The sequence below is a fragment of the Streptomyces griseus subsp. griseus genome (assembly GCF_000720255.1).
Lineage (GTDB): Bacteria > Actinomycetota > Actinomycetes > Streptomycetales > Streptomycetaceae > Streptomyces > Streptomyces griseus_I.
Map to the genome: position 1 here is coordinate 114,279 of NZ_JOJE01000017.1, position 56,923 is coordinate 171,201.

Sequence of the window (56,923 nt, forward strand, 5' to 3'; positions counted from 1 at the left end):
GAGACCTGCGTACTGACGGCCGCTCATGTGGTGAAGGACCCGGTGGAGTCGGTACGGGTCCGCTTCGACGCCGACCTGCCGGGGGAGTGGAGCGCGGACGCCCGCGTGGTCCTGTTCTCCTGGGCGGCCGATCTGGCCCTGCTGGAGATGGCCCACGTACCCGCCGCACGGCGCGACACGGCACCGCCGCCCCGGTACGCGGCGGTCCCCGACACCGATGTGGTGCTGCCGTTCACGGCGATGGGCTTCCCCCGCTTCAAGCTGCGCAAGGACAGCGAGGGGCCCCTTCTCGACGACGCGTCCCCGGCCCAGTACCGCGACTCCTGCCACCTCTCGGGAACCGTCTCCGTGCTGTCCAACCGTCGCGAGGGCACGCTCGAACTCGCCGTCGTCGCCCCGCCCGGTCAGGTCGAAGCGGAACGCTCCCCCTGGGAGGGGATGTCGGGAGCGGTGGTGTGGAGCGAGGGTGCCGTGATCGGTGTGGTGAGCGCCCACTACCGGGCCGATGGTCTGGGTCGCCTCGCGGCCCGCCGGGTGGAGCGCTGGTACGACGCCCTGTCGCCCATCGAACTCGACCTGCTGACCCGCCACGCCGGCCTGCCCCCGCGCGACTCGCTCGGCGACCCGGGCGGCACCCACCGGGTCACCTCCCTCGCGTACCTCCCCTTCGACCTGCCCCTGCGCGAGTTGACCCCCCTCGTGGACGCCCTGACGGACCTCCCCATCCTGCGCGGCCCCGGCGGCATGTCCCTCGTCCTGGACAGCATCAGCTCCCTGATCGCCGCCAACAGCCCACGCGACAACCGGCTGCGGGTGGACGTCTTCGGGATCGTGCGCACCTGTCTGCGCTATCCCGGAACCCTGGACCAGCTCCTGGAAGCCGTACGACTCCTGGAGGGCCCGTCGGCCGAAGTGGAACGGGTGGACGCCGCCGCCGACCAACTGGCGCGCCGCCACAGCTGACTTGATCTCGCGGGCGCGGCCTCAATATGGGGTTTCGCGGGGTGGCCCGCTGGGTCATGATGAATGAGGCACCGACAGCGCCGACACACTCGTGCAACGGGAGGGGACTTGGCAGCCGTGGAGGAAACGATGTCTGCCGTCGAGTCCGCTGTCGTGGATCTCTCGGGAGTCTCACTTGCAGCGCTGCGCTCCATGGACGACCCGGCCGTCGCCGATTCGCTGGAGCAGCTGCTGCACCACATCGACGGCCCCCAGGCCATCACGGTGTCGTACCAACCGTCCCGCTTCGACTGATTCGGCTTGCCCGACTCATTCGATCGCGACGGATTCGGCTTGGACTGGCTACACCGAGGGGATCGGCACGGTGCTGTGGAGGACGCGTGGCCGGTGACGCCACGACTGCGGGGGACCGGCTGCCGTTCCACCGTCTCTCGCCGGACGCCGCCCTGGCGCTCGCGCGGGGTACGGGCGACGCCGCGGTACTCGGGGAGCTGCTGAGCGCCGAGCGCAGCCGACGGCTGTTGCTGCTACGCGCGTTGGACAGGGAACTCGCGGCGGAACCCGCCGAGGAGGACGCCCCCCGGCTGCCGTACGCCGAGGCCTGGACGCTGCTGGAACGCGTGCAGCAGAAGGTGCCCGAGGTGTTCGAGGACGTGCTGATGTCCCCGGGCACCGGCATGTGGGTGTCGCTCGCGCTGCGCCGGCTCAGGGGCCGCTCCTACGAGGAGGCGCCGACGTGGGTGGTCATGGGCCATCTGGCGGCGCTGGCCGCGGCCGCCGGGGCGCGGGCCGGGCTGGACTTCGAGATCACCGTGCCGGTGCGGCGCGGCCTCGTACCGCTGCCGACGCTCGGCTGCGCCCGTCTTCCGGCGCCGGAGCCGTGGAGCACGGCCCGGGTCGCGGCGGGCGAGGGGCGGTTGCGGATCACGGGCTCCGGCGCCGAGGTGGAGGTTCCGCCCGAGCCGGGCGGGCACGCCCCGGGGTGGCTTCCGGTGCGCCGGGTGACTCTCGGGGCGGGCGATCGGGCGAAGACGCTGGTGCTGGAGGAGCTGGACCCGTACCGCACGTTTCCCCGGCCGAGTGAGCCCCGCCTGCTGGCCGGGGAGGAAGCGGAATCGTGGGAGTCGCTGCTGACGGGTGCCTGGGAGGTGCTGCTGCGCGACGAGCCGGAGAGCGCCGAGGCGATGCGGCACGGGCTCGTGTCGCTGGCGCCGACCCCCCCGAGAGAAAGGTTTCGGCCGTATAGCGGCACCGCTGGAGACGCCTTCGGCGGGGTCACGGCGTCGCGGCCGGACGACGTACCGCAACTGGCCGCGACCCTCGTGCACGAGTTCCAGCACATCAAGCTGAGCGGCCTGATGCATCTGGGCCCGCTGAACGTGTCGGCCGAACCGCAGTCTCGCGAGCCGCTGTTCTACGCCCCCTGGCGCGACGACCCCCGCCCCCTGGGCGGACTGCTCCAGGGCATCTACGCCTTCCATGGAGTGACGCGTTTCTGGCGCACCCACCGGCAGGTCGCCGCCCCGGCGTACGCCCCGCTGGCGCACTTCCAGTTCGCGCTGTGGCGCGCCCAGGTGTGGCTGACACTGAGCGAGGTGCGCGGGCACGAACGGCTGACACCCTTGGGCCGCGAGGTTCTGGAACGCCTCGGTGAGAGCGCCGCGGAGTGGATGTCCGACGAGGTGCCGGAGGCGGAGCTGCGTCTGGCCCGGGAGGCCGCCGCCGACCACCGTGCCCGCTGGCGCGGCCATCACCTGCGGCCGCCCGCTGACGCCGTCCACGCGACGGTTCGGGCGTGGCAACGCGGCGACGCCCGCCCGCCGGCCGACCTCGCCACCGAGCCCGCCATCGTCCCGGCCACGGTACGGTTCCTGGACTGCGCGGCCGTCCTGACCCACCACTGGCTCAGCGATCCGGACGGCGACTGGCGTCACGACGCCGCCCGCTACGACGGCGACTCCGGGGGAGTCGACGGCGCCGACGAGACCGATGTCCTGCTGGCCTGCGGCGACCACACCGCCGCCCGCCTCGCCTTCACCACCCGCCTGGCCTCCAAGGGCGCCGACGTGGCGGCATGGGTGGGGCTGGGCCGCAGTCTCCCTGCCGACACCCCCGCCGCCCACCTCCTGCGCGACTTCCCGGAACGCGCCCGCGCCGTCCAGGAGGTTCTCCAGGGGACGGCGGACGGCCCCGCGGACCCGGTCGCGCTGGCGACCTGGCTGGCGGGCGGCGAGCCGACGGCGCGTTAGGGCCTGTATGGAGTCGTGATCTGGGCTCGCAACTCCATACAGGCCCTAGACGGAACGAGGGTGAGGGGGCCGGAAAGACCCCCTCGCCCTACAGCGGCAGCGGGTCGATGTCGCAGTTGGCGCGCTCGCCCGCCCGGAACTGCACGGTCGCCGGGTGCGGAGTGCCCGACTCGATCTGCAGCCGGGGCGCGTCGAGGACCCGCTCCATGCGCTGCAGGGTGTCCTCGCGCAGGGCGCTCGCCTGGGCCTCGGCGCCGGTCGCGGCGAGGTCCAGTGCGAGGTTTCCGGCGCACGCGAGTGTCGTCGGGTGGTCGTCCCCGAACGTCGTCCGGCACAGTGCCAGCGTGTCCTCGCCCCGGCGCCGCGCCTCCTCGTGCTGCCCGAGGGCGGCCAGGTCGCTGGCGAGGTTGATGGCGCACACCAGGGCGAGGGGGTGTCCGGCGCCGAGCCGGTCGGTGAGCGAGCCGAGCGCCGTCTCGTCCAGCCGTCGCGCCTCCTCGGGCTGGCCGAGCAGTCGCAGGGTCACGGCGAGGTCCACGTCGGCGGAGAGCACGTGCGGGTGGTGCGGGTCGTAGATCTGCCGGTAGCCCTCGGCCGCCTTCACGCCCCGCGTCCGGGCCGCCTGCAGGTCGCCGTTCTGACGCAGCGCCACCGACAGGGTCAGCGCCGCCGACAGGGAGCGGGGGTGGGTCTCGCCGTAGCGCCGGATGAACTGGGCGTGGGCCTCGGTGGCCAGCTCCAGCGAGCGGGCGTGGTCGCCCTCCTTGCGGCAGGACTCGCTCAGCTGGCGCATGGCGTCGACGGTGGCGGGGTTGCCGGGCCCGAACACGTCCCGGTACGCCCCCTGCACGGACTCGTGCTGGGTCCGTGCGGCGACGTAGTCGCCGGTCTCGCGCACATCGATGGCCATGACGTGCTCGGTGATCAGCGTCCGCCGGTCGTCCCGTCCGTAAAGCCGCAGCTTCAGGTCCAGCGTGCGCCGGTCCAGCTCCAGGGCCTGCCGGAAGTCACCGGCGAGCCGCAGGCTCACGCCGAGGTTGTGGGTGATGTTGAGCGTGGTCGGGTCGTCCTCGCCGAACGCCCTGCGGGCCCGCTCGTAGGCGGTCTTGTCCAGCTCGGCGCCGGTGGCGAACCTGCCCTCGACCCGTCGTACGGCCGCCTCCAGCTGGATCGCGTCGAGCGCGTCCTCGCGGGTGTCCGGGCCGTCGGCCGGTGCGGTGCGCTCGTAGACCTCCCGCAGGTGGGAGACGAGCCGGGCGGCGTCGTCGAAGCGGCCGACCACCCAGTACATGAAGCACAGCCACTGCCCCATCAGCAGTGTCTGCTGGTCCTCCTCGCCGAAGATGGTCAGCCAGGACTCCCAGGCCTGCTCGGAGAAGTCGAGCGACACGTCGTGGTCGCCCCAGAAGTACAGGTACTCGGCCACGTTGCGAACCAGCTGCCGCACCCACGGCTGGTCGGACTTGATCGCGTCGGAGGCGATGACGTGGCTGTAGAGCTCCGCGTACCGGGGCCAGCTCCCGGGGTTCATGGGCGACTTCGGGTCGGCTGCGGCCAGCAGGGTGTGAGCGCCATGGCGCATACGGGTCTGCTCCTGGGGCGACATGCGGTTGTTCAGCACGAGCTGCACCAGGCGGTGCATCTCGATCGAGTTCGTACGGTGGTCGATACGCGCCAGCGAATAGCGGTTCACCTCCCTTATCGCGCGCGCGAGCCGGATCGGGTCGTTCAGTGCCGCGTCGAGCTCGGGGAAGATGCTGCTGTTGCCGAGCCCGGAGAAGATCGAACGCGAGATCGGGTCGGGGGAGAAGTAGGAGCACAGCTGCAACAGCCGCAGTGCCGCCGGGCTGCGGGTCTCCAGGTGGTCCAGGGAGACGTTCCAGGCCGCGGCGACGGGCAGTTGGTAGTCCGGGGGAGGGGCGACCTCGAGGAGTTCCATGCGCTTGGACTCGAACAGGCGCAGGTATTCGGACGCGGGCATCCCCGTCTCCGCCCGCCACGCCGCCGCCTGTTCCAGCGCCAGCGGCAGATCGCCGAGCGCCTCGGCGAGCCGGTCGGCCTCCTCCTCCTGGAGCGGCGGCCCGGACCGGCGCAGCAGTTCCTTGCTCTCCTCGCGGGTGAACACGTCCACCTCGAGGGAGCCGCCGACCTGGCCCCAGCGCCGGTTGCGGGAGGTGACGAGGATCGTGCCGTTGCCGCCCTGCGGGAAGTAGTGACGGACCTGCTCGGGGTTGTCCGCGTTGTCGAAGATCAGCAGCCAGCGCGAGTACGGCCGCCCCTCGCGCAGCGCCTCCCGGACCGCGGGACCGGCGATGTTGGCCTCGGTGGAGGTCTCCAGACCCAGCCGCTGGGCCAACTCCACCAGGGCCTGGCCGATCTGGCCCGGCCGCTCGGCCGGGATCCACCACACGACGTCGTAGTCACTCTGGTGGCGGTAGGCGTACTCGATGGCGAGCTGCGTCTTGCCGACACCGCCCATGCCGTGGATCGCCTCCGGGAGCACCGTCGTCGTGCCCTCCCGCAACCGCTGGTCGAGCAGCTCCAGCAGGGCGGACCGCCCGGTGAAGTTCGGATTTCGGGGCGGCAGATTCCCCCAGACACGCGGTTGTGCCGTGCGGTCCCCCTCCACGGTCCGCTGGGGTGTTGTCGACATCTGCGAGGCTCCTTCGGAAGCGGTTCGGGACGCGCGCGCCGCTTCGTCGCCGACCGCCGCCGGGGCCGGGCGTGACGGTGCGGGTCCCGTCGTGGTGCGTGGTCTTTTCTCCAGGCTGATTGCGTGTTGCCGATCGTGCCAGCTCAGCACCCGGGCCAACATGGCGGCACGCTGGGCGTACCTGCCCGAAAGGGCTCGCAGAGCGGTCAGCTCCACGCGGATGAAGGCGATGTTGCGGCGGTTGACGCGGGGCATCGCCAGGGTGTCCAGCGGTTCCAGTGGAGAGGGCAGCAACGCGCCGCTCGCCCGGTGTTCGGCGAACAGCACGCGTACGTCGTGCAGCACCCTCGTGGTGGCGCCGCGGCGGCCCAGCGCCAGCAGCTCCTCCCGGGTGTTCGGGGCGAACGTGAACGTCACGTCGGACGGTCCCTCGCCCTCCGTACGGGTGGGCCGGACCAGTCCGCTCATCAGCAGTTCGGAGACATGGACGGGGCCGGCGCCCGGGGTGGTCTCGACGACCTTGCGGATCACGGGCAGGCTCAGCGGCGCGGCGGCCAGCCGGGTCGCGAGCGTGAACGCCGTGGGGCTCGCGGCGGCCCGGAAGTCGGAGACCCGCTCAACGGCGGGCAGGGTGCTGTGCGGGTCGGGCACGTCCTCGGCCCAGGGCAGGCCGCGTGCCGCGTCGGGCCTGCGTTTCCACTGGCTGGCCTGGATGGCGGACAGGTCCAGCCATGCGGGCTCCCGCCCGGACACCAGCCGGGTCAGCGCCTGTGCCCAGCGGTTGGTGAGGGCGAGGACGGGGACGACGACCGGGTCGGGGTCGTGATCGGCCCCCGGGCCGGGGCCGGAACCGGGCGCGTCAGGAGTGTCGGGAGTGTCGGGGGTGTCGTCGCGTAACCCCGCCGGAACCTCGCGCTCCGCCCAGTCCCAGGCGCTGTTGGCCGCCCAGGGGCGGGGGGCGCGGATGCGGACGCGGTGGACGTCGAGACCGGTGCGGAACCACAGGTGCTGGGGGAGCATGTGGACCACGGCGACGGGACACGTACGCCCCCACTCGCGCAGCAGCGGCTGTACGGCGCCGAGCCGCCACCCGAGCGCCAGCGCGTCGGTCAGCACCATCACCACCCGGTGCACGTCCGCCGGCGCGGCGCCCAGGGGTTCCTCCAGGCTCACCCGGGCCGGGTCGGTCTCGTCGGTGCCCAGCAGGCGCACCACCCGCACCAGGGTGAAGTCCCCGGCCTGCCGCAGCTCCTCCGCGAGGTCGTCGACGGCTCGGTCCCACATCCGCATCGTCGGATGGGCGTCGATGACGAGGACCGCCTCGGCGGGCTCGGGCCCGTCCGGCTGCGCGAGGCTGCTCAGGACGTGGGCCGCCTCCCGGCGCGCACGCGCTGCCCGGCCCGCCCGCCGGTCGTCGTCATCGTGCATGGGGGCTCTCAAAGCGTCGAGACGACGGCGAGAGTGACGCGGAGTCGCGCAGACCCCGGGCATGCGTGACATCCACGGGGAAAGGGTTGCAGTGCGTCCACCCCCGAGGCAAGTACGTACGGGGGCTCATGCGGAGGGTGCGCAAAAGCATGGAGGAGGCAGACAGACCGGCGCGGGACCGATAGCGGCTGGTCGATGCACATGGGTTCATCGCGTGGCACGTCCTCTCACCGTCGGGCCACCGTTCGCGATCCCGCGAGCCGGCCTGCCGGTTCACCGCTGCACCGGCGCATGGTCCGGGCCCGGCGGGCCGGGTCTGCGCTCCGGGTCGTCGAGCAGGATCGCGAGGTGGCGTCCCACGTGGTTGTCCCATCCCTCGGGGCCGACCGCCAGCGCTTCTCTGCGCCATCTTCCGGCCCGCTCCAGAAGGCTGCCCAGTCCACGGTCCTGCACGATGTCCGCGACCGCCTCCTTGAACGCGGGGTCGGAGCAGTCGCCGCGGTGCCAGATCATGGCCGGGATCCCGGCCCGCAGGGCCGCCCTGAACTCCTGGCGGCTGGTGAGGGAGTCACCGCCCGGCGGCTCGCTCAGCACCAGGCAGACGGCCTGCTCGTCCTCCTTCAGCTCCCGCTCCAGGTGGAAGTGGGACTGCCCCGGACGGTTCCAGTAGGAGTGGCTGTCGGCGGGCTGTTCCTTCAGCTGGCGCCACTTGTTGTGCCAGGGCCGGTGCCAGGAGGCCTTGCGCAGGCGTTCGAAGCTGCGGAGCAGGACGGGGTAGTCCAGCACCAGGGGCGTGGGGGAGGAGCCGGACTCCTTGTTCCACCACTCGACCGGCTCACTGAGAAGTTCCCACGGCAGGATGAATTCGAGGACGACCGGTTGCCGCAGGTCCGACCAGCGCTCCTCGGTCTGCTCGATGAGCTGCTCGACCTCCGAGGGCAGCTCGTCGCGGTGCAGGTGCAGCGTCTCGCCGGGGACGGGGTGCCAGCCCTCCGCGTCCGACTGCCGCCAGTGGGAGAGGTAGTAGCGCTCGGGGTCCACGCCGTCCGGCTCGAACTGGATCATCAGATACGCCGGGACCAGCGACGGCGGCGGCTGGGCGACCCCGCCGCGCTGCCACTCGGCCATCCGCTCCTCCAGGCCCCAGCTGAGGGCCTGCTGCCGGTTCCAGCGCCGCAGCTGTTCCGCCGCCTCCGCCTTGCCGTCCTCCATCAGCTGGTCGGCGGCGAGCGACAGGAACGCCATGCTCACGGGCAGTTCCCTCGCCGCCGCGTTGTCACCGGCCAGCCGTAAGAACACCGCCCAGCCCGTGTCGCACCACGTCGGCAGCTCCTGGGTGCGAGAACGGCTCGCCCGGCGCGCCATCGTGGCCAGGGCGGCCGTCGACCGCATCTCCAGCAGCACGGGCCGCAGCGGATGCAGGTCGGCGCCGTCGAAGAAGTCCACGGCCTCCCACTCGTCCACCAGGCGCCGCAGCACCCCGACGGCCGCCGACTGCTGCTCCACGTACCCCAGACACCGCGCCAGGGACGACAGCCCGTCCGGGAACCGGGCGCACTGCTCGACGAGTTGGAACAGCTGCGCGCGCAGCTTCTCGCTGCGGACGAGCTCCACCGGGGAGCCCAGCTCCTGGCCGAGATAGCCCACGACCAGGTCGGCGCTGTTGGGGTGCCGCATCGCGTCCGATTCCTGGAGCGCGCTGACGACCTCGGCCACCAACTCGTTGCGAACCCGTGCAGGGCTGCGCCCTTCCACCCCCGTGACCTCCCGATCGCCCGCGACCGTCATCGAGTTCGTCCTGATCGTGCCGACCAGCGTACGGCCCCACGTCCCCCCACGTCAGCGCTCATGGTCGACCTCGTCCGCGGAGATCAGCACGGTGTGGTGGGTGCCGTCGGGGGCGACCAGCTTCGGTTGCAGGGTGAGGCTGACGCGGTGGGTGCGCAGCGTCCCCGTCGAAGCGTCGGCCCCCGCCTCGACGACCCAGAACCGCACCTTGCCGCCCGCTCCGCCCTTCCGGTCCACCGCGACGGTCGCCTCCACTTCGACGGGCCCGAGCTCGAACCGCACCGGCCCGCCCGCCCCGTCCGTCATCGCGGCGTTCAGCTCATGCCGCAACTGCCGGATCATCTCCGCGAGTTCGATCACACTGTCCTCCCCGTGACATCCACCTCCCTCAGTTCTACAGGTGTCGGCTGAGGCTCGCCCGGGCTTGGGTGGAGATGGGGGATTGGGGGCCGAAAAGGGCGCAGGGGGCGGCAGGGGCGGGTATGGGTGCCGAGCGTGCGTCAGGCCCGTGCCGACCAGGGCGCACGTCCATACTGACCGGGGGGCACGACCGTACTGACCGGGAGTCACATCCGTACTGAGCGGGTGCCCTCCGTCCGGGCCTCCAGCGCGCGCAGCACCGCCACCATGTCCGCCCCGCCGTGCCCCTGCGCCACGGTCTCGTCGAAGAGGGCGTGGCATACGTCGAGGAGGGGAGAGGCGAGGTCGGCCTTGCGGGCCGCCTCGGCGATCAGGCGGTTGTTCTTCAACACGTCCGCGGCGGCCGCCTGGACGGCGAAGTCCCGGGCCAGCAGTTTGGGTGCCTTCATACGGAAGACGGGGCTGGCCATGGGGCCCGCGTCCAGTACGTCGACGAGGAGGCGCTGGTCGAGACCGTGCCGGTCGGCGAAGTGGAACGCCTCCGTCAGACCGGTGACCAGCGTGATCAGGAACAGGTTCACCGAGAACTTCATCAGCAGCGCACCGGGGACGGCACCGCAGTCGAACGTCTCCCGGCACATGGGCGCGAGCAGGGGGCGTACGACCTCCAGGGCGGGCCCGTCACCCGCCAGCATCGCCACCAACTCCCCGCGCTCCGCCGGTACGCGTGAACCGGAGACGGGTGCCTCGACGTAACTCCCGCCCGCCGCACGGACGGTGGCCCCCAGGCCGGCCGAGTACTCCGGCGAGGTCGTGCCCATGTGGACGACGGTGCATCCGGCGACGCGGGCCGCGAACTCCGGGGTGCCGCGCCCCAGCACCGCGTCGATCGCGGGCTCGTCGGCCAGCATCAGGATCACCACCCCGGCCCGCTCGAACACCTCGCCGGCGTCCGCCGCGACCCGCGCACCGGCGGCACGCAGGGGGTCGCACCGGGCCGGGGTGCGGTTCCAGACGACGAGGGGCGTCCCCGCGCGGGCGAGGTTGAGCGCCATGGGCTGCCCCATGACCCCGAGACCGACAAAACCCAGGTACACGCTGCACCACCGTCTTCTCGTCACCGGGACACCCGGCCGTGCGGGAGTATGACAGCGGTCATAGTAGCCACCGTTATGACAGCGGTCATAGAGTGAGCCCCGGATTGGTCGAACGCGGGGAGGACGAGGATGACCGCGGCCGAACACGGCCCGCGCGAGCGGATGGTCTTCAGCGCGGCCCAGCTCATTCGGCGCGACGGAGTCGCCGCCACGGGCATGCGCGAGGTCGCCGCCCATGCCGGCGCGCCCCGCGGCTCACTCCAGCACTACTTCCCCGGCGGCAAGGAGCAGCTGGTCAACGAGGCGCTGGGCTGGGCCGGCCGCTACGCCGGCAACCGCGTCGCCCGCTTCCTCGCCGCGCTGCCCGAGCCGACGCCCGCCGGGCTGTTCGCCGAGATGGTCCGGCAGTGGACCGACGAGTACGAGACCACCGGGTACGCGGGCGGCTGCCCCGTCGCCGCCGCCACGGTGGACTGCGCGGAGTCCACCGTGTCCACGCGCGAGGCCGCCTCCGCCGCGTTCGCCGCCTGGACCGGCCCGGTCGCCCACGCCCTGGCGGACATGGGCGTACCGCGGGAGCGCGCCACGCCTCTCGCCACGCTCATGATCAGCTCCCTGGAGGGCGCGATCCTCATCGCCCGAGCCGAACGGAACACCCGCGCCCTGACGACCGTGTCCCGCGAACTCGGCCCGCTGCTCGACGCGGCGGCAGTGAATCCTATTTGCTGCTCAAGAATTGGTGAGAAGAAAACCCACTCCATTCATAAAGCGAATGACAAAAATTAAAAAAGGCTCTCATCAACGTTTCCCGCGCGCCAGGGTCACTCATTTGCCGCGCATCCGGAGGAGAGGGTGCGGCGTTAGCGGGTCATGACGGAAGCGATGCCTCATGATCTGCCCCGCCGCAGTGCGGGGCAGGATAATCTGCTTACGGCCCGCGGTGTGGAAGTGGGGAAATACGCCTACGCGCCGCTCCTGGTCACCGAGCCGCTGCTCCGCGAGTTCCTCACGCTGCTGGAGGCGGCCCAGGAGGACCTGAACCGACGGTGGAACGGCCAGGGGACCCTCGGCTGTCGCGCGGACCACGCCTGACGGGGCGTATTTCCATGAATCACGACTATGCGGATCCCGCCTACGCGCGGCGTGAATGGTTTTCAGAGACATACCCCTGTGGTCCGGGTCCCGGCTGGCACGGCAGTCCCGTCGATGCCCTGCACTCGGGTGCCCCCTTGGTGCCTCCCGATTCGGACTGGGATCCGGTCGAGGAACTCGCCTTTCTCCTCCAGGAGGCCGTGCCGGCGGAGCAGGCGGCCGGCGTGCCACCACCGCGTAGCGAGCCGTCGCACGGCGCCGACTTCCCCGACCCGAGCGGGAACCTGGCGCAGATCACCGCTCAGGCGCCGCCCGCCCGGCGTTCTTCCGCCGGGCACCGGAAGGTTCGCGTCCGGAAAGCGCGTCTCAAGTGGTTGCAGACCGGCAGCTTCGTGATCCTCTCGTTCGTCGCCGTCATCGTGGCGATGGTCAGTGTGTTCGGCGGGATGGTGGCCTACGCGCCCTTGCGGAGCATCACGCCCGACACGAAGGCCGGAATGTTCACCTGGTGGCCGCTCCTCGTGTACGGCCCCTGGATGGTGGCCTCTCTCTCCATCCTGCGCACCACGCTGCACCGACGCCGGGCCGCCCACTCGTGGTTCATCGTTTTGTTGTTCTCCTCCGTCGCGATGATGCTGTGCGTGTCCCAGGCCGAGAGAACCTTCACCGGTATCGCCGGAGCCGTCCTGCCGGCCCTCGCGTCCCTGGCCAGCTTCCAACAACTGGTGCGACAGATCACCCTGACCCTGCCCCCGCGACAGGGCGCGCGCCGCCACCGGCAGTAGCGCCATGTCGTGAGCCCCCGCCCGTATCCCTCAGACCCGTCCGCGTGACTCCGCGGCGCGCCGTGCCAACGAGTCGAAGACCACCGCTGCGAACAGCACCCCACCGGTGATCATGGACTGGACCGGCGGCTCGACCCCCAGCAACGCCATTCCCGAGGCGATCGACTGGATGATGAGCACCCCCAGCAGCGCGGACCAGGTCGAGCCGCGCCCGCCGAACAGGCTGGTGCCACCGATGACGGCGGCGGCGATGGCGTTGATCAGCAGCGTGCCGGAGCCCGGGACCTGACTGGCCGAGGTGAGCCGGGACGCCACGAACAGGCCGCCGACCGCGGCCAGGGTCCCCGACACCATGAACACCGAGACCTGCGTCCGCGCCACGTCGACCCCGGCCCGCCGGGCCGCCTCCACACCGCCGCCCAGCGCGAGGACCTGCCGGCCGTAGGGCGTACGGCGCAGGAGGACGTCCGTGACGACGATGACCGCGAGGAAGATCAGCAGAGCCAGTGGCAGGCCCTCGAACCGGCCCAGCACGGCGACCGCGGTGAACGCGACGACCGCGAGGAGGACCGTGCGGGCCCAGATCTCACCCACCGCCCGGTACGGCATCCCGGCGGCGGCGCGCCGCCCGCGGTCGTGGAGGGAGACAAGGAGGTACCCGGCCGTACCGAGCGCCGCCAGACCGTAGGTGACCACGGGGGAGCCGAAGTAACGGCTGGTCAGTGAGGCGACCAGCCCGTCCTCGCTGAAGTTGATCGAGCTGTCCGGCCCCAGCAGGTAGAGCATCAGACCGTTCCAGGCCAGCAGGCCCGCGAGGGTGACGACGAACGCGGGTACGCCGATCCTGGCGAAGGAGAACCCCTGCACGGCCCCGGCGGCCGCGCCGCAGCTCACCGCGATGATCACGGCGAGCCATTCCGGCATGCCGAGGTTCACGTTCAGCGCCGCGAACAGGGCGCCCGCCAGTCCGGCGAGCGAACCCACCGAGAGGTCGATCTCGCCGATCAGCAGGACGAAGACGATGCCGACGGCGACCATGCCGGTGCCGACGATGTCCACGCTGAGGACGGACAGGTTGCGCGGCGAGAGGAAGTTGTCGTTGAGGCTCTGGAAGACCATCCAGGTGATGCCGAGTGCGAGCAGGGCCGGGGCGGAACCGAGCTCCCGCCCACGCAGCCCATGCAGCCCACGCAGCCCACGCAGCCCACGCCGGACCGCGCCGGGGTAGGCCCTGAGGGTTCCGGCACGGTCGGTGAGCCGCCCGGAGTGCCACCGGAGTCCGCCGGGGCGTTGGCCGGGGCTCTCGTCGTGGCTCTCGTCGTGGCTTCCGTCGTGGATTTCGCCGCGGCCCCCGTCGTGACGGCCGTCGCGACGGCCGTCACGGGATGTGTCGTCCCCGCGGCCGTCCTTGGACGTGGTCTCGTCGGCGCGTGTCCGGGCGCGCGCCCGGGGCCCGCGCCCCCTCACGGCCATGCCTCCTCCGGGCGGGTCGGACGATGGGCGGCGGAGTTGTCCGCCGCGCCCGTGATGGAGGAGATGATCTGTTCCTGGGAGGTGGTGTTCACGTCGAAGAGGCCGTTGTTGCGGCCGAGGCGCAGAACGGCCACCCGGTCGGCGACGGCCTTGATGTCGCCCATGTTGTGGCTGATGAGGAGGATCCCGAGACCCCGGTCGCGCAACTGCTCGATGAGGTCGAGGAGCTGGCCGGCCTGCTCGACACCGAGGGCGGCGGTGGGTTCGTCGAGGAGCAGCAGCCGCGGTGTGCCGAGGAACGAGCGGGAGATGGCGACGACCTGCCGCTGGCCGCCGGAGAGGGTGGCGACCGGCACCCGTACGTCGGGGATGCGGATCGCCAGGGTGTCCAGCAGCTCGCGGGTGCGGCGCTCCATCTCGACCTCGTCGAGGATGCCGAAGCGGTGTATCTCCCGGCCGAGGAAGAGGTTGCCGACGACGTCGAGGTTGTCGCACATCGCGAGGTCCTGGTAGACGGTCGCGATGCCCAGGGCCTGGGCGTCCTGGGGGCGCTTGATCTGGACTGCGCCGCCCTGCCACTCGATGACGCCCCGGTCGGCGGGACCGGCCCCCGAGACCACCTTGACCAGGGTGGACTTCCCGGCGGCGTTGTCGCCGACCAGGGCGACGACCTCCCCGGCCCTGATCTCCAGCTCGACGTCCACGAGCGCCTGGACGGCCGCGAAGCGCTTGGAGATGCCACGCAGTGCCAGCAGGGGCTGAACCGCCACGGGGCCCCCTCCTTCCGCCGGGGAACGCTCATCGGGTGAGGCCGGCCTTGTCGCAGGCGGACCGGAGATTCGGGGTGCAGATCTGGTCGATCGTGTACACACCGTCCTTGACCAGAGTGTCCTTGATGTTGCCGACGGTCACGGAGACCGAGGGGAGCAGGACCGCCGGGACGTCCTTGGTGGTGGGGCTGTCGACGGTGTCGGTGGCGATGGAGTCGACCGGGTCGCCGCGTCCCAGGGCGACGGCCATCTTCACGGCGGCGTCGGCCTGGCGCTTGAAGGGCTTGTACACGGTCATGTACTGGTCGCCCTTGACGATCCGCTGCGCGGCCACGAGGTCGGCGTCCTGGCCGGTGACCGGGGGCAGCGGCCTGACCTTGCGGGCGTTGAGCGCGGAGATCACGGCACCGCCGAGGCTGTCGTTGGCGGCCAGTACGCCGTCGATGGTGTCCGGGCCCAGGGCGGCGATGGCGCCGGTCATGTTGGCGTAGGCGTTCTCCGGGCGCCAGCCCACGGTGTCGTAGGACTTGCCGATCCTCACCTTGCCGTTGAGTACGGAGAGAGCGCCCCGCTTGTACCAGCCGGCGTTGGGATCGATCGTGGCGCCGTTCATCATGACGATCTGACCGCCCTCGGCCTTGTCGCCCATGGCCTTCAGCAGCCCCTCGCCCTGAAGCCTGCCGACCTCGGCACCGTCGAAGGTGACGTAACCGGAGATGGGCCCTTCCGCGAGCCGGTCGTAGGCGACGACCGGGATCCCGGCCCGGTGCGCCTCCTCGACCGAGGGGCGCAGCAGCGCGGGGTCGACGGCGGCGATGATCAGGACGTCCACACCCCGCGTGATCATGGACTCCAGCTGTTGCCGCTGGACCGCCGGGTCAGGCGTGGCGGCGACGCTCGGCGCCGGGCAGTCCGCGCACAGCTCCTTCAGCTTCTTCTCGATCAACGGCTTGTCGAACTGCCCGAACCGCGAGGCCCCACCCCCGGGAAGCAACACCCCCACCGTGATACCGCCGTCCCCACCCCCGGCACCACCCCCGCCCCCACCACAGGCCCCGACGAGACTCAGTCCGACGGCGACCACGACTGCTACAGAGAGACGGGAGAGGGAGCTGGGCTTCATATCTGGCATACCCCCACAAATGGGCGCTTCCTGCCAAGCCTAACCAAGCCCCCGGCCCCTCGTTCGCCCCACCACCCCCGACCTCAGCAGGCCGCACGGAGAGGATCGACGGATCCCCAGGACGTACCGGATCGGCACTCCCGGCACCGCCCGGGCTCCGGTGCGCGGAAGGCACGGTCGCAGCCGTCGCAGGTCTGGAAGGGCAGAACGACCGGTCGCTCACTGGCCTGCGGGGCAGGGCGTGGGGGCGGCGCGGGCAGGGGCGTTTCCCGGAGGCGGAAGGCGAGGATGCCTGCCGGGCGGGCGAGGAGGTGGTCGGGGAGCCCCGCGGTGAGCAGCTCGGTGATCTGGTGTGCTCCCACCCCGGCCGCGAGCCACCGTGCGACGGCCGGGGCCAGCCGCGCGGCTTCCCGCTCGGACAGGAGCAGGCGCGGATCGATCCTGCGCAGGGTGGCGAGTACGGCGACGGCCTGCGGGTCGGCGTCGGCGAGCGGGGCGATCGTCTCCGGCCCGGCCTGCGCGGGCACCGTTGCCGCGGCGGCGGGCTGCTTCTCCGGCTGCTTCTCGGGCTGCTTTTCCGGCTGCTTCTCGGGCTGTTTCCGGGCCCGGGGCGGCTTGGGCGGCTCGGGAGGATTGCCGGGGCCGTCTCTGCCGGCGGGTACGTCGTAGAAGTACGTCCGGGTGCGGATCCGGCCCGAGGGCAGGCGCTCGCGGCGGCGTTCCAGGTAACCGGCGGTTTCGAGTTCCCTGAGCGCTCGCGAGATCAGGATCTCGCCCTCGCTGAAGTGCTCGCACAGGGCGGTGATGCTCACGGGAGAGCCGTCGGGCAGGGAGGAGATGTACGCCGCGACACCGACCGTGACCGCGCTGCCGCGCCGCTGGACGAGCGCGTTGGCGATCACGGTGAAGTCGGCCGTCAGCCGGGTACGTACGTGGATCACGCCGGAGGTCGGGGCTCCGGCGTCGGCGCGCAGGCGCGCGTTAGACTGCGAGTCAGCCATTGGGAAGGTTGGTTCTTCCTGATCGGTCAGGCCCTCGATCGGGATGCCAGTCCCGGCCGGGGGCCGTTGTCTGTGTGCGGTTGTCGCGGCGAACGTAATCCCCCAGATCCCGCGCCTGCAAGCCGGTCACCCGGACGGGTGACGCGGCCTCGCAGCCGGGGCGGGTGGGCGGGTGGGTAGTTCTTTCCCCCGGTTCTTTGGGGAGGTCAGCGGCCCTCCGGACCCTCGCGGACAAGGCCCCGGCGAGTCGCGCCTATGAAGGCCGCCCACGAGTCGGCGTCGAAGCACAGCACCGGCCCGTGCGGGACCTTGCTGTCACGGACGGGGACGACGGCTGCCGGGAAAATGTCGGCCACCTCCACGCAGTTGCCGCCCTCCTGATTGCTGTAGCTGCTCCTGCGCCAGGCGGCGCCGTTCAGTTCGGGACGGGACATTGGCTCCACGGTGGTTGTCCTCCATCACGGATCTGATCATGTCGAGCGACATGAGCGGGGGCAGAGCTGCCGCCCTCAGCCGATCGTAGGTCAGCGCGAAACTCCTGACCTCGTCCGGATCCTCGATGAGTTGGCCGTAGTGCGCGCCTTCCGTGTAGGCGACCTCCGCGCCGTCCGGCATGGTGAGGAGCGTGAGCGAACCGCCCATGACAGCGTGCTCACCCTGGTCGAACGGCAGTACTTGGACGGTGATGTGGCGTGCCGTCGCGGTGCCGAGCAGCCGCGCCAACTGCTCGCGCATGACCGGGCGGCCGCCGACCGGGCGTCGGAGCACCGCCTCGTCGAGAACCACCCACAGCTCGGGACGGTCGGGTGCGCCGATCCGCTCCTGACGTCCCATGCGAAGGGCGACCCGCTCCTCCAACTGCTCTTTGCTGCCGAGCGTTCGACCGACTTTCAGCACCGCCCGCGCGTAATCCTCCGTCTGCAACAAGCCAGGCACCACATGAGCCGCGTACTCGTGGACGGCCACCGCCCTCTCCGCGTACTCCATGAACCTGCGCGACCAGTCCGGAAACGCCTCCCGGTACACGTACGGCCACAACTCGACGAGCAAATCGTCCGCACCGAGGGCCGCGTCCAGCGCCCGCGCCAGCTCCAGCGTCGGCTTGGCGCCGGACGCCCGCTCGATCTGGGTGATGCGCGTGCTCACCACGTGCGTCCTGTGGCCGAGCTCGGCCTGGGTCAGTCCGGCCGCGGTACGCAGCCGGCGCACCCGCGCCCCGAACAGCGCGGCCATCGACGTGCTGGGGTCAATTCCGTTGGCCAAAGCGTCACTTCCGTTCCTTACGAGCTGAAATGTAAGGCTCTGTCACCTGTCGAGCGTAGGGCGATCGGACGACCCTTGAGTACGGAACGTGACGAATCGAGTACGTCACGCGCATGCACGCAGCAGCCCGACAGGCAAGGACGGACAAGCCGTTGCTGACACGAACGACCACCGCCCCGGCGGAACACCCCTCTCGCACGGCTCAGTTCGCGTCCACTCCGCGAGGCGCGCACCTCGCCCGGCGCCTCGCCGTCCAGTGCATGGAGGAGTGGGGCTACCCACCGGTGTCGGACACGTCCTGCTCCGTCGCCCTCGTCGTCGCCGAACTGGCGGCGAACGCCGTCCAGCACGGCCGGACCCCCGGTCGTGACTTCGCCCTCCGCCTCACCCTCGACCCGGCCGCGTCCCTGCTCCGCATCGAGGTGGCGGACACCGCCTCCGCGAAACGCCCACCCGCGACCCCACCCTCCCCGCACCCCGAGAGCGAATCCGGCCGGGGCCTGCTCCTGGTGGACGCCCTGGCCGTGCGCTGGGGCTCGGAGCCTCGGCGGCCCGTCGGCAAGACGGTATGGGCCGAGCTGCCGGTCGAGGCGTCAACCCGCCCTCACCCGAACGGCGGACCTGTGCGGTCCGAATGCCACACCCACACCCTCGGGGAGGTTCGTGACATTGCGGGCGAGTGGGACACGTGACAGCGTCGCAGGGGCGTTCCTGGTGCGCTCGCTTCACGAAAGGTGAACCGCGATGGGTGCGGTGGTCGACGTGGGGGCGGGGGCCGTGCGGGCCTGGGGGGATTTCGATCGCGGCCAGTACGTGGGGCTCGTACTGATCGCGGTGGGGACCCTGGTCGGGGCCTGGCTGGAGCGGCGCTGGTCGCATCGGTCGACGGCGCTGCTCGGGGCCGCGTCGGGTGTGCTGCTGGCCGTGGCCGGGGCCGACATCGTGCCGCACGCCCTGGAACACGCAGGCGAGGCGGGCGTGCCCGGCTGGGTGGTGCCCGTCGTCGCCGTGGCCACCTTCGTGCTCCTGTCGGCCGGGCGCTGGACGGGCCGTCGGGGTGACCGTCGGGGCGACCCCGGGCGCCTCGCGTGCGGCGGGACGGCCGTGGCTCTCGTACTGCACCGTTTCGTGGAGGGCATGACCGTGGTCCTGCTGCCCTCGGTCGCCGTGGTGGCCGCGCTCTTCGTGCACTCCGTCAGCGAGGGACTCGCGCTCACGGCGCTGCTGGAGGCGCGAGGCCGGCGGCGCCTGAGTCCGTGGCTGATCGCCGCCTGCGTGAGCCCGCTCGTCGGCGGCTGGGTCACCGAGGCGGTAGAGGTGCCGGAGTGGGTGCACGTGCTGTTGCTCGCGCTGGTCGCGGGCGTGCTGCTGCGGGGCGCGCTGACGGCCTTGACGGTGGCGCAACGCAGGCAGCGGACAGGTGAGTTGATGGGCTCGCCGGTTCTGCTGGCGCTGGGCTCGGCGGTGGTCGTCACCGCGACGGCCGTACTGGTCCTGCGCTGACCTCCTGACCTGCGTCCGCTGAGTTGCGTCAGTGCGGCTCGATGCGATGCTGGAAGTAGATCCCCTGTAGGGGTATGCCCCTGTAGGGGTACGCGCGACACGCCCTTCAGAGGCATGCGCCTCGTGGCATGAACTGCCGCGCTTTTCCTCCACACCCCACCCCGGAGGGCAGAGCCATGGCCGGAGCGGTTCGAGAACGCCGTGACACGACGAAAATGACGGAAGCCTGGGACGACCAGCTCCTCTGGTACGCCAGAGCGGTACGGGCGATGCGTGCCAAGCCGGAGACGAAACCGACGAGCTGGATCTTCCAGGCGAACATCCACGGCACGCCCCAGGGCGAGCCCAGCGACAATCCGGAGTGGAACAACTGCCCGCACGGCGGCTGGTTCTTCCTGCCCTGGCACCGCGCCTACATCCTCTGCTTCGAGGAGATCGTGCGCCACGTCGTCAAGGACGAGCTGGGCGGTCCCGACGACTGGGCCCTGCCGTACTGGAACTACACCCGCGTCACGAACGGCGACCCGAACAGCCCGGAGTCCCAGGCGTGCCGTCGCCTGCCGCCCGAGTTCCTGACCCCTGACTGGCCCGATGGGGACGGGGCCAACCCGCTGTTCCTGGCACCCCCCGACCGGGACAAGGATGCCGCGGCCAAGCTCTCCATCCAGTGGCCCGAGGTGAATCCGCACCTTGCGATGCAGGCACCGCACTTCACCGGCGTGACGCAGTTCGGCAGCGAGGACACGGGCGGGGAGCTGATGCACTTCCCGAACGGCGGAACCGGTCTGCTGGAGGAGCAGCCCCACAACCACATCCACGGCTTCGTGGGTGGTGTGATGGGCGATTTCGCCTCCCCACGCGACCCCGTCTTCTGGCTCCACCACGCCAACATCGACCGCCTCTGGTCCGCCTGGCGCACCAACCCCGACCACAAGAACCCGACGGACGCGGACTGGCTCGGATTCACCCACCACTTCCGCGACGCCCAGGGCAACAGGGTGGGGTTCAAGTCCCAGGACCTCGTCGACGAACAGCAGCTCGGGTACAGGTACGAGTCCCTGACCGAGGGCGTGGGCCTCAAGCCCCCCGAGCGCCTGGTCGCCATGCTGGCCGTCGGCGCCGACCCTCCGCCGCAAACGGTGGTCGCCACGACCGGCCCGACCGGCCCGACCGACCTGGGCGAGGAGAGCGTCACCGTCCCGCTGAGCCCGGAGCCCGCGGCCGAGACCTCGGCCCTGACGGAGGCCGCCTCACCGGAGACCCCGTCCCGCGCCATCCTCACCATCGCCGACGTACGGGCCGACACCCCGCCCGGAACGAACTACCGCGTCTACCTCGGCGCCCGCCCGGACCACGAAGAGGACCTCGACCCGGAAGGCCCGTACTTCATCGGCCACATCCACTTCTTCGGCGCGGTCGGCGGCGACAACGCCCACCATCACGGCCACGGCGGCCCGGGGCTCACCTTCAAGTTCGACATCACCGACCAACTGACCGAGCTGCGCCGGATGGGCCGCTGGGACGGCGAGGGCATCCCGCCCGTCGTGGTGACGCCGGCCCCGCTCGGCCCGCCGCCCGACGCCGCCGGACTGGAAGCAGGCACCGGCTCGGTCATGCCGACGGTCCCGCCCGGGTCCCGGCCCCGCATCGGCAGCGTCTCCCTGATGACAACGGAGCCCTAGCGATGGACACAGCGGACCTGGCCGGCACGTACACCTACCGCAGCTTCCTCGACCGCCCCGAACCGGTCGACGACTTCAACCGACTCCGCTTCGCCCAACTGGAGCTGAGACTCTCCGTCGAGCCGGGCGGAGTGATCAGCGGAGCCCTGATCTTCCCCACGGACCCCGGCGAGGACCCCCTCGCGATGGACATCACGGGCAAAACCGCGAACGGCTCAGCCATGCACTTCACCCTCACGGGCCGCGGACAACCGGGCACCCCCATCGCGGACTTCCACTACGAATACGACGGCATCGTCCTGCCCCACTGGCCCACAGGCATCAACCAACGCCAGACCCTGGCAGGCACGGTCCTACGAGCAGCCCCCCACGGAACCGGCCCCACCCTGTCCCCGGCCGGCCAGACGGCCAGCTTCCTCGCGGTCAGACGCGACGGCTGAGGCTGCCCCCCGGGTGCGAGGGTATCCCGGAGGGTGATCGAGAGCGTCATTTGTTGTCGTGCGCGGAAGACAACGGGTCGGTGCGTAGATCCTCGGCATGCGGCCAGATGTCCAAGGACAGTGAGGCGAGATAGGCACCCCGCGTACGGATTCGATGCTCGTCCCAGGCGGTCGCCCAGTCGCTTATGTCAGTGTTCGGTGGAGCACTGAGCAAGGTGCCGTGGGTGAGGCGTAGCAGGCTGTGCTTGCCGAGCCACTGTCGTTTGTCCTCCCAGGCCATGTTGCCCAGGGTGGGATTCAGACGGGCGGTGACGAGGGTCAGGTTGCCGAGTGTGTGGACCAGTTCGTCGCGGTCGGCTCCTTCGGACGGATCGTTCTCAAGAGGCGGCCAGTTGTCGCGCCAGCTCTGCGGCATGACGTGCTCGATGGTCAACTTCGTACCGGCCTGCTCGCCGACCGGGACGGTGAGCTGTTCGGTGTGGTCAGTGCGCAGCTCGTCCTCCAGCGCTTCCAAGAGGATGCGTACGCTGCGGCGGACCAGACGGGAGTAGATGGGGTCATGTTCCAACGAGGCACGGAACTCGTTGTCGCTTGGCCAATGACGGTGGTGGCCCTGCAGCGCCGAGAGGGCCCTGACGATGGCTTCGTCCGCGCGGTCGGGTTGCCGGGCTACGGCCGCGACCAGGTCCCGGAAGACGTTGTTGTAGTCGCGGGTACTGAGATTGAGCAGTGTCCGGCGCACGAGGTAGCTGTCGATGGCTCGGATCGCCCGTCGCCGACGCTCCAGTGGCAGCACGGACTCGTCCAGGCCGTAGAGGAAGAGGAGCAGGGGCATCGGAGTGGAGGTCTGAAGGACCTTCATCCGGTACAGGAACCGTCCCTCGACGCCGTGCAGCGGATGGTCGTCGATGAGGTCATAGATTTCGGCGTACCGTGTCAGCTCGGCAAACACGTCTTCCGTGGGGACGGCAGACGAGAGCAGCCAGCGCTCGAACTCCTTGAACAGGGCCGAGGCGGTGAACTCGCGCTGCGTACGCATCGTGAGCCAGTACGTCAGGAACACGTCGAGGCGGCTTCGCGTAATTCGGCCAGTCGTCTGTTCCACGCGCCATTCGTCCTGGTCGAAGGGCGCCCAGTACGTTTTGTAGAGCCGGTCGACGTCCGCACCGGCACGTTCGGCGTCGCGGAACAGCAGGTTCTTGATCAGATCCGCGTGCTCCAGCGGAGTACCGCGGCTGTTCAGCGTCTCGAAGACGACCTGCGCGTCGTCGTGCTCTTCCAAGTCGATGATGACCAGACGCAGCTGTTCCCGCAGCGCCTGCACCAGCATCCCCAGCCGCTCGTGAGGCTCAGCGGCTTCGGCCAGCCACGCGTCGATCTCCTGCTGAAAGTAGGTGACGGCTTCGGCGAGCCGTCCTGCCCCGCCCTGGTTGAGCATGACGGTGCGGAACTCTTCACGGTCCGCGTTGGTCGGCCAGACTTTGTAGAGGTGGTCGGGGTGCTGGGCGCGGTCGAACAGGTCCTCGTCGTTCTCCAGGAACTTGCTCAGCAGCCGTACCGACCGCTCGTGGTTGTGAGCCGCCGCCGACAGGCGTGCCGCGAATAGGAACAACTGCAGTGTCGTCAGGCGCTGCTGGCCGTCGATGACCTGCCGCGTCTCCAGGCTTGACGACAGGTACGGGGTCTCGTCGAAGACGACCGCGCCGAGAAAGTGCGGCGCCACCGTCTCCCCAGTCAGTGCCGCCTGCTCGGCCCGCTCGACGGTGCGGCGGATGTCCTCCCACAGGGCCGACCAGTTGTCGTCCCGGTTCCACACGTACGGCCTCTGGAACAGCGGCACCGTGTAACGCACGTCTTTGCCGAAGATCCGCCGCAGGTCGACCGTGTCTGCTCTCATGGATGGGACCCCCTCCCTCGCGTCCAGGTTATTACCGTAGCGATCAATGCGCCGCCGAACTGAACTTCCTCCGGCTGACGCCTTGCACGGAGCCCAGCGGTCTGGCGCGGGAACCCGTCTATGCCGGCGGTCGGCGTACCACGTCGTCGTCCGTCACCTCGTACACATCGATGCGCAAGGGCTTGACCAAGGAACCCGTGCGGTCGGTCGTGGGTGAACTGCTGGAATGCTTCGGGCTGTTGGCTGACTGGCGCATCGAGCCATGCGAGGTCGAACTGCACCCGGAGCTCGCGCAGGACAGTCTCGACGTGGACTCAGTTTCCGGCTGCATCTGGGTTGGCGAGGGGTTGCACACTGGGCGGATTGGTGCCGATCGCGTGTGTCCGCGCACGAGAGTTGGCGTACGACGATTCCTCGTTTCCGAGTTCAAGCCGGACGACCGACGCGAACGCTCCGACCCGCACGGCACGCCTCGCGGCGAGCAGCTCATCCCGGAGTACGTCCACACTGTGCTGATAACCGGCCTCGATGGTCGAGAACCACTCTGTGCCGGCGTTGTCCATCGCGTGCAGTTGAGCCAGCAACTGATCGGCTGCCTCTGCGACCGTCGTGGGCCCGGCGATCGCCGCTCGACTGTGTGCCGCCGTCACCTCAGTCCACAGAGCGGCAGCACCGTCGAACAGCTCCCGGTCGGCGATTCCCTTGCCCAACGCGGAATCGAGCTGCCACCAATGCGTCCGGTACTGGTGAGCCGCATGGGCAAAGGCGTTGCATGCTTCCCGCCGCAGGTCATCTCTGCGCCGCCGCTCCTCGACGTCGAGTTGAGCTCGTGCCTGTCGGCTTTGGAAGGAGGCGGTGAGGAACCCGCCGGCCAATCCGCCGAGCGTACCGATGGAGGTACCGATCAGAGTTGCCACAGTCGCGTCCATGCCGGGATTACACCAGCGATGCCGAGTACGGACGGCCGAGACTGCCAAGAGGCGCTTGCTCGTGCGCGCGACTCCTTCAGCAGCCGTGCCTCGTGGGCCCCCGGACGGTCCCCGTTCCTCTACCGGCGGACCGCCGAGATCAGTCCGCCCGGCCGCTCCTCCCGCTGCGGCGGGCTGCTGAGCGGGCGGCCGTAGACGGCAGCGCACTCGCGCAGGGTGTGGCTGTCGGCCTCCCAGCCGTGTCCGGCCAGCCAGCCCACCGGGTCGTCCGGCATCTCCGAAACCCACATGGACGCCGCCGATCCCGGCACGGCGTCCACGCCGAACCGCTCAAGCACGCCGCGCGAGCCCAACGTCAGCCCCATCCGACTGCCCGCCGCCGACTGCGCACTGATCCGGGCCAGCAACAGCTCCACCGCGTCCTCCGGCAGATAGATCAGCAGCCCTTCGGCGATCCACACAGTCGGCACGGCCGGGTCGTGCCCCGCCGCGGCCAACGCGCCTGGCCAGTCCTCACGCAGATCAACCGCGACGGTGATCCGCTCGCAGCGCGCGACGGCCCGCTCCCGGCGCAGCACCGAAGCCTTGAAGTCCAGTGGGGCGGCGGTATCGACCTCGAACAGCCGGGTGCCCTCGGGCCAGTCCATCCGGAAGGCCCGGCTGTCCATACCGGCGCCGAGCAGCACGACCTGCCGGACTCCGGACGCGGAGGCCTGTTGCAACAGGTCGTCGAGGAACTTCGTCCTGATGACGATGGAGAACGACACGGCCAGCCGGCGGCGTCGCGCGGCCTCGTCATCGGGCGGCGGCGAGGAGGGCCACAGGCCGCCGGCGGTGGCGAAGGCCTGTGCCAGTGGGTCGCGGAACAGCGCGTTCTCCCGCTCGTTCTCCAGCGCCCGCACTCTGGCCACCCCCACCGCCGTGGCCCACACCCCCGACGGCTGCACCCGCTCCTTCTCATCAGCCACCGCGCCAGCCTAGAAGACGGAGCGCCCCAGCAGGGATCCCTCCGGCCGTCTGAACGGGCCTCAATGGGGCTCGGTCTCCAGACTGGCGGCTGGTGCCATCCCAGCTGTGGGCCCTTGGGGGCGGGGGTCGGGTCACACCTTCTTGACGACGATCGTGTTCGGGACCAGCTTCTCCAGGTCGTCGACGTCCGAGGTGAAGACGGTGACCTGTCCCTTCTGCTGTCGCGCGATCACGGCGAGCACGGCGTCGATTGCGTACTTGTGGCCGTGCAACTTGGCGTCGGCCAGGAGTCGGCGTGCCTGGCGGGTCTCGTCCTTCCCGATGTCGACGACCTGGAGCCGGGACAGCACCCAGTCCCAGCGCTGTTCGGTCGTTCTGCCGTCGTACGCCTCGACCAGGGTCATCGGCGACGTCACCACTTCGGCCTCCCCGCGCGCCGCGAGGTCAAGCCGGGCGATCATCCTCCGATCACCGCGCACGGCCAGGGAGAGAGCTTCACAGTCCAGGACGAAAACACGGAGCGGCCTCTTCCCTTGCTCACCGGCGCGCTTCTTCACGCAGCCTCTCCGGCGTTGTGCTGTCCGGAGGCGCGGCGCCGCTCGTGTTCGGCGTCGAGATCCTCCAGCTCGTCGAGGGCTGCCACACGCTCGTCCTCAGTCACCGGGCCGTGTTCTTCCTGCAGCCAGTCGACCAGTTCCAGGAGCCGGTCCCGGTCGCGCTTGAAGCGCAGCGCCTCGGCGACGTATGCCGACAGGCCCCGCTCTGCCGCGTCCGCGCGGATCTCGTCCAGGAGATCCTCGGGGATTGTCACGGTCACCTTCTTCGTCGCCATACAAGCGACCATACTCTTGGTGTCACACCCCTTACTAGTAGGGCGCCGTCGGCGATCAGGCGATCAGGACACCGTGACCCAGACAGGGGCGAAGACCATGGACCAAAGACACCCGTCGCGGCCGACTTCTCAGCCTGACGCGTGCGAACTCCGGCTGGCCTCTCCGGCTGCCCGTGGCGTAGTCACAAACCAGAAAGGGCCTGATCCGCGTGAGCGGATCAGGCCCTTGAGCTGGTGTTTCACTGTCGGGGTGGCGGGATTTGAACCCACGACCTCTTCGTCCCGAACGAAGCGCGCTGCCAAGCTGCGCTACACCCCGATGTCGCTGCTGTCGCGGCGACGTCGTTTACTTTAGCCCACTGGTGGCTGGAGACGAAATCCGGTTTTGACGCGGTGGTGGCGGGTCGGGTTGGGGCGGGTGTGGTCGAGGGCGATGAGGAGGAGCGCGAGGCCGTAGAAGGAGAGGCCGAGGAGGAGGGCGTTGGCGAGGGTGCCCTTGTAGCCGTGGTGGGCGACGTCGAGGAAGGGGTAGAGGTAGCGGCCGGCGGAGTCGGGGAGGAGGAGCAGTTCGCCACGGGCGAGGGTGAAGAGCAGGTAGGCCAGGGGGTAGAGGAGCCAGCTCACGGCCTGGCGGAGGTGCAGGTGGCCGGGGGCGGTGAGCAGCAGCCAGTCCAGGACCGCGGCCACGGGGACCGCCGTGTGGAGGATGTGGACCGCGAGGGCCTGCCAGACCGTGTGGGAGGCGGGGGCGCCCGTGAGGGAGTACGGGGGCGTCGTGTCGGCCAGGAGCAGGTGGTAGACCAGGGCCGTGATCAGGGCGTAGAGCAGGGCCGCGCCGGTCAGGGCGGACGGCAGGGGGCGGCGGGCCGTCCAGGCGCGGCGGGCCGAGAGGGTGAGGACCAGGGCCAGCAGGATGTTGCTCTGGATCGCGAAGTGGCTCAGGACCAGGAGCGGGCTGCCGAGGATCAGGTCGATCGTCACGCCCGCCGCGGCCAGCGCCGCGATCAGCAGGCGGAACGTCGCCGTCGTGGGGCGGCGCACGGGGGTCACCACGGCGGAGGCGGGTACGGCCGAGGGCAGCAGCGCGGGTATGCCCGGAATCGCGGGGAGGTCCGGGATGTCCCTGGGTATCGGGGCGGTCATGCCCTCAAGCTAGACATAACCGGAAAAAGGGGCGATGTGGGTGGGCCGGGTGGGTTACCCCCGCCCCGCCCCCGGCCCACCCGAGCGGCCTCAGTCCCTGCTCACCAGCGTCAGCAACGTCGCCTCCGGCGGGCAGGCGAACCGCACCGGGGTGTAGCGGCTCGTGCCGCAGCCCGCCGAGACGTGGAGGTAGGAGGTGTGCCCCTCCGTCGTGTGGGTGGAGAGGCCCTTCACCCGGTCGGTGTCGAGGTCGCAGTTGGTGACCAGGGCGCCGTAGAAGGGGATGCAGAGCTGTCCGCCGTGGGTGTGGCCGGCGAGGATCAGGGGGTAGGCGTCCGCGGCGAAGGCGTCGAGGGTGCGCAGGTAGGGGGCGTGGACGATGCCCATGGAGAAGTCGGCCGAGTCGGACGGGCCGCCGGCCACCCGCTCGTAGCGGTCGCGCTTGATGTGCGGGTCGTCCAGGCCCGTGAGCTCCACGGCCATCCCGTCGATCTTCAGCGTCCCCCGCGTGTTCGTCAGGTTCAGCCAGCCCGCCGCGTCGAAGCCGTCGCGCAGGTCTTCCCAGGGGAGGTGCACCACACCCACGGCGGGCGGGTTGCCGTTCAGGCCGTGGCGGCCCTGCACCTTCTCCAGCAGGTAGCGGGCCGGGTTGCGGAACTTGGGGCCGTAGTAGTCGTTGGAGCCGAAGACGTACGCTCCGGGGAAGTCCATGAGTGGGCCCAGCGAGTCCAGGACCTCGGGGACGCCCTCGGGGTCGGACAGGTTGTCGCCCGTGTTGATCACGAAGTCGGGGCGCAGGCCCGCCAGCGAGCGCAGCCAGCGCTGCTTCTTGCGCTGGCCGCCGACCATGTGGATGTCGGAGACCTGGAGCACCCGCAGCGGGCGCATCCCGGCGGGCAGGACGGGCACCGTCACCCGTCGCAGGCGGAAGGAGCGGGCCTCGAAGCCCGCCGCGTACACCACACCGGCGGCGCCGACCGCCGCGATCCCCAGAGGTACTCCGTATTGCGCGCGCATACGACCATCGTGTCAGACCTCAAGCCGTACCCGAACCGACAGCCCCTCCGCGAGTCCTCGAACTGCCCTCCTCGCGGCTCCCCTTGGCGCGCCCCGAATATGGCGGGCGTCACGACTGCCGTACCTGCGACAATCAACCCCATGACCACGCTCAAGTCGAAGCTGCAGGAAGACCTCAACGCCGCGATCAAGGAGCGCGACGAGCTCCGCTCCTCGACGCTCCGGCTGACGCTCGCCGCGATCACCAAGGAGGAGGTCGCGGGCAAGGAGAAGCGCGAGCTCTCCGACGACGAGGTCCTGAAGGTGATCACCAAGGAGGCGAAGAAGCGCCGCGAGGCCGCGGACGCGTTCGCGCAGGGTGGTCGCGCCGAGTCGGCCGAGCGGGAGAAGGCGGAGGGCGAGGTGCTCGCCGAGTACCTGCCCAAGCAGCTCGGCGACGACGAGCTGAACGACATCGTCGCCCAGGCCGTCGAGGAGGCGAAGGCGGCGGGGGCCGAGGGGCCGCGGGCCATGGGTGCGGTCATGAAGATCGTGAACCCGAAGGTGGCCGGCCTGGCCGAGGGCGGCCGCGTCGCCGCCGCGGTCAAGAAGCTTCTGGCCGGCTGAGGCCTTCGGACGCCTTCGGATGCCTTCGGACGTCTTCGGATGCCTTCGGACGTCTTCGGATGCCTTCGGACGTCTTCGGATGCCTTCGAACGCCTGCTGATCCTTCTGATTCTTCCGGGCCTTTCTGAGGTCTCCGTACAAGCAGCGCGGCCCCTTCCTCCCCGTACCACGGGAAGGAAGGGGCCGCTCCAGTCTCACGGAGCCCGGCGGCTCGGCGCCTCAGCCGCGCCTCCCGCCGTTCCCGTTCCCTCCGTTGCCCTGCCCCTGGAACAGGTTGTCCGGGAACGAGAACGTGGGTGTCGGGAACGTTCCCCCGTCCGTGCCGCCGATGAGCTGGTCGTTGCCGCCGTTGTCACCGTTGTCACCCCCGTTGCCGTTCCCGTCGCCCTTGCCCTTGCCCTTGCCCTTGTCCTTCTCCTTGGGCTGGGGGTCGGGGATGTGGATCAGGTTGAAATCGGGGGCGTCCTTGCCCTCGAGCGCGCCGGTCATCGCGTCGCGCCAGATGGGGCCGGGAGTGTCACCGCCGTAGACCTGGTCGTGCCAGACGCCGCCGATCCGGATGTTGGTCATCTGGACCTTCTGGGTGGCGCTGCCGACCCAGACCGCGCCCGAGAGGTTCGGGGTGTAGCCGACGAACCAGGCGTTCTTGCGCTCGTCCGTCGTACCCGTCTTACCCGCGTTCTCGCGGCCCGACAGACCGGCCGTCTGGCCCGTACCTGAGTCGACCACGCCGACCAGCAGGGAGTTGATGGTGTCGGCCGTCTTCTCGGACATCGCGCGGGAGCAGGTCGACTTGGGAACCTGCAGCGACTTCCGCTGGTTGCCGACCTTCTGGGTGATCGACTCGATGGCGACCGGCGTGCAGTACATGCCGCGCGAGGCGAAGGCGGCGTACGCCGACGCCATCGTCAGCGGGGAGATGCCCTTGGAGCCGAGGGCGATGGCCGGCACCTCGGGGAGCTTGGTGTTGTTGCCCTGCACCACGTGCAGCGCGTCGGTCATCTTCACCACGGGGCACAGGCCGATGTCGGAGATGAGCTGGACGAAGTAGGTGTTGACGGACTTCTCCATCGCCTTCTTCATCTGGTACGGGCCGACCTCGGACTCGTCCTCGTTCTCCACGGTCGCGGGCTGGTCACGGCTGTTGACCCACGGCTTGCCTTCGCAGGTCTGGACCGGGCTCGGGTACTCCATCTTGAACGGCGACGAGTACTCCTGCGTCGCCGGCCGGCCTTCCTCCAGCGCGGCCGCCGCGACGAACGGCTTGAACGTCGAACCGGTCGGGAAGCCGAAGTTGGAGCCGCCCATGTCGTTGCCGACCGAGTAGTTGATCTCGGTCTCGTTCTTGCCGTAGCCGTACGGCTTGGACTGGCCCATCGCGAGGATCTTGCCGGTGCCGGGCTCGACGAGGGTGGAGGCGGCGGCGACCTTGTCGGACTTGTAGATGTGCTCCTTGAGCGAGGCCTGCACCGACCGCTGGGACTGCGGGTCCAGAGTGGTCCGGATGGTCAGGCCGCCCTGGTTCCAGATCTTCGCCCGGTCCTCCTTGGTCTTGCCGAAGACCGGGTCGCTCAGGAAGACGCGCTCGACGTACTTGCAGAAGAAGCTGGCGCCCTTGACCGCCGTGATGCAGCCGTTCCTGGGCTTGTGGACCTTCAGGCCCAGCGGCTTCTTCCCGGCCGCGTCGGCGTCGGCCTGCGAGATGTCGCCGACCTCGGCCATGCGCTGCAGCACGGTGTTGCGCCGCTTGGTGGCCTCGGCCTCGTCGTTGATCGGGTCGTACCGGCTGGGCGACTGGACGATGCCGGCGAGGAGCGCGGCCTGCGGGAGGGTCAGGTCCTTGGCGTGCCGGGAGAAGTAACGCTGGGAGGCGGCCTCGACGCCGTAGGCCTGCTGCCCGAAGAACGTGATGTTCAGGTAGTTCTCGAGGATCTTCTTCTTGCCGAGCTCCTCCTCCACCTGGATCGCGTACTTCAGCTCCTTGATCTTGCGGCCGATGGTCTGCTGGGTGGCCTGCGCGACCTTCGTAGGGTCGTCGCCGGCCTCCTCGACGAAGACGTTCTTCACGTACTGCTGCGTGAGCGTCGAGGCGCCCTGGGACACGCCACCGCTCTGCGCGTTGCGGTTCATGGCGCGCAGGACGCCCTTCAGGTCCACCGCGCCGTGCTCGTAGAAGCGGGAGTCCTCGATCGCGACGATCGCCTTCTGCATGTACGGCGAGATGTCCTTGAGGTCGACGACGGTGCGGTCGCGCGAGTAGACCGTGGCGATCTGGCCGCCCTCGGCGTCGAGGATCGTGGTGCGCTGGCTCAGCGGGGGCGTCTTGAGGTTGGCCGGGAGTTCGTCGAAGCTCTCCACCGACCCCTTCGCGGCAAGGCCCAGCGCGCCGACGGCGGGCAGCGCGATGCCGGCCAGGACGGCTCCCGAGAGCACACTGACACCGAGGAACTTGGCGGCCTGCTGCGTCGCCGTCAGACCGCCGCCCGAGCGCTTCTTTGGCATGGGGGCAGCCTACGTTCTCATTCGCCGGACACGCGTACAGGCCTTGGCCTAAGCTGCTCTCAACTGTCACAGCAGTAGGGCCACGTATCAATACGTCCGGCGACCCCGAATCGTTCCGGAGGTTCCCCAACTTTTTTGGTGGGCGCGTGTCCGAATCCGCCTTGTGTGTCATCCGGCGTCCGTTGTGACGCAATGGAACTGTCCTGGTTTGCCGGGAAAGTCACGCATGTCGCAGGCTCACTCCCCCGGGTGATCTGCCGCTTACGCATAGTCCGTTCGGGCCATTCAAGATTGGGCCCGAAGGGGGTGTTGCGCTGTGCCCACCTTCCGTAACGTCCTCAACTGGTGGCGGTGAATATGCCGCTGCCGCCGTGGGGGAGCCTCGATTCGGGAGAGGACGGCGCCGGTATGGGCTGGGTAGTCGACTGGAGTGCGCAGGCGGCCTGCCGCACTACCGATCCGGATGAACTGTTCGTTCAGGGAGCAGCGCAGAACAGGGCCAAGGCGGTGTGCAGCGGATGCCCGGTGCGCACGGAGTGCCTGGCGGACGCGCTCGACAACCGCGTCGAGTTCGGCGTGTGGGGAGGGATGACCGAGCGGGAGCGCCGCGCATTGCTGCGCAGGCGGCCCACGGTGACCTCCTGGCGCCGGCTGCTGGAGACCGCGCGGACGGAGTACGAGCGCGGAATGGGCATCGTGCCCCTCGACAGCGACGAGGTGTACGAGAACTACGCGGCGGTGAGCTGAGGGGAGCACCCCCCGGCTCAGTCGTCGGCAGTCTCGGGCAGCTCCGGCCGGTTGGCCGCGAGCCGGTCCCCGATGTCCCGCAGCCCCGCGAGGTCGTGTACGTCGCCGGGCAGCGCGGCCACTTCGGCCACCGCCACCTCGGGGTGCAGCGCGGTGAAGCGGTCACGCGTGCGCTGCTCCCGCGAGAGCAGTCGCATGCGTTCCGCGTGCAGCCTCAGCAGGCCCACCGTGAGTCCGTCGACACCCAGAACCGCCTGATCGGCGCCGGAGGAGCAGGTTCCGGAAGCGGGGGGTTCTGAACTTCCGGAAGCGGGAGGTTCTGAACTGCCGTACGTGTCGGGAGAGTTACGAAGTCCAGCTTTCCCGCCGTCCTGATCCACAATGCGGGAGTCCTCAAGATTTTCCGCTGCGGCGAGCGCCTGCTCGGCCGACAGCCGGTCGGCGCCGCTGCCGTGCACTCGGTTGAGCACCAGACCGGCGAGCGGCATGTCCTCCGCGGCCAGCCGCTCGACGAAGTACGCCGCCTCCCGCAGTGCGTCCCGCTCCGGCGCCGCCACCACCAGGAACGCCGTTCCAGGTGCCTGGAGCAGCTTGTACGTGGCGTCCGCGCGCGTGCGGAACCCGCCGAAGGTGGTGTCCATCGCCGCCACGAACGTCTGGACGTCCTTCAGCAGCTGACCGCCGAGCAGCTTGCCGAGGGTGCCGGTCATCATCGACATCCCGACGTTCAGGAACTTCATCCCGGCGCGCCCGCCCAGCTTCGCGGGAGCGGTGAGCAGCCGGATCAGCCGCCCGTCCAGGAACGACCCCAGGCGCTTGGGCGCGTCCAGGAAGTCGAGCGCCGAACGGGACGGCGGCGTGTCGACGACGATCAGGTCCCACTCGTCCCGCGCCCGCAGCTGCCCCAGCTTCTCCATCGCCATGTACTCCTGCGTGCCCGCGAAGCCCGCCGAGAGTGACTGGTAGAAGGGGTTGTTGAGGATCGTGGTCGCCCGCTCGGCGTCCGCGTGCGCCTCGACGATCTCGTCGAAGGTGCGCTTCATGTCGAGCATCATCGCGTGCAGCTCGCCGTCCCCCTCGACGCCCTTCACCCGGCGCGGGGTGTTGTCGAGCGAGTCGATGCCCATCGACTGCGCGAGCCGGCGCGCCGGGTCGATCGTCAGTACCACGACCTTCCGGCCCCGTTCGGCCGCCCGCAGGCCCAGGGCCGCCGCGGTGGTCGTCTTGCCGACCCCGCCCGAGCCGCAGCACACCACGATGCGGGTCTTCGGATCGTCGATCAGCGGATCGAGGTCGAGCACGCGCGCGGGGGACAGGCGGTGGTACGCGTGGCCCTGGGCCGGGTCCGGACTCATGACATCCCCTGCTCTCGCAGCTCGGTGGCCAGTTCGTACAGACCCGCCAGATCCATGCCCTCGGCGAGCAGGGGCAGTTCGTGCAGCGGCAGGTCCAGCTCGCCGAGGACGGCACGCTGCTCCTGTTCCAGCGCGTACCGCTCGGCGTACTCCTCCGCCTGCCCCAGAAGCGGGTCCACCAGCCGCTCGGCGTGCCCACCGCGCCGCGCCCCACCCAGTCCGGCGGCCGACAGCGACCGGGCCACGGCGGTACGCGGAACGTTCCGTACGAGGTCCAGGTCGCCCGCGTCCAGCAGCTCGGGGCGCACCATGTTCACGATGACCCGTCCCACCGGCAGCCGCGCGGAGCGCAGTTCGGCGATGCCGTCCGCGGTCTCCTGGACGGGCATCTCCTCCAGCAGCGTCACCAGGTGCACGGCCGTCTCCGCCGACTTCAGCACCCGCATCACGGCCTGCGCCTGATTGTGTATCGGCCCGATCTTCGCGAGCCCGGCGACCTCGTCGTTGACGTTGAGGAAGCGGGTGATGCGCCCGGTGGGCGGCGCGTCCATCACCACGTAGTCGTACGCGAACCGCCCGGACCGGTCCTTGCGCCGCACCGCCTCGCACGCCTTGCCGGTCAGCAGGACGTCTCTGAGACCGGGTGCGATGGTGGTGGCGAAGTCGATCGCGCCGAGCTTCTTCAGGGCTCTGCCTGCGCTGCCCAGTTTGTAGAACATCTGGAGGTAGTCCAGAAGGGCCAGTTCGGGGTCTATGGCCAGGGCGAACACCTCCCCGCCCCCTGGAGCGACGGCGATCTTCCGCTCCTCATAGGGCAGCGCTTCGGTTTCGAAGAGCTGCGCGATGCCCTGCCTGCCCTCGACCTCGACGAGGAGCGCCCGTTTTCCCTCTGTGGCGAGGGCGAGCGCGAGGGCTGCGGCGACCGTCGTCTTACCGGTCCCGCCCTTGCCGCTGACGACCTGGAGCCTGCTCACGTCTTCGAGCGTAACCAGTCCTCGCCCCGACCAACCGGGAGGCTGTGGACAACCCCGCTCCCGGTCGCCCGTCGGTGCGGCCCGGGACAGCGGATACAGTCGGCCCCATGACCAAGTGGGAATACGCAACCGTGCCGCTGCTCGTCCATGCCACGAAGCAGATTCTGGACACCTGGGGCGAGGACGGCTGGGAGCTCGTCCAGGTCGTGCCCGGCCCGAACAACCCCGAGCAGCTGGTGGCCTACCTGAAGCGCGAGAAGCAGGCGTGAGCGCGGTCGAGGCGCGCCTCGCCGAGCTGGGGCTGACCTTGCCGGCGGTCGTTCCGCCGCTGGCCGCGTACCAGCCTGCCGTGCAGTCCGGTCCGTACGTCTTCACGGCCGGCCAGCTGCCGATGGTGGACGGCAAGCTGCCGGTCACCGGCAAGGTCGGCGCCGAGGTCACCGCCGAGGAGGCCAAGGAGCTGGCGCGCACGTGCGCGCTGAACGCCCTCGCGGCAGTCAAGTCGGTCGCGGGCGATCTGGACCGCGTCGCGCGCGTGGTGAAGGTCGTGGGCTTCGTCGCCTCGGCCGCCGACTTCACGGGCCAGCCCGGCGTGCTGAACGGCGCGAGCGAGCTGCTCGGCGAGGTTCTCGGCGACAAGGGCGTGCACGCGCGCAGCGCGGTCGGCGTGGCGGTGCTGCCGCTGGACGCGCCGGTCGAGGTGGAGATCCAGGTGGAGCTGACCCAGGCGTGACACCTGTGCGGGCGAGTGCGCGGGGCGAGTGATCATTGCCCTCGAACATCCGCTCACTACGGGATAGCCTCGCGCCCATGGCGAATGGGCAGTGGTATCCCGCGCAGTGGCCGGAACTCATCCGGGCGCTGGCGGACGGCACGCTCACTCCGGTCACCCCGAAGCGAGCGGCCACCGTGATGCTCCTGAAGGACACCGAGACCGGCCCGGCCGTCCACATGCTGCGCAGACGCGCCTCCATGGCCTTCGCCGGAGGCGCGTACGCCTATCCGGGCGGTGGCGTCGACCCCCGCGACGACGACCTCCACGTCCGCTGGGCGGGCCCCGCGCGCGCGTGGTGGGCGCAGCGGCTCGGCGTCGACGATACGGCGGCCCAGGCGATCGTCTGCGCGGCCGTACGGGAGACGTACGAGGAGGCGGGCGTGCTGCTCGCCGGGCCGACGCCCGACACGGTCGTCGGCGACACCACGGGCGAGGACTGGGAGGCCGACCGCGCGGCCGTCGTCGCGCGAGAGACGTCCTTCGCCGAGTTCCTCGACGGCCGCGGCCTGGTCCTGCGCTCCGACCTGCTGGGCGCCTGGACCCGCTGGATCACTCCGGAGTTCGAGCCCCGCCGCTACGACACCTGGTTCTTCGTGGCCGCGCTGCCCGAGGGCCAGCGCACCCGCAACGCGTCCACGGAGGCGGACCGCACCGTGTGGATCCGGCCCCAGGAGGCCGCCGCCGGGTACGACAAGGGCGAGCTGCTGATGATGCCGCCCACCATCGCCACACTGCGCACGCTCACCGCGTACGACACCGCCGCCGAGGCCCTTGGCGCGGCCCCGGGGCGCGACCTGACCCCGATCCTGGCCGAGGCACGCCTGGAAGGCGGCGAGATCGTGCTCAGCTGGCCCGGCCACGACGAGTTCACCAAGCACATCCCGACGGGAGGATCCCCCGCATGACGGACGCAGCAGCCCTTCCCGGCCAGCCCCGCGGTGGAGTCCTCTCCGGACCCGCGACCGCGCGGGCCGTCAACGTCCTCGCGCCCAACGCCTCCGCGATGACCCTGGACGGCACCAACACCTGGATCCTGTCCGAACCCGACTCCGAGCTCGCGGTCGTCGTCGACCCGGGCCCGCTCGACGACGGACACCTCCGTACGGTCGTCGACTCGGCCGAGAAGGCCGGCAAGCGCGTCGCCCTGACCCTGCTGACCCACGGCCACCCCGACCACGCGGAGGGCGCCGCCCGCTTCGCCGGGCTGACCGGCACCAAGGTGCGGGCCCTGGACCCGGCGCTGCGGCTGGGCGACGAGGGCCTGGCGGCCGGGAACGTGATCACCGTGGGCGGCCTGGAGCTGAGGGTCGTACCGACGCCCGGCCACACGTCGGACTCCCTCTGCTTCCACGTCCCGGCCGACCGGGCGATCCTCACGGGCGACACGATCCTCGGCCGCGGTACGACGATGGTGGCGCACCCCGACGGCCGCCTGGGTGACTATCTGGACACCCTGCGGCGGCTCAGGTCGCTCACGGTCGACGACGGCGTGCACACGGTCCTGCCGGGGCACGGGCCCGTCCTGGAGGACGCCCAGGGTGCCGTGGAGTACTACCTCGCCCACCGCGCCCACCGCCTCGCCCAGATCGAGACGGCCGTCGAGGACGGCTACCGCACCCCTTCCGAGGTCGTCGCCCACGTCTACGCCGACGTCGACCGCTCCCTGTGGCCGGCCGCCGAGCTGTCGGTACGGGCCCAGCTGGACTACCTGGAGGAGCACGGGCTCATCTAGCCGGCCGGCTGACCGGGCCGGGGTGCTTTGACGCCGTGCACACGCGCGTACTCCGCCGCCAGCCACGGGCCCAGGTCGTCGACGTAGGACCTGAGGACCTCCGCGTCGCCGGTCGGCTCGTAGCCGCGTACCGCCACTGCTCGCAGCTGCCGCGCCCGGTCGGGGTAGTACGCGGCGAAGACGTCGGCCATCTCGTGCAGGTCGCTGGTCCAGCCGTTCCAGCGGGGCATGACGAGCGTGAACGCGGTGCGGACCAGACGCCGGGACATGAACCGTACGAGCGGTCGCCGTGCCTCCTCGCTGTCCTCGGCGGCGGCGATCCGCTCGCGCCAGCGCGGGAGGACCAGCGCGAGGTCGCCGTTGGTCTCCCGGGCGAGCAGGGAGTCGGGCCGGTAGCGCGGCAGGAACGCGGCGAGGTCCTCACCGATCAGCGGGGTGCACAGGCAGGCGACGAACCACCCCAGGTCGTGCCTCTCCAGGTCGCTCAGCGTTTGCGCGCGACTGACCAGCAGGGCTCCGCCACCGTCGACCTGCGCGAACTCCTCGCCGACGGCCTTTTCCAGGGCGCGGGCACCGGCCCGGTCGGCGTCGGTCGGCTCCTCGTGCAGGGCGATCAGCAGGTCCAGGTCACTGCGGCCCACGCGTGCGGTGCCGCGCGGGATCGACCCGTACAGGTACGCGCTGTGCATGCGCGCGCCGAAGACGTCCGCCACCCGGAGCCGGACGGCGGCGACAACGGGCCGGAAGGGGTCGGGGACGCGCGTGAGGGAGCCCTCGCGCGCGATGTATCCCTCCGCGTCAAGTCCTGGACGGTTCATGGGTGCGTCGAGAGCCGGTGGTGTGGTCCTGTTCGCGAACCGGCGTCAGCGCGAGCGCTTCGCCAGCCGCTCCACGTCCAGCAGGATCACCGCGCGGGCCTCCAGGCGGAGCCACCCGCGCCCGGCGAAGTCCGCCAGCGCCTTGTTGACCGTCTCGCGCGAGGCGCCGACCAGCTGGGCCAGCTCCTCCTGCGTCAGGTCGTGCACGACGTGGATGCCCTCCTCGGACTGCACGCCGAAGCGGCGCGAGAGGTCCAGCAGGGCACGGGCCACACGGCCGGGGACGTCCGAGAAGACGAGGTCCGACATCGCGTCGTTGGTCTTGCGCAGCCGGCGGGCGACGGCGCGCAGCAACGCCGCGGCCACCTCGGGGCGCGCGTTCAGCCAGGGCTGGAGGTCGCCGTGGCCCAGGCCCAGCAGCTTCACCTCGGTGAGCGCGGTGGCCGTGGCCGTACGGGGGCCCGGGTCGAACAGCGACAGTTCGCCGATGAGCTCGCCGGGGCCGACCACCGCGAGCATGTTCTCGCGGCCGTCGGGGGAGGTGCGGTGGAGCTTTACCTTGCCCTCGGTGACGACGTAGAGCCGGTCACCGGGGTCGCCCTCGTGGAACAGGGAGTCGCCGCGTGCGAGGGTCACCTCACTCATGGAGGCGCGGAGCTCCCCGCTCTGCTCGTCGTCGAGAGCCGCGAAGAGCGGGTTGCGCCGCAGAACGTCGTCCACGAGTTCTCTCCTTGTCGACCTGCTCAGGGGATCTTGCTTCCCCTTGGTACCAGGGGACCCTGGTGCCCATTTTGCCGGACGGTCCAAACAGTGTGATCTGTCACAAGGATGCCGTACACATGTCCCGGGGTAAGCGGCAGGGGTCCAATTGGACGCCGATCTTCAGGGTCCGGGGCGGATGTCGGTGCCTGGCTTTAGGCTGGCCGGGTGTCCAAAACGCCGGTGAGAGCACAGGCCAAGGGGGCTGCGCGGGTGGTTGTACGTCGCGATTCCGCTGTGGGCGAACAAGCGTCCGGCGACGGGAGGAAAACGCCAAAGGCGGCAAAGGGGGTGGCGGCCGCGAAGAAGACGGCGGCACCCGCGCAGGCTGCGCGGAAGCCTCCCAAGGAGGAGTCGCGGACCGCTCTCGTGCGGCGTGCCCGGCGTATCAACCGGGAGCTCGCCGAGGTCTACCCGTACGCGCATCCCGAGCTGGACTTCGAGAACCCCTTCCAGCTGCTGGTGGCCACCGTGCTCTCGGCACAGACCACGGACCTCAGGGTCAACCAGACGACGCCCGCCCTCTTCGCCAAGTACCCCGCCCCCGAGGACCTGGCCGCGGCCAACCCGGATGAGGTCGAGGAGATCCTGCGCCCGTGCGGCTTCTTCCGGGCCAAGACCCGGTCGGTGATGGGGCTGTCGAAGGCCCTCGTCGAGGAGTTCGGCGGCGAGGTGCCCGGCCGCCTGGAAGACCTCGTGAAACTGCCCGGCGTCGGTCGCAAGACCGCCTTCGTCGTCCTCGGCAACGCGTTCGGCCGGCCCGGCATCACCGTGGACACGCACTTCCAGCGGCTGGTGCGGCGCTGGCAGTGGACCGAGGCGACCGACCCGGACAAGATCGAGGCGGCGATCGGGGCGCTCTTCCCGAAGAGCGAGTGGACGATGCTCTCGCACCATGTGATCTTCCACGGCCGTCGTATCTGCCACGCCCGAAAGCCCGCCTGTGGCGCCTGCCCCATCGCCCCGCTCTGCCCGGCGTTCGGCGAGGGCGAGACGGACCCCGAGAAGGCGAAGAAGCTGCTCAAGTACGAAAAGGGCGGCTTCCCCGGCCAGCGACTGAAGCCCCCGCAGGCCTATCTGGACGCGGGTGGCAAGCCGGCACCGCCGCTGGGGGCCGGATGACGGGACGCGCGAGCCGGGAGCGGTGGCCCGCACCGGACCGCGCTCCGGCGGAACGATCCCGGGCAGGTCGGGCGTTGAGCAGGGCGGAACGACGGGGGTGGCGATGACACGCGCGAGCAACACACAAGGCGGCCCGGTGACACTCAGCAAGGACGGGATGCCCGCCTGGCTGGACCCGGTGGTGCGCGCCGCCGAGACGGTCCAGCCGCTCCAGCTGAGCCGCTTCCTTCCGCCGAAGGACGGCGCCGGGCGGCAGTCGGCCGTCCTCATCCTCTTCGGCGAGGGCGAGCGGGGCCCCGAGCTGCTGCTGATGGAGCGCGCCGGATCGCTGCGCTCCCACGCGGGGCAGCCGTCCTTCCCCGGTGGCGCCCTCGACCCGGAGGACGGCGACCCCAAGGGCGACGGACCGCTGCGGGCGGCGCTGCGGGAGGCGGAGGAGGAGACCGGGCTCGACCCGGCCGGCGTCCAGCTCTTCGGTGTCCTGCCCGCGCTGTACATCCCGGTCAGCCGCTTCGTCGTCACCCCGGTACTGGGCTGGTGGCGCGAGCCCAGCCCCGTCGGCGTCGTGGACCCGAACGAGACCGCCCGTGTCTTCACCGTCCCCGTGGCGGATCTCACGGACCCCGCCAACCGCGCCACCACCGCTCACCCCAGCGGCCACCGAGGACCGGCATTTCTGGTCGAATCAGCCCTGGTGTGGGGCTTCACCGCCGGCGTGATCGACAGACTCCTGCACTACGCGGGCTGGGAACGCCCCTGGGACCGGGACAAGCAGGTCCCGCTCGACTGGCGGTCATGACAGGGTGAACCCCGTGAACGTGCTGGACATCCTGTTGCTGGTCGCCGCCGTGTGGTTCGCGATCGTCGGCTACCGCCAGGGCTTCGTCGTCGGCATCCTGTCGGTGACCGGTTTCCTCGGCGGCGGTCTCGTCGCCGTCTACCTGCTCCCCGTGGTCTGGGACGCCCTGACCGACAACGCCGAGGTCAGCACGACCGCCGCCGTCGTCGCTGTCGTCGTCGTGATCGTGTGCGCCTCGGTCGGCCAGGCCCTCACGACCCACCTCGGCAACAAACTGCGCCGGTACATCACCTGGTCCCCGGCCCGCGCGCTGGACGCCACGGGCGGTGCCCTCGTCAACGTCGTGGCGATGCTGCTCGTCGCCTGGCTGATCGGTTCCGCCCTCGCCGGCACCACACTGCCGACGCTGGGCAAGGAGGTCCGCAGCTCCAAGGTGCTGCTCGGGGTCTCCCGGGCGCTGCCGACCCAGGCCGACACCTGGTTCGCTGACTTCTCCTCCGTCCTTGCGCAGAACGGCTTCCCGCAGGTCTTCAGCCCGTTCTCCAACGAGCCCATCAAGGACGTCCAGCCGCCCGACCCGGCGCTCGCCGACAGCGCCGTGGCCACCCGCGCCCAGCGCTCCATCGTCAAGGTGATGGGCACTGCCCAGAGTTGCGGCAAGGTCCTGGAGGGCACCGGCTTCGTCTTCGGTGACCGCCGCGTCATGACCAACGCGCACGTCGTCGGCGGCGTCGACGAGCCCACCGTCCAGATCGGCGGTGAGGGCAGGAAGTACGACGCGACGGTCGTCCTCTACGACTGGAAGCGCGACATCGCGGTACTCGACGTCCCGAGCCTGAAAGCGCCCGTCCTGCACTTCACGTCGCGGGACGCGGCGAGCGGCGACAGCGCCATCGTGGCCGGCTTCCCGGAGAACGGGTCGTACGACGTGCGCGCCGCCCGCGTGCGCGGGCGCATCACCGCCAACGGCCCCGACATCTACCACCGCGGCACGGTCCGCCGAGACGTCTACTCGCTGTACGCGAACGTACGCCAGGGCAATTCAGGAGGTCCGCTGCTCACGCCCGAGGGCAAGGTGTACGGCGTGGTCTTCGCGAAGTCCCTCGACGACGCCAACACCGGCTACGCGCTCTCCGCGGACGAGATCCAGCAGGCCATCACCCAGGGGCGTGCCGCCAACCAGCAGGTGGACAGCGACAGCTGCGCCCTCTGAGGGGCTGTCGCGGGGTGCTGGGCGTCAGCCTCGAGGGTGACGCAGACGGACCGAGACCCAGCGGGCCCGGCGGCGCAGGATACGTGGGATGCCCACCCTGAGATCCGTGCCCTCTTGCGGGGCACCGCCTCGCTGGTGGGAGCTCAGGCCAGAGGCCGAGCGGCGAGTGCGTGCTACGTCACTGTAGTCGTGCGTCCAGCCCATACCCGGACGTCTGCCCCTGCCCCAAGGTCGATAACCGCCTTCGCGCCCCCCAATTGGCCTATGCGCCAGGCAATTGGCTGTTCGTAGGACAGGTGTTCAGGTGGTGGATACCAGCCGCACCGATTCGGTCACCGATCGGGTTCGGGATCCTTCAGCCAATTGATCAGTTCGGTGGAGAAAGCGACCGGATCCTCCTCGTGCGGGAAGTGTCCGAGCCCGTCGAACAACCGCCAGCGGTACGGCGCTTCGACGTACTCCCCGGAACCGGCCGCGCTGCGCGTGCGCATCACGGGATCGAGAGAGCCGTGCAGATGAAGCGTCGGCACCCGAACCGGCCGCTTCATGCGCCGGTTGAACTGGATACCGTCGGGCCGCGCCAGCGAGCGGACCAGCCAGCGGTACGGCTCGACCGAGCAGTGCGCCGTCGAAGGGATGCAGATCGCGCGCTGGTACGTCTCCACCGCCTCGTCGTCCGGCAGGCGCGGCCCGGACCACTCCCGGATCAGCCGGCCCACCAGCGCGCCGTCGTCGGCGGTGAGCTGCCGCTCCGGGATCCAGGGCCGCTGAAACCCCCAGACGTAGGAGCCCGCGCGCGTCTGCTTGACGTCCGCGAGCATCGCCGAGCGCCAGCGCCGGGGGTGCGGCATCGAGGCGACCGCGAGCCGCCGTACGAGCTTGGGGCGCATCGCGGCCGCCGTCCACGCCAGGTATCCGCCCAGGTCGTGGCCGACCAGCGCGGCGTCCGGCTCGCCGAGGGAGCGGATCACGCCGGTGACGTCGAGGGCGAGATTGGCGGGGTCGTAGCCGCGCGGGGTGCGGTCGCTGCCGCCGACACCCCGCAGGTCCATGGCTACAGCCCGGAAGCCCGCGTCGGCGAGCGCCACGAGTTGGTGCCGCCAGGCCCACCAGAACTGCGGGAAGCCGTGCAGGAGCAGCACCAGTGGCCCGTCGCCCACCTCGGCGATGTGGAACCGGGCGCCGTTCGCGGCGACCTCCCGGTGCGTCCAGGGGCCGTCCGGGCGTACGACAGAAGCGGGTTGCGCCGATGGAGTGGCGGGGTCCGTCATGACGATGAGCGTGCCACAGCCTCGATGGCCTCCGGCACGCGGTCCCGCGGAAGCTCGGGACGCGGGTGCGGCTTGGCGTTCTGCAGGACGCCCGCCGACTCCTTCATCGACGCTGCGACCTTCTGCGGACCCTGGCTCTTCTTGGCCTTCTTCGCGAACACCACACCGATCAGGGCGAGCAGGCCCGCGAGGAGGACGTTGGCGGCGAAGGACAGCAGGAAGCAGACGGCGAGGTTCCAACCGCTCCAGGTCCGGATGCCGTACGCCAGGGCGAAGTTCAGCATCGGCAGGGAGAAGATCAGGACCGCGCCGGCCAGCGTGAAGGCGCCGCCGCTCGTCGCGCCGCGTTTGACGTCCTGCTTGAGCTGCGCCTTCGCCAGCGCGATCTCGTCGTGCACCAGCGCCGACAATTCGGTCGTCGCCGACGCGAACAGCTGGCCGATGCTGCGTTCGGCGCCGACCGGGCTGCCGTCGGGTGCGCTCATCGCGGTCTCTCCCTCTTTCGTCTTCCGTCTGACCTGTGCCTGATCCATGCCTGTCCGACTTCTGCCCGACCGGCCTGTTTGAACGGTCCTGTCGTTTGTACCGTCCCGTCAGATCATGCCGGACCGTCGTTGTCCTCGCCTGCCCCGCCCGGTACTTCGGCAAGCCCGTGGCGTGTCGCGCCCTCACGGCCCGCGGGCCCGGCGGCCTTCTCCGCGGCGATACGGCGGTGTTCGGCGGCCTTGCGCTCGTAGATGTCGGCCATCCGCAGGTGGTAGGCCGGGTCGTCCTGTTCGTAGATGTCCGGGATGCCGTCGAGGTCCTCGTCGCGCTCCTCGGCCTCGTACAGCCGGCGGTACTTGGCGTTGCGCAGCTTCAGCAGGACCGTCGCCACGGTCGCCGCGATGACGGATCCGACGAGGACGGACGCCTTGACCTCGTCGGTCAGCGCCGCGTCGCCCACGAAGGCGAGTTCGCCGATGAGCAGCGAGACGGTGAAGCCGATACCGGCCAGGGAGGCGACCGCGAACACGTCCGCCCAGGCCAGGTCGTCGCTCAGCGAGGCCCGGGTGAAGCGGGCGGTCAGCCAGGTTCCGCCGAAGATGCCGATCGTCTTGCCGACGACCAGCCCCAGGACGACGCCCAGCGTCTCCGGCCGGGTGAACACGTCGCCGAGCGCGCCGGCCGAGACCGTGACACCGGCGCTGAACAGTGCGAACAGCGGCACCGCGAGGCCCGCGGAGAGGGGGCGCACCAGGTGCTCGATGCGCTCGCCGGGGGAGCGTTCCTCGCCCTCGCGGGTCGTGCAGCGCAGCATCAGCCCCATGGCGACGCCCGCGATCGTCGCGTGGATGCCGCTGTTGTACATCAGCCCCCAGATGACCAGGCCGAGCGGGACGTACACGTACCAGCCGCGTACGCCGGTGCGCAGCAGCAGCCAGAAGACGGCGAGGCCGAAGGCCGCGCCGGCCAGCGCGGCGAAGTTCAGCCGGTCGGTGAAGAAGACGGCGATGATCAGGATCGCGAACAGGTCGTCTACGACGGCGAGGGTGAGCAGGAAGGCGCGCAGGGCGCTCGGCAGCGACGTCCCGATGACCGCGAGCACGGCGAGAGCGAAGGCGATGTCGGTGGCGGTCGGTACGGCCCAGCCGTCGGTGGAACCGCCATCGGTGAGGTTGGTGAGGGTGTAGACGAGTGCCGGTACGGCCATCCCGCACAGGGCGGCCACCACCGGCAGCACGGCGGCTTTGGGGTCGCGCAGGTCACCGGCGACCAGTTCACGCTTGAGTTCGATGCCGGCGACGAAGAAGAACACGGCGAGAAGGCCGTCGGCGGCCCAGTGCGCGATCGACAGGTCCAGGCCGAGGGCCTCGGGGCCGAGGTGGTAGTGGCCGACGGTCTCGTAGCTGTCGTGCAGCGCCGGTACGTTCGCCCAGACCAGCGCCGCGATCGCGGCGAGGAGCAGCAGCACACCGCCGACCGTCTCCGTGCGCAGCGCGTCGGCGACGTAGGTCCGCTCCGGCAGGGACAGACGTCCGAGAACCTTGCGGGGAGTCGGGGTGCGGGGCGCGGCCACGGGAGAGACCTCCGGTCGGTGGGCAGGACGGAACACATGCCGACCAGACTTCCCGGCGCACCTGTTTGTTTAGTTTACCTAACGTGTGCGGGTTCCAGGAGCGGGGGAGGAATCCGGTGATCCCTACGTTAGGCGCGAAACGGACACCCGGCGCACTGGTCACCGGGTGCCCCTTCCGTCGTATCTCAGTCCTCGCTCGGCGCCGCCGGCAGCTTCGCCTGAATGAGGTCCATGACTGTTGAGTCGGTCAGCGTGGTGACGTCTCCGAGCTGACGGTTCTCGGCGACGTCCCGCAGCAGACGGCGCATGATCTTGCCGGAGCGGGTCTTGGGCAGCTCCGCGACCGGCAGGACCCGCTTGGGCTTGGCGATCGGGCCGAGGGTGGTGCCGACGTGGTCCCGCAGCTGGGCGACGAGCTGTTCGTCGTCGGCGTTCGCGGTGCCGCGCAGGATCACGAACGCGACGATCGCCTGGCCGGTGGTCTCGTCCGCCGCGCCGACCACGGCGGCCTCGGCGACCGACGGGTGGGAGACCAGCGCCGACTCGACCTCGGTGGTGGAGATGTTGTGGCCCGACACGAGCATCACGTCGTCGACGCGCCCGAGGAGCCAGATGTCGCCGTCGTCGTCCTTCTTCGCGCCGTCGCCGGCGAAGTACTTGCCCTCGAAACGCGACCAGTAGGTGTCGAGGAAGCGCTGGTCGTCGCCCCAGATGGTGCGCAGCATCGACGGCCACGGCTCGGTCAGGACCAGGTAGCCACCGCCGCCGTCGGGCACCTCGTTGGCCTCGTCGTCGACGACGGTCGCCGCGATGCCGGGCAGCGGTGTCTGCGCGGAACCGGGCTTGGTCGCGGTCACACCCGGCAGCGGCGAGATCATCATCGCGCCGGTCTCGGTCTGCCACCAGGTGTCGACGATCGGGGTCCGGTCCGCGCCGATGTTCTTGCGGTACCAGATCCAGGCCTCGGGGTTGATGGGCTCGCCCACCGAGCCGAGGACGCGCAGGGAGGACAGGTCGAACTTCGCGGGGATGTCGTCGCCCCACTTCATGAACGTGCGGATCGCGGTGGGCGCCGTGTACAGGATCGTCACCCCGTACTTCTGCACGATCTCCCAGAACCGGCCCTGGTGCGGGGTGTCCGGGGTGCCCTCGTACATCACCTGGGTCGCGCCGTTGGCCAGCGGCCCGTACACGATGTAGGAGTGCCCGGTGACCCAGCCGACGTCGGCCGTGCACCAGTAGACGTCCGTCTCGGGCTTGAGGTCGAAGACGGCGTGGTGGGTGTAGGCGGTCTGCGTGAGGTAGCCGCCGGAGGTGTGCAGGATGCCCTTGGGCTTACCCGTCGTACCTGACGTGTAGAGGATGAACAGCGGGTGCTCGGCCTCGAACGCCTCCGGGGTGTGCTCGGCCGACTGCCGGTCGACGAGCTCGTGCCACCAGACGTCCCGGGAGTCGTTCCAGGCGACCTCCTGGCCGGTGCGCCGGACCACGAGGACATGCTCGACGTTGCCGGCGCGGTCGGCCGCCTCGTCGACCGCGGGCTTGAGCGCGCCCGGCTTGCCACGCCGCCAGCCACCGTCGGCGGTGATGACGACCTTGGCGTCGGCATCCTGGATACGGGTGGCGAGCGCGTCCGCCGAGAAGCCGCCGAAGACCACCGAGTGCGCGGCGCCGATACGGGCACAGGCCAGCATCGCGATCGCGGTCTCCGGGATCATCGGCATGTAGACGGCGACCCGGTCGCCCTTTTGAACTCCCAGCTCCAGCAGGGCGTTCGCGGCCTTGGAGACCTCGTCCTTGAGCTCGGCGTAGGTGATGGCGCGGCCGTCACCGGGCTCGCCCTCGAAGTGGATGGCGACCCGGCCGCCGTGCCCGGCCTCGACATGCCGGTCCACGCAGTTGTACGCCACGTTCAGCGTGCCGTCCTTGAACCACTTGGCGAACGGCGGGTTCGACCAGTCCAGCGTCTCGCTCGGCTCCTCGGCCCAGGTCAGCCGACGGGCCTGCTCGGCCCAGAAGCCGAGCCTGTCAGCCTTGGCCTGTTCGTACGCCTCCGCCGTGACATTGGCGTTCGCGGCCAGCTCGGCGGGGGGCGCGAACCTGCGCTCTTCCTTGAGCAGGTTGGAGAGGGAAGGATTCTCGCTCACTGTTCCCTCTCCTTCCTCAGCAGGTTGGCCAGGCTTTCGTTGCTCACGACATCTCCCTCTCGAAGGGTGTCCGTTGTGTCCCAGGCCACAGCTCATCAGACCCGGGGGCCCGCTGACAAGGGCCAATGGGAAATTGGTTTAGACCTTTGGGTCGGGGTTCGGCTCATCCCTTCCCACGGGCGGCGGCGCCCCACAGTTCATCAGCTGTAACGCCGCTCACATCCCGGCCCGGACACAGGTGAAGCGCCACTCACGAGCCCGTCGAGGAGAGGGGCAGGGCCGTGGTGGTCGGCCTCAGGCGGACAGGTCGGTTTCCGACTCCCGCACGTGGTCGAACACCGCCTCCCCGTCCACCTCGGTGAGCAGATACGCCTGCGCCTCGCCCACGTGGAAGTACATCCCCTGCAACTCCAGCGCCCCGGCGTCCAGCGCGTCGCCCACCGCCTCGTGCGCTCTGAGGTGCTCCAGCTGCTGGACCACGTTGGTCAGGCACAGCTGCTCGACCGCGTCGGCGGGTTTCCGCCCGGCCAGGCGGGCCCGCGGCCGGATGTCGTCGGCCACGCGCTCCAGGCTGGGCGAGCCGTGCCGCAGCCACCGCTTGAGGGGGGTCCGGGCGCCGCCCGGCTCGGAGTTGAGCAGCGCCTGCATGGCCCCGCACCCGGAGTGCCCGCACACCGTGATGGACCGTACCCGCAGGACGTCCACCGCGTACTCGATCGCCGCCGCCACCGAGTCGTCTCCGCTCTCCTCTCCGGGCAGCGGCACCAGGTTGCCCACGTTGCGCACCACGAACAGGTCGCCGGGGCCACTGGAGGTGATCATCGAGGTGACCAGGCGTGAGTCGGCGCAGGTGAGGAAGAGCTGGGCCGGCTGCTGCCCCTCCCGGGCCAGCCGGGCCAACTCGCCTCGCACGAGCGGTGCGGTGTTGCGCTGGAAGGTGCTGATACCGCGGAGGAGTTGATGACCGCTGTCGCGGTTCGTCGAGTCCGCCGGGGCTGTCGAGTCGGCCGGGACCTTCCGGATGCTCGGGTCGGTCGGGTGGGCGTTGGGGTGGCCGTTCGTCGCGGTGTCCGACGGCCCGTACGGTTGGCCGGCTTCGTCGGCCACCGGTGCGGACGGTGGGCGCTCGCACTGGTGGTTGCGCCAGGGGGTCCAGGGTCGGCAACGGCACTCGGCGGAGGACGCCGGTCCGGTGGCGCCGTCCTCGGCGTGCAGGTCGGCGAGGGCTCCCGGCTCGGCGATTCTGATTCCGGCGCGGCGACCGGTCAGTTCCACGGAGCCCCCTTGCGCGGTGTGCGTGTGCTGCCAGTCGTGCAGGGACTCGTATGCCGCGTGGTCCATGAAGGATCCGTCCAACTCCACGACGGCACAGGCGCCCTGGGGCACGAGATGCAGGGCCCGGCTGAGCCGGGGCACCGCGAGGAACGTCAGCTGTCCTCGCACGTGGACGTAGTGGACCCCTTCCTTCTCGTCGTGTGTGATCCGGGTGTGGGCGAGGCGGTTGAGGGCGACGGCGACGGCGGCGGCGATGCCCAGCGCCACGCCCTCCAGGACGCCCAGGAGGACGACCCCGAGTGTGGTGATGGCGTACACCAGCACCTCGCGGTGGCGGGTCACCGTGCGGATGTGGTGCAGGGACACCATCTGGATGCCGACGGCCATCACCAGGGCGGCGAGCGAGGCGAGCGGGATGAGCTCGAGGAGCGGGACCATCAGCAGTGCGGCGGCTACTACGAGAACGCCGTGCATCATCGTGGAGTTCCGGCTCACGGCACCGGATCTCACATTCGCCGAACTGCGCACGGCCACCCCTGCGACGGGCAGTCCGCCGAGCGCGCCGGAGACGACGTTGGCCGCGCCCTGTCCGAGCAGTTCGCGGTCGAGGTCGGAGCGTCCGACCCGGCCCGGCAGCCCCGGCCGCCGGGCGACCAGCTTGTCCACGGCGACCGCGCCGAGCAGCGACTGCACGCTGCACACCAGGGTGGTGGTGAGCACGGCGGCGACGAGGCCGGCCACCGGGCCCTCGGGAAGGCCGGCCAGCGCATGGCTGCTCCACGATGGCAGATCGACCTTGGGCAGGGTCAGTCCGGCGACCGCGGCGGTCACGGTCGCGGCGGTCACCGCGACGAGCGGGGTGGGCACCATGCGCAGGAGCCGTCCGGCCCGGCCCGGGATCCTGGGCCAGAGCAGCAACAGGGCCAGGGTGAGCGCGCTCATGGTCACGGCCGCCGGGTGCACTGCGGCCAACTGGGCGGGCAGCGCCCAGAGGTTGGCGAGCACGGAGCTCTGCGGACTGCCGCCGAGGACGATGTGCAGTTGTGCGACGGCGATGGTGACGCCGATGCCGGCGAGCATGCCGTGCACGATGGCGGGGCTGACGGCGAGTGCGGTGCGGGCCACGCGCAGGCAGCCGAGGCCCAGTTGGGCCAGTCCGGCGAGGACGGTGATGGCGCAGGTCGTACGCCATCCGTAGCGGTGGATGAGATCGGCGGTGACCACCGTGAGGCCGGCGGCCGGGCCGCTGACCTGGAGGGGGCAGCCGCCGAGCCGTCCGGCGACGATTCCGCCGACGGCCGCGGCGACGAGGCCCGCCTGGAGGGGAGCGCCGGTGGCGAGGGCGATGCCGAGGGACAGCGGCAGGGCGATCAGGAAGACCGCGATCGACGCCGACACGTCGGCGCCCGCCACGCTGAAACGGCGGCGCCGGGTCGGAGTGGGGCCGGAGGGCGGGCCGACGCCTCCGGTGTGCGTCGAGTCGGTCGGTCGGGTGGGGGCGCAGGCTGACATGTTCCCGTCTCCTCCGGGCAGCGCGGTCGCGGAACTAGTGGTCCCCGCTCGACGGCGGGGCGGGTCGCGGCCGTGGATCACGGCGTGCAGCGGCGGGATGATTCAACGCTCGGTAAATGAATAGTAATTCAGAGTAAAGGCCAAGCATGGACTTTACGGGCAAATGGGGTAATCAATCACCCTGATGAGTGAACTGAGTATTTGATCGGCTTGTCTTACTAATTCCTTCTCGGCCTCATGCGACCTTGGCGGCGCTGTCGGCTCACCCCGGCACATCAACGGAGAACGCCCTCGCCGGCGTCGGCCTGAGAGAAGGAAGTAGGTGGCGGGCATGGCCGCCAACCAGAGAATCGCCGCGGGCGCCCTGGCCGTGGCCGTCGCCGTGTCGCTCGCCGGTTGCGCGACGGGGACCAGTGGTCCGCGCGACACCGACGAGGGAGCGCTCGGCCCCGGCAAGGCGAAGCAGGCGCCCGCGCCCCGGAGCATGGTCCGTCTCATCGGCGACGGCTCCACCGCGTACACCGGCGCCCAGCCCCACCTGCTCAGGCCCGAGCGCCTCAAGGCCGGTCAGAAGCCCCCGCAGTTCGTGGTGTTCTCGTGGGACGGCGCGGGAGAGGACAGCCAGAAGCTGTTCTCCCACTTCCGCAAGGTGGCCCGGAACAATCACGCCACCATGACGTACTTCCTCAGCGGCGTGTACATGCTCCCGGAGGAGAAGCGCGACCTCTACAAGCCGCCGCAGCACTCACCGGGCCGTTCCGACATCGGCTTCAACGACGAGCAGGGCATCGCCGACACGGTGAAGCAGCTGCGCCTGGCGTGGCTGGAGGGCAACGAGATCGGCACCCACTTCAACGGCCATTTCTGCGGCACCGGCGGTGGCGTGGGGGAGTGGTCCGTCGACGAGTGGAAGGAGGAGATCGACCAGGCCAAGCAGTTCGTGAAGTCCTGGAAGACCAACACCGGGATGACGAACGCGGCCCCGTTGCCCTTCGACTACGACAAGGAGCTCGTCGGCGCCCGCACGCCGTGCCTGGAGGGACAGAAAAACTTCATGAAGGCCGCCCGCGACCTGGGCTTCCGCTACGACACCAGCGGAGTGAACGACCAGGTCTGGCCGGAGAAGAAGAACGGCCTGTGGGACCTGTCCATGCAGCTCGTGCCCTTCCCCGGTCACTCCTACGAGCAGCTCACCATGGACTACAACTTCATGGTCAACCAGTCCGGCACCACCACGCAGGGCGACCCCGGCAAGCGCGAGTTCTGGGGCGACCAGATGCGTGACGGGCTGTTGCTGGGCTTCCGGCGGGCCTACGACGGCAACCGTGCGCCGCTGATCATCGGAAACCACTTCGAGTCCTGGAACGGCGGCACCTACATGCGCGCCGTCGAGGAGGTCGTCGAGGACGTCTGCACCCGGCCCGAGGTGCGCTGTGTGTCCTTCCGTCAGCTCGCCGACTGGCTGGACGCCCAGGACCCGCGGACGCTCGCGAAGCTGCGCGCGCTGGACGTCGGCGAGGCCCCGAAGCAGGGCTGGGCGGCCTTCCTGTCGGGCCGCCCAGCCCCCGCCCCGAAGGGCGCGCCGGGAGCGCCGGCGGTCTGGCGGTAGCGGCCGGGCCGTAGTGACCTGGCGATCGCGGCCGAGCAGTAGCGGCCGGGCGGTACGGCCGAACCGGTGTCGGGCAGCAGCGGTCGGCGCCCGGATCCGGCGGTGGCCGTCGGACCCGGCGTCCGGCCGGGAGCCGTCAGGCGGATGCGGTGACGCTCTCGCCGAGCACGTACCCGGGGTCGATCTGCGTGGCCAGGTCGGTCCCGGTGCGCTCGTTGCCCCAGGACAGGGCGTTCTTCAGGTGGAAGTGCACCATCTGGCGCGTGTAGCGCTCGGGGTCTCGCAGCTCGTACGTCGCGTCGACGGTCGTCCGCAGCAGGCTCAGGGCGCGGCGGTTGGCGTCCTCCAGGAGCTCGAACCGGGGCGGCCGGCCCTTCTCCATGGCGCGCACCCAGTCCGAGTGCCCGACCGTCACGAGCAGGTCGTCCCCGACTTCGGCGCGGAGGAAGTCGAGGTCGTCCTGGCCCTGCACCTTGTTGCCGACGACCTTCAGCACGACGCCGAAGTCGCGGGCGTACTCCTTGTACTGGCGGTAGACGGAGATCCCCTTGCGGGTCGGCTCGGCGACGAGGAACGTGATGTCGAAGCGGGTGAACATGCCGGAGGCGAAGGAGTCCGAGCCCGCCGTCATGTCGACCACGACGTACTCGTCACGGCCGTCCACCAGGTGGTTCAGGCACAACTCCACCGCTCCCGTCTTGGAGTGGTAGCAGGAGACCCCCAGGTCGGCGTCCGTGAAGGGGCCCGTGACCATCAAACGGACGGCGCCGTCGTCGAGTTCCACCGGCCGGGCGCAGGCGTCGTAGACCGGATTGTCCTCACACACCCGCAGCAGCCGCGAGCCCTCGCCCGGAGGCGTCGTTTTGATCATCGTCTCGGCGGAGGCGATACGGGGGTTGGAGCCGCGCAGATAGTCCTTGATCAGCGCCAGCCGTTCGCCCATCGCGGGCAGTGCGGCGGCCTCCGCCTCGTCGAGGCCCAGCGCGGGGCCCAGGTGCTGGTTGATGTCGGCGTCGACGGCGACGACCGGGGCGCCCGAGGCCGCGAGATGGCGGATGAACAGGGAGGACAGGGTGGTCTTGCCGCTGCCGCCCTTCCCGACGAAAGCAATTTTCATGTTCACCAAGCGTAGCGGTGAGATAGCTGTATGTGGCAGGCGTGGTGAAGAAGACCACTCCATCGTGGGGTTCGCCCCCGGGGTGCGTAATGTCGTACTCATGAGTACGACAGGTGCGCCCGCCGATCCTCTCGCCGCTCTGGGCACGCTGCCCGGCGTATCCGAGTCCGTGGAGTCCGTACGCAAGGCCGTGGACCGGGTCTACGGGCACCGGATCATGCGGCGCCGCAGCACCGCGGTCACCTCCGAGGCGGCCCTGCGCGGCGCGCGCGGCTCCGCGGCGCTCTCCGGCGCCGACTGGGCTCTGGAGGAGGTGCGTCGGCGCACCGACTTCGGCGCCGACGACGAGGCGCGCGTGGTGGGCGCGGCCCTGCGGCTGTCGGCCGAGGCCGGCCAGCTGCTGTCCATCTGGCGGCAGTCCCCCCTGCGGGTGCTGGCCCGGCTGCACCTGGTGGCCGCCGCGGCCAAGGACGACGAGGTGGGGCGGCCGCGTCAGGCCGGCGAACGTGTCGACGAGCCGCTGATCGAGCTGCCGCTGCCGAGCGCCGCCGACGTCTCCGGGCGCCTGGAGGGGCTGTCCGAGCTGGTCATCGCGGGCAGTTCCGCGCCCGCCCTGGTCACGGCCGCCGTCGTCCACGGCGAACTCCTCGCGCTGCGCCCCTTCGCCTCTCACAACGGACTGATCGCCCGCACCGCCGAGCGCATCGTCCTGATCGGCAGCGGCCTCGATCCGAAGTCGATCTGTCCGGCGGAGGTGGGGCACGCCGAACTGGGGCGCGCGGCCTATCTGGCGGCGCTCGACGGGTACGTCTCCGGCACGCCGGAGGGGATGGCGGCCTGGATCACCCACTGCGGCAGGGCCGTCGAGTTGGGCGCGCGCGAGTCCACGGCGGTGTGCGAGGCGCTTCAGCGCGGGGCGGCGTAAACGCGAGAAGCCCCCTATGGGGGCTTCACAAGGGTTGCGGCGGTACGAGGATTCGTACCGCCGCTGGCATGTTCACCGGGTTACCAAGCGTCCTCGAGATATTGCCCATCAGGTCGGGAACTTCGCCCGTCACCTGGTGCGGCTGGCCCGTAATCGACGGGTCGACGTCGCGTGGGTGCCCAGTGTTCATGCTCGGTCCGTGGGGCCATATGCGTTATTGAAGGTGATCCTCTCGGATGTCCTTGGTCTCGCGGGCCGTTGAGTCCTTTGTACTCCAGGACCCCGACAACCGGAAGCCCTGACTGCACTTCTTTACTTTTACTCTCAAACACGAGGTAAACGGGCGTTAATGCGGCAGTTCATGCACGGGCCGATGAAGGTACAGGTCAGGTCACCGTCGCGCGGCGGCGACTGGCGTACCAGACCAGGCCCGCGGTGGCCGCCGCGGCTCCTATGGCGGCGGCCGCGACGAGCGTCGGACGGGGCGGTACGGAGAACGAGGGGATCCGCTTCTTGAGGCGCACCGGCCGGTGGAAGTCGAGGATCGGCCACCCGCGCGCGAGGGCCTCGCGTCGCAGCGCGCGGTCCGGGTTGACGGCGTGCGGGTTCCCGACGGCCCGCAGCATCGGCAGATCCGTCGCCGAGTCGCTGTAGGCGTAGCAGCGGGTGAGGTCGTACCCCTCGGACGCGGCCAGTCCCTCTATCGCCTCGGCCTTGGTCGGGCCGTACGCGTAGTACTCCACCTCTCCGGTGAAACAGCCGTCGTCACCCACGACCATCCGGGTGGCCACCACGCGGTCCGCGCCGAGCAGCTCGCCGATCGGCTCGACCACCTCGGCACCCGACGTGGACACGATCACGACGTCGCGTCCGGCGGCGTGGTGCTCCTCGATGAGGGACGCCGCCTCGTCGTAGATGATCGGGTCGATCAGGTCGTGCAGGGTCTCGGCGACAAGATCCTTCACCTGCTGGACGTTCCATCCGCGGCACAGCGTGGACAGGTACTCGCGCATCCGCTCCATCTGGTCGTGGTCGAGTCCGCCCACGAGGAAGACGAACTGGGCGTAGGCGGTGCGCAAGGCCGCCCTGCGGTTGATCAGACCGCCTTGGTAGAAGGACTTGCTGAAGGTGAGCGTGCTCGACTTCGCAATGACCGTCTTGTCCAGGTCAAAGAAGGCCGCTGTGCGGGGCAAGGAGTGGTTTTCCACGCCCTTGAGCATAGGTGCAGCCCATTCGGCGTAAGGTGGGCGCGTGGGTTTGCCTGAGAGGCCTCTCGGGTACACCATGGAAGTCACGGATCGTTCGCGACCGTGCTAACCCGGCCCGACTCCTCCCCCCCCGAGTCGGCCGTGGAGACGACCCCCGCTCTCCCCCCCGGCGGGGGTCGTCGCATGTCCGGGTGGGTTTTCCTCTGCTTTTCGCGGCCGCGGTGCCGTGTCGGGGCGGCTACGGCCGCCCCTTCCGCATGTTCACCAGCCATCACGGTGCGTAGCGGCCGGGCTGCTCTGTGGAAGACGTACACGGGATGGTGCAGCGGTCACCGGTTTGGGTGACGGCGATATTCACAGGCTCCGAGTTGTCCACAGTTATCGACCAAGATCCACACGATTTCCGAGATCGCTGCACCGTGATTCCAACGCGTCCCGTTCGCGGCGAGTTCATGGCCGCGTTCGGTTTGTCGGACGCGTATGGCCGGATTCTGTCGGCCGTGCAAAGGAGGCCGTCGCGGGTTCTCCACATGTCGGGAATCGCGGGGCCGCAGGGGCCTGCGCGAGATGCAGCGAAGGGGGATGGAAACCGTGGCCGGAATCGTCACACACGAGCCGCCGCCCGCCACCGGGGGGCGCCAGGGCAGGCCGTTGATCGTCACCGAGGACGCCGATCTTCTCGACGATCTGCTGCGCCTGTGCGCAGCGGCCGGCGCCACACCCGAAGTGCACCACGGGGTGCCGGAACGCCGGGGCAGCTGGGAGACCGCGCCGCTCGTCCTGGTCGGCGATGACGCCGCGCCCCGCGTGCGCGGAGCGGCGCGCCGACGCGGCGTGGTCCTGGTCGGGCGCGACCAGGACGACTCCGGGGTGTGGCGGCGGGCCGTCGAGATCGGCGCCGACCACGTCCTGGTGCTCCCCGACGGCGAACAGTGGCTCGTCGACCGGATCGCCGACGTCGCCGAGGGAGTCGGCCGACCCGCGCTCACCGTCGGCGTCATCGGCGGCCGCGGCGGCGCGGGAGCGTCCACGCTGGCGTGCGCCCTCGCCGTCACCTCCGCGCGGGAGGGGTTGCGCACCCTGCTCGTGGACGCCGATCCGCTGGGCGGCGGACTCGATGTACTCCTCGGCGGCGAGACCGCCGAAGGCCTTCGCTGGCCCGCCTTCGCCGCCTCGCGTGGGCGGGTCGGCGGCGGAGCCCTGGAGGAGTCGCTGCCCAAGCTCCATGCCCTGCGGGTGCTCAGCTGGGACCGGGGCGACTGCGTCGCCATCCCGCCCCAGGCCGTGCGCGCGGTGCTCGCCGCGGCCCGGCGCCGGGGCGGCACGGTCGTCGTCGACCTGCCCCGCCGTGTCGACGACGGAGTCGCCGAGGCCCTCGCCCAACTCGACCTCGGCATCCTGGTCGTCCCGGCGGAACTGCGCGCGGTCGCCGCGGCGGGCCGGGTGGCCTCGGCCGTCGGGATGGTGCTGCGCGATCTCCGTGTGGCGGTACGGGGGCCCTACGCACCCGGACTCGACGACCGTGAGGTGGCCCGGCTGCTCGGACTCCCGCTGGCCGGCGAGGTACCCGTCGAATCAGGACTCCTGCGCCCCAACGAGGGCAAGTCCCCGCCGGGCGCGACCACGCGGGGCCCCCTGGCCCGCTTCTGCAAGGAGTTCTGGGAGCGGACGCTGGTCGAGGCGGGCGGCGCATGAGCACGGTGGCGGGAGGCGTCGCGGGTGGGCGGGCGCCGGAGGGGGCAGGGGCGTTTTCCGGTGCGGCGGCCGGGAGTCGTACGGCGGCGTATCAGGGTGCGGGGGCGGGCGGCCCTGTGGGTGCGCGGCCCGGCGTGGAAGCGGCGGACGCCGGGGGGCTGCTGGACGGTGTGCGGCAGTGGCTGGCCGAGAGCGGGGCGGAGCCGACGCCCGCGCGGGTGGCGCAGGCGCTCCGGGAACAGGGGC

The 56,923-nt window shown here is 70.4% G+C and carries 53 protein-coding genes and 1 tRNA gene (2 of these 54 only partly in view); 23 read left to right on the top strand and 31 right to left on the bottom strand.

Annotated elements, in window-relative coordinates; all coding sequences use genetic code 11:
• The 3 genes from IG99_RS23690 to IG99_RS23695 all read left to right on the top strand — a co-directional run.
• On the top strand, positions 1-963 hold the 3' portion of the coding sequence (locus IG99_RS23690) for an effector-associated domain 2-containing protein (RefSeq protein ID WP_078947850.1). The gene continues 105 nt to the left of window position 1, outside the view; only the last 963 of its 1,068 coding nucleotides appear in the window; its start codon lies off the left edge, out of view; the stop codon is at positions 961-963.
• Between the two features lie 129 nt (positions 964-1,092).
• On the top strand, positions 1,093-1,257 hold the full coding sequence (locus IG99_RS48840) for a hypothetical protein (RefSeq protein ID WP_158973230.1): 165 nt from the start codon (positions 1,093-1,095) through the stop codon (positions 1,255-1,257).
• Positions 1,258-1,343: 86 nt separating this feature from the next.
• The gene (locus IG99_RS23695) at positions 1,344-3,212 is read left to right on the top strand and encodes an HEXXH motif domain-containing protein (protein WP_051865810.1); all 1,869 of its coding nucleotides are present in this window, start codon (positions 1,344-1,346) and stop codon (positions 3,210-3,212) included.
• 88 nt (positions 3,213-3,300) lie between these two features.
• Here IG99_RS23695 and fxsT read toward each other — a convergent pair whose 3' ends face one another.
• The 4 genes from fxsT to IG99_RS23715 form a co-directional block, all read right to left on the bottom strand.
• Positions 3,301-7,293 (bottom strand): FxSxx-COOH system tetratricopeptide repeat protein, encoded by a 3,993-nt coding sequence (fxsT, locus tag IG99_RS51415; RefSeq protein ID WP_051865813.1) that lies wholly within the window; start codon positions 7,291-7,293, stop codon positions 3,301-3,303.
• 273 nt (positions 7,294-7,566) lie between these two features.
• On the bottom strand, positions 7,567-9,081 hold the full coding sequence (locus IG99_RS23705) for a VMAP-C domain-containing protein (protein WP_158973231.1): 1,515 nt from the start codon (positions 9,079-9,081) through the stop codon (positions 7,567-7,569).
• Between the two features lie 51 nt (positions 9,082-9,132).
• Positions 9,133-9,441, bottom strand: a complete 309-nt coding sequence (locus IG99_RS23710) for a trypco2 family protein (RefSeq protein ID WP_037676900.1) — start codon at positions 9,439-9,441, stop codon at positions 9,133-9,135.
• A gap of 206 nt (positions 9,442-9,647) precedes the next feature.
• A complete protein-coding gene (locus IG99_RS23715; protein ID WP_037676901.1) occupies positions 9,648-10,538 on the bottom strand; it encodes an NAD(P)-dependent oxidoreductase in 891 nt (296 codons plus the stop codon).
• Positions 10,539-10,667: 129 nt separating this feature from the next.
• Here IG99_RS23715 and IG99_RS23720 point away from each other — a divergent pair, with 129 nt between their 5' ends.
• From IG99_RS23720 to IG99_RS23725, 3 genes are all read left to right on the top strand, one after another.
• A complete protein-coding gene (locus tag IG99_RS23720; RefSeq protein WP_078947854.1) occupies positions 10,668-11,324 on the top strand; it encodes a TetR/AcrR family transcriptional regulator in 657 nt (218 codons plus the stop codon).
• Positions 11,325-11,480: 156 nt separating this feature from the next.
• Positions 11,481-11,630 carry a hypothetical protein gene (locus IG99_RS48845; protein ID WP_158973232.1) on the top strand — a complete coding sequence of 50 codons (150 nt, stop codon included), beginning with the start codon at positions 11,481-11,483 and terminating at the stop codon, positions 11,628-11,630.
• 14 nt (positions 11,631-11,644) lie between these two features.
• Positions 11,645-12,415, top strand: coding sequence for a DUF2637 domain-containing protein (locus tag IG99_RS23725; protein ID WP_037676902.1), 771 nt, complete (start codon positions 11,645-11,647; stop codon positions 12,413-12,415).
• A 30-nt stretch (positions 12,416-12,445) separates the two neighbouring features.
• Here the strand turns inward: IG99_RS23725 and IG99_RS23730 are convergent, their stop codons facing one another.
• From IG99_RS23730 to IG99_RS23750, 6 genes are all read right to left on the bottom strand, one after another.
• Positions 12,446-13,753 carry a sugar ABC transporter permease gene (locus tag IG99_RS23730; RefSeq protein WP_078947867.1) on the bottom strand — a complete coding sequence of 436 codons (1,308 nt, stop codon included), beginning with the start codon at positions 13,751-13,753 and terminating at the stop codon, positions 12,446-12,448.
• Between the two features lie 125 nt (positions 13,754-13,878).
• Positions 13,879-14,658 carry an ATP-binding cassette domain-containing protein gene (locus tag IG99_RS23735; RefSeq protein WP_199815584.1) on the bottom strand — a complete coding sequence of 260 codons (780 nt, stop codon included), beginning with the start codon at positions 14,656-14,658 and terminating at the stop codon, positions 13,879-13,881.
• A gap of 28 nt (positions 14,659-14,686) precedes the next feature.
• Entirely contained in the window at positions 14,687-15,781 is a 1,095-nt protein-coding gene (locus tag IG99_RS23740; protein ID WP_078947855.1) for a sugar ABC transporter substrate-binding protein, read from the bottom strand.
• An 83-nt stretch (positions 15,782-15,864) separates the two neighbouring features.
• A complete protein-coding gene (locus IG99_RS23745; RefSeq protein ID WP_037676905.1) occupies positions 15,865-16,782 on the bottom strand; it encodes a hypothetical protein in 918 nt (305 codons plus the stop codon).
• Positions 16,783-16,988: 206 nt separating this feature from the next.
• Positions 16,989-17,144 carry a DUF397 domain-containing protein gene (locus IG99_RS50435; RefSeq protein ID WP_394298044.1) on the bottom strand — a complete coding sequence of 52 codons (156 nt, stop codon included), beginning with the start codon at positions 17,142-17,144 and terminating at the stop codon, positions 16,989-16,991.
• Positions 17,098-18,015, bottom strand: coding sequence for a helix-turn-helix domain-containing protein (locus IG99_RS23750; protein WP_037676906.1), 918 nt, complete (start codon positions 18,013-18,015; stop codon positions 17,098-17,100). The genes IG99_RS50435 and IG99_RS23750 overlap by 47 nt, the downstream gene beginning before the upstream one ends.
• A 143-nt stretch (positions 18,016-18,158) precedes the next feature.
• On the opposite strand from IG99_RS23750, the gene IG99_RS23755 reads away from it, so the two are divergent.
• The 4 genes from IG99_RS23755 (at position 18,159) to IG99_RS23775 (ending at position 21,670) form a co-directional block, all read left to right on the top strand.
• Positions 18,159-18,737 (top strand): ATP-binding protein, encoded by a 579-nt coding sequence (locus IG99_RS23755; RefSeq protein WP_078947857.1) that lies wholly within the window; start codon positions 18,159-18,161, stop codon positions 18,735-18,737.
• Positions 18,738-18,789: 52 nt separating this feature from the next.
• Entirely contained in the window at positions 18,790-19,548 is a 759-nt protein-coding gene (locus IG99_RS44265) for a ZIP family metal transporter (protein ID WP_051865816.1), read from the top strand.
• Between the two features lie 215 nt (positions 19,549-19,763).
• The gene (locus IG99_RS23770) at positions 19,764-21,230 is read left to right on the top strand and encodes a tyrosinase family protein (RefSeq protein ID WP_037676907.1); all 1,467 of its coding nucleotides are present in this window, start codon (positions 19,764-19,766) and stop codon (positions 21,228-21,230) included.
• A 2-nt stretch (positions 21,231-21,232) separates the two neighbouring features.
• Entirely contained in the window at positions 21,233-21,670 is a 438-nt protein-coding gene (locus IG99_RS23775; protein WP_037676908.1) for a hypothetical protein, read from the top strand.
• Between the two features lie 46 nt (positions 21,671-21,716).
• On the opposite strand, the gene IG99_RS23780 is transcribed toward IG99_RS23775, so the two are convergent.
• From IG99_RS23780 to IG99_RS23815, 8 genes are all read right to left on the bottom strand, one after another.
• On the bottom strand, positions 21,717-23,567 hold the full coding sequence (locus IG99_RS23780) for a DUF262 domain-containing protein (RefSeq protein WP_037676909.1): 1,851 nt from the start codon (positions 23,565-23,567) through the stop codon (positions 21,717-21,719).
• 314 nt (positions 23,568-23,881) lie between these two features.
• Entirely contained in the window at positions 23,882-24,496 is a 615-nt protein-coding gene (locus IG99_RS47765; protein ID WP_037676910.1) for a hypothetical protein, read from the bottom strand.
• A gap of 119 nt (positions 24,497-24,615) precedes the next feature.
• Complete coding sequence (locus tag IG99_RS23790) at positions 24,616-25,428, bottom strand: class I SAM-dependent methyltransferase (protein WP_037676911.1); 813 nt, start codon at positions 25,426-25,428, stop codon at positions 24,616-24,618.
• A gap of 168 nt (positions 25,429-25,596) precedes the next feature.
• The gene (locus IG99_RS23795) at positions 25,597-26,022 is read right to left on the bottom strand and encodes a PIN domain-containing protein (RefSeq protein WP_037676912.1); all 426 of its coding nucleotides are present in this window, start codon (positions 26,020-26,022) and stop codon (positions 25,597-25,599) included.
• Positions 26,019-26,297 (bottom strand): CopG family transcriptional regulator, encoded by a 279-nt coding sequence (locus tag IG99_RS23800; RefSeq protein ID WP_037676913.1) that lies wholly within the window; start codon positions 26,295-26,297, stop codon positions 26,019-26,021. The genes IG99_RS23795 and IG99_RS23800 overlap by 4 nt, the downstream gene beginning before the upstream one ends.
• A 245-nt stretch (positions 26,298-26,542) precedes the next feature.
• Positions 26,543-26,616: transfer RNA gene (locus IG99_RS23805), tRNA-Pro, on the bottom strand.
• Between the two features lie 32 nt (positions 26,617-26,648).
• Positions 26,649-27,440, bottom strand: a complete 792-nt coding sequence (locus IG99_RS23810; protein WP_037676914.1) for a Pr6Pr family membrane protein — start codon at positions 27,438-27,440, stop codon at positions 26,649-26,651.
• A 90-nt stretch (positions 27,441-27,530) separates the two neighbouring features.
• Positions 27,531-28,457 (bottom strand): metallophosphoesterase, encoded by a 927-nt coding sequence (locus tag IG99_RS23815; RefSeq protein ID WP_037676915.1) that lies wholly within the window; start codon positions 28,455-28,457, stop codon positions 27,531-27,533.
• A 141-nt stretch (positions 28,458-28,598) separates the two neighbouring features.
• Between IG99_RS23815 and IG99_RS23820 the strand changes: the two genes are divergently transcribed.
• Positions 28,599-29,063: a GatB/YqeY domain-containing protein gene (locus IG99_RS23820; protein WP_037676916.1), complete on the top strand. Its 465-nt coding sequence runs from the start codon at positions 28,599-28,601 to the stop codon at positions 29,061-29,063.
• A gap of 219 nt (positions 29,064-29,282) precedes the next feature.
• Here the strand turns inward: IG99_RS23820 and IG99_RS23825 are convergent, their stop codons facing one another.
• Positions 29,283-31,565, bottom strand: coding sequence for a transglycosylase domain-containing protein (locus IG99_RS23825; RefSeq protein WP_037676917.1), 2,283 nt, complete (start codon positions 31,563-31,565; stop codon positions 29,283-29,285).
• 408 nt (positions 31,566-31,973) lie between these two features.
• Here IG99_RS23825 and wblA point away from each other — a divergent pair, with 408 nt between their 5' ends.
• Positions 31,974-32,312, top strand: coding sequence for a transcriptional regulator WblA (gene wblA / locus IG99_RS23830; protein WP_037676918.1), 339 nt, complete (start codon positions 31,974-31,976; stop codon positions 32,310-32,312).
• A gap of 17 nt (positions 32,313-32,329) precedes the next feature.
• Here the strand turns inward: wblA and IG99_RS23835 are convergent, their stop codons facing one another.
• Complete coding sequence (locus tag IG99_RS23835) at positions 32,330-33,667, bottom strand: ArsA family ATPase (protein WP_037676919.1); 1,338 nt, start codon at positions 33,665-33,667, stop codon at positions 32,330-32,332.
• A complete protein-coding gene (locus IG99_RS23840) occupies positions 33,664-34,641 on the bottom strand; it encodes an ArsA family ATPase (protein WP_037676920.1) in 978 nt (325 codons plus the stop codon). The genes IG99_RS23835 and IG99_RS23840 overlap by 4 nt, the downstream gene beginning before the upstream one ends.
• Before the next feature lie 107 nt (positions 34,642-34,748).
• On the opposite strand from IG99_RS23840, the gene IG99_RS47770 reads away from it, so the two are divergent.
• From IG99_RS47770 to IG99_RS23855, 4 genes are all read left to right on the top strand, one after another.
• Positions 34,749-34,910, top strand: a complete 162-nt coding sequence (locus tag IG99_RS47770) for a DUF4177 domain-containing protein (protein WP_003975360.1) — start codon at positions 34,749-34,751, stop codon at positions 34,908-34,910.
• The gene (locus IG99_RS23845; protein WP_037676921.1) at positions 34,907-35,374 is read left to right on the top strand and encodes a RidA family protein; all 468 of its coding nucleotides are present in this window, start codon (positions 34,907-34,909) and stop codon (positions 35,372-35,374) included. The genes IG99_RS47770 and IG99_RS23845 overlap by 4 nt, the downstream gene beginning before the upstream one ends.
• A 77-nt stretch (positions 35,375-35,451) precedes the next feature.
• Positions 35,452-36,321, top strand: coding sequence for an NUDIX hydrolase (locus IG99_RS23850; RefSeq protein WP_037676922.1), 870 nt, complete (start codon positions 35,452-35,454; stop codon positions 36,319-36,321).
• The gene (locus IG99_RS23855) at positions 36,318-37,148 is read left to right on the top strand and encodes an MBL fold metallo-hydrolase (protein WP_037676923.1); all 831 of its coding nucleotides are present in this window, start codon (positions 36,318-36,320) and stop codon (positions 37,146-37,148) included. Before IG99_RS23850 ends, IG99_RS23855 begins: the two co-directional genes overlap by 4 nt.
• On the opposite strand, the gene IG99_RS23860 is transcribed toward IG99_RS23855, so the two are convergent.
• Together IG99_RS23860 and IG99_RS23865 are read right to left on the bottom strand one after the other, a co-directional pair.
• On the bottom strand, positions 37,145-37,966 hold the full coding sequence (locus IG99_RS23860; RefSeq protein ID WP_037676924.1) for a nucleotidyltransferase domain-containing protein: 822 nt from the start codon (positions 37,964-37,966) through the stop codon (positions 37,145-37,147). The genes IG99_RS23855 and IG99_RS23860 overlap by 4 nt on opposite strands.
• Before the next feature lie 45 nt (positions 37,967-38,011).
• Positions 38,012-38,686, bottom strand: a complete 675-nt coding sequence (locus IG99_RS23865) for a Crp/Fnr family transcriptional regulator (RefSeq protein ID WP_037676925.1) — start codon at positions 38,684-38,686, stop codon at positions 38,012-38,014.
• Between the two features lie 276 nt (positions 38,687-38,962).
• Between IG99_RS23865 and nth the strand changes: the two genes are divergently transcribed.
• The 3 genes from nth (at position 38,963) to IG99_RS23880 (ending at position 41,859) form a co-directional block, all read left to right on the top strand.
• The gene (gene nth, locus IG99_RS23870; protein ID WP_394298045.1) at positions 38,963-39,847 is read left to right on the top strand and encodes an endonuclease III; all 885 of its coding nucleotides are present in this window, start codon (positions 38,963-38,965) and stop codon (positions 39,845-39,847) included.
• 103 nt (positions 39,848-39,950) lie between these two features.
• Entirely contained in the window at positions 39,951-40,646 is a 696-nt protein-coding gene (locus IG99_RS23875; RefSeq protein ID WP_037676927.1) for an NUDIX hydrolase, read from the top strand.
• Between the two features lie 13 nt (positions 40,647-40,659).
• Positions 40,660-41,859: a MarP family serine protease gene (locus IG99_RS23880; protein WP_037676928.1), complete on the top strand. Its 1,200-nt coding sequence runs from the start codon at positions 40,660-40,662 to the stop codon at positions 41,857-41,859.
• Between the two features lie 24 nt (positions 41,860-41,883).
• On the opposite strand, the gene IG99_RS50440 is transcribed toward IG99_RS23880, so the two are convergent.
• The 6 genes from IG99_RS50440 to IG99_RS23905 all read right to left on the bottom strand — a co-directional run bounded on the left by IG99_RS50440 (position 41,884) and on the right by IG99_RS23905 (position 50,123).
• Complete coding sequence (locus tag IG99_RS50440; protein ID WP_078947863.1) at positions 41,884-42,063, bottom strand: hypothetical protein; 180 nt, start codon at positions 42,061-42,063, stop codon at positions 41,884-41,886.
• A gap of 128 nt (positions 42,064-42,191) precedes the next feature.
• Complete coding sequence (locus IG99_RS23885; RefSeq protein ID WP_037676929.1) at positions 42,192-43,130, bottom strand: alpha/beta fold hydrolase; 939 nt, start codon at positions 43,128-43,130, stop codon at positions 42,192-42,194.
• On the bottom strand, positions 43,127-43,615 hold the full coding sequence (locus IG99_RS23890) for a phage holin family protein (RefSeq protein ID WP_037676930.1): 489 nt from the start codon (positions 43,613-43,615) through the stop codon (positions 43,127-43,129). The genes IG99_RS23885 and IG99_RS23890 overlap by 4 nt, the downstream gene beginning before the upstream one ends.
• 113 nt (positions 43,616-43,728) lie before the next feature.
• Complete coding sequence (gene nhaA, locus IG99_RS23895) at positions 43,729-45,189, bottom strand: Na+/H+ antiporter NhaA (RefSeq protein WP_037676931.1); 1,461 nt, start codon at positions 45,187-45,189, stop codon at positions 43,729-43,731.
• A gap of 185 nt (positions 45,190-45,374) precedes the next feature.
• Positions 45,375-47,336 carry an acetate--CoA ligase gene (acs, locus tag IG99_RS23900; protein WP_037676932.1) on the bottom strand — a complete coding sequence of 654 codons (1,962 nt, stop codon included), beginning with the start codon at positions 47,334-47,336 and terminating at the stop codon, positions 45,375-45,377.
• Between the two features lie 294 nt (positions 47,337-47,630).
• The gene (locus tag IG99_RS23905; protein ID WP_037676933.1) at positions 47,631-50,123 is read right to left on the bottom strand and encodes a SulP family inorganic anion transporter; all 2,493 of its coding nucleotides are present in this window, start codon (positions 50,121-50,123) and stop codon (positions 47,631-47,633) included.
• A 331-nt stretch (positions 50,124-50,454) separates the two neighbouring features.
• Between IG99_RS23905 and IG99_RS23910 the strand changes: the two genes are divergently transcribed.
• Positions 50,455-51,732 carry a polysaccharide deacetylase family protein gene (locus IG99_RS23910; RefSeq protein ID WP_037676934.1) on the top strand — a complete coding sequence of 426 codons (1,278 nt, stop codon included), beginning with the start codon at positions 50,455-50,457 and terminating at the stop codon, positions 51,730-51,732.
• A 136-nt stretch (positions 51,733-51,868) separates the two neighbouring features.
• Here the strand turns inward: IG99_RS23910 and IG99_RS23915 are convergent, their stop codons facing one another.
• Positions 51,869-52,849 carry an ATP-binding protein gene (locus IG99_RS23915; protein WP_037676935.1) on the bottom strand — a complete coding sequence of 327 codons (981 nt, stop codon included), beginning with the start codon at positions 52,847-52,849 and terminating at the stop codon, positions 51,869-51,871.
• A 100-nt stretch (positions 52,850-52,949) separates the two neighbouring features.
• Between IG99_RS23915 and IG99_RS23920 the strand changes: the two genes are divergently transcribed.
• Positions 52,950-53,774, top strand: a complete 825-nt coding sequence (locus IG99_RS23920; RefSeq protein ID WP_037676936.1) for a Fic family protein — start codon at positions 52,950-52,952, stop codon at positions 53,772-53,774.
• 386 nt (positions 53,775-54,160) lie between these two features.
• Here IG99_RS23920 and IG99_RS23925 read toward each other — a convergent pair whose 3' ends face one another.
• Complete coding sequence (locus IG99_RS23925) at positions 54,161-54,994, bottom strand: HAD family hydrolase (protein WP_037676937.1); 834 nt, start codon at positions 54,992-54,994, stop codon at positions 54,161-54,163.
• 570 nt (positions 54,995-55,564) lie between these two features.
• Between IG99_RS23925 and ssd the strand changes: the two genes are divergently transcribed.
• Both ssd and IG99_RS23935 read left to right on the top strand, forming a co-directional pair.
• A complete protein-coding gene (ssd, locus tag IG99_RS23930) occupies positions 55,565-56,677 on the top strand; it encodes a septum site-determining protein Ssd (RefSeq protein ID WP_037676938.1) in 1,113 nt (370 codons plus the stop codon).
• Positions 56,674-56,923, top strand: part of the annotated coding region (locus IG99_RS23935; RefSeq protein WP_234311936.1) for a TadA family conjugal transfer-associated ATPase (this coding region is incomplete at its 3' end). The annotated region continues 1,112 nt past the right edge of the window; 250 of its 1,362 annotated nt are in view. The genes ssd and IG99_RS23935, both read left to right, overlap by 4 nt.

Coding starts and splice junctions, on each gene's coding strand:
- IG99_RS48840 (WP_158973230.1), top strand. CDS start 1,093: ATGTCTGCCGTCGAGTCCGCTGTCGTGGATCTCTCGGGAGTCTCACTT.
- fxsT (WP_051865813.1), bottom strand. CDS start 7,293: ATGCACGATGACGACGACCGGCGGGCGGGCCGGGCAGCGCGTGCGCGC.
- IG99_RS23705 (WP_158973231.1), bottom strand. CDS start 9,081: ATGACGGTCGCGGGCGATCGGGAGGTCACGGGGGTGGAAGGGCGCAGC.
- IG99_RS23720 (WP_078947854.1), top strand. CDS start 10,668: ATGACCGCGGCCGAACACGGCCCGCGCGAGCGGATGGTCTTCAGCGCG.
- IG99_RS23725 (WP_037676902.1), top strand. CDS start 11,645: ATGAATCACGACTATGCGGATCCCGCCTACGCGCGGCGTGAATGGTTT.
- IG99_RS23740 (WP_078947855.1), bottom strand. CDS start 15,781: ATGAAGCCCAGCTCCCTCTCCCGTCTCTCTGTAGCAGTCGTGGTCGCC.
- IG99_RS23745 (WP_037676905.1), bottom strand. CDS start 16,782: ATGGCTGACTCGCAGTCTAACGCGCGCCTGCGCGCCGACGCCGGAGCC.
- IG99_RS23750 (WP_037676906.1), bottom strand. CDS start 18,015: ATGGCCGCGCTGTTCGGGGCGCGGGTGCGCCGGCTGCGTACCGCGGCC.
- IG99_RS23755 (WP_078947857.1), top strand. CDS start 18,159: ATGCACGCAGCAGCCCGACAGGCAAGGACGGACAAGCCGTTGCTGACA.
- IG99_RS44265 (WP_051865816.1), top strand. CDS start 18,790: ATGGGTGCGGTGGTCGACGTGGGGGCGGGGGCCGTGCGGGCCTGGGGG.
- IG99_RS23770 (WP_037676907.1), top strand. CDS start 19,764: ATGACGGAAGCCTGGGACGACCAGCTCCTCTGGTACGCCAGAGCGGTA.
- IG99_RS23775 (WP_037676908.1), top strand. CDS start 21,233: ATGGACACAGCGGACCTGGCCGGCACGTACACCTACCGCAGCTTCCTC.
- IG99_RS23780 (WP_037676909.1), bottom strand. CDS start 23,567: ATGAGAGCAGACACGGTCGACCTGCGGCGGATCTTCGGCAAAGACGTG.
- IG99_RS47765 (WP_037676910.1), bottom strand. CDS start 24,496: ATGGACGCGACTGTGGCAACTCTGATCGGTACCTCCATCGGTACGCTC.
- IG99_RS23800 (WP_037676913.1), bottom strand. CDS start 26,297: ATGGCGACGAAGAAGGTGACCGTGACAATCCCCGAGGATCTCCTGGAC.
- IG99_RS23810 (WP_037676914.1), bottom strand. CDS start 27,440: ATGACCGCCCCGATACCCAGGGACATCCCGGACCTCCCCGCGATTCCG.
- IG99_RS23815 (WP_037676915.1), bottom strand. CDS start 28,457: ATGCGCGCGCAATACGGAGTACCTCTGGGGATCGCGGCGGTCGGCGCC.
- IG99_RS23820 (WP_037676916.1), top strand. CDS start 28,599: ATGACCACGCTCAAGTCGAAGCTGCAGGAAGACCTCAACGCCGCGATC.
- IG99_RS23825 (WP_037676917.1), bottom strand. CDS start 31,565: ATGCCAAAGAAGCGCTCGGGCGGCGGTCTGACGGCGACGCAGCAGGCC.
- wblA (WP_037676918.1), top strand. CDS start 31,974: ATGGGCTGGGTAGTCGACTGGAGTGCGCAGGCGGCCTGCCGCACTACC.
- IG99_RS23835 (WP_037676919.1), bottom strand. CDS start 33,667: ATGAGTCCGGACCCGGCCCAGGGCCACGCGTACCACCGCCTGTCCCCC.
- IG99_RS47770 (WP_003975360.1), top strand. CDS start 34,749: ATGACCAAGTGGGAATACGCAACCGTGCCGCTGCTCGTCCATGCCACG.
- IG99_RS23850 (WP_037676922.1), top strand. CDS start 35,452: ATGGCGAATGGGCAGTGGTATCCCGCGCAGTGGCCGGAACTCATCCGG.
- IG99_RS23855 (WP_037676923.1), top strand. CDS start 36,318: ATGACGGACGCAGCAGCCCTTCCCGGCCAGCCCCGCGGTGGAGTCCTC.
- IG99_RS23860 (WP_037676924.1), bottom strand. CDS start 37,966: ATGAACCGTCCAGGACTTGACGCGGAGGGATACATCGCGCGCGAGGGC.
- IG99_RS23875 (WP_037676927.1), top strand. CDS start 39,951: ATGACACGCGCGAGCAACACACAAGGCGGCCCGGTGACACTCAGCAAG.
- IG99_RS50440 (WP_078947863.1), bottom strand. CDS start 42,063: ATGGGCTGGACGCACGACTACAGTGACGTAGCACGCACTCGCCGCTCG.
- IG99_RS23885 (WP_037676929.1), bottom strand. CDS start 43,130: ATGACGGACCCCGCCACTCCATCGGCGCAACCCGCTTCTGTCGTACGC.
- IG99_RS23890 (WP_037676930.1), bottom strand. CDS start 43,615: ATGAGCGCACCCGACGGCAGCCCGGTCGGCGCCGAACGCAGCATCGGC.
- IG99_RS23905 (WP_037676933.1), bottom strand. CDS start 50,123: ATGTCAGCCTGCGCCCCCACCCGACCGACCGACTCGACGCACACCGGA.
- IG99_RS23910 (WP_037676934.1), top strand. CDS start 50,455: ATGGCCGCCAACCAGAGAATCGCCGCGGGCGCCCTGGCCGTGGCCGTC.
- IG99_RS23915 (WP_037676935.1), bottom strand. CDS start 52,849: ATGAAAATTGCTTTCGTCGGGAAGGGCGGCAGCGGCAAGACCACCCTG.
- IG99_RS23920 (WP_037676936.1), top strand. CDS start 52,950: ATGAGTACGACAGGTGCGCCCGCCGATCCTCTCGCCGCTCTGGGCACG.
- IG99_RS23925 (WP_037676937.1), bottom strand. CDS start 54,994: ATGCTCAAGGGCGTGGAAAACCACTCCTTGCCCCGCACAGCGGCCTTC.
- ssd (WP_037676938.1), top strand. CDS start 55,565: ATGGAAACCGTGGCCGGAATCGTCACACACGAGCCGCCGCCCGCCACC.